This is a genomic window from Brenneria sp. L4-2C (assembly GCF_040240335.1).
Lineage (GTDB): Bacteria > Pseudomonadota > Gammaproteobacteria > Enterobacterales > Enterobacteriaceae > Brenneria.
The window spans coordinates 57,543-115,213 of sequence record NZ_JBEIAC010000003.1 but is presented as its reverse complement, the minus strand read 5'-3'; the positions used below and the strand labels follow the sequence as shown (position 1 = coordinate 115,213).

Annotated in this window: 48 protein-coding genes (2 of these 48 cut by a window edge); 20 read left to right on the top strand and 28 right to left on the bottom strand. The window is 57.3% G+C overall.

Annotated elements, in window-relative coordinates; all coding sequences use genetic code 11:
* Together ABRZ26_RS06705 and ABRZ26_RS06700 are read left to right on the top strand one after the other, a co-directional pair.
* Positions 1–409 carry the 3' end of a nicotinamide mononucleotide deamidase-related protein YfaY gene (locus tag ABRZ26_RS06705; RefSeq protein WP_319603482.1) on the top strand. It extends 839 nt beyond the left edge of the window, so only the last 409 of its 1,248 coding nucleotides appear in the window; its start codon lies off the left edge, out of view; the stop codon is at positions 407–409.
* Positions 410–683: 274 nt separating this feature from the next.
* Positions 684–1,610, top strand: coding sequence for an Rpn family recombination-promoting nuclease/putative transposase (locus ABRZ26_RS06700; protein WP_319603481.1), 927 nt, complete (start codon positions 684–686; stop codon positions 1,608–1,610).
* Between the two features lie 202 nt (positions 1,611–1,812).
* On the opposite strand, the gene ABRZ26_RS06695 is transcribed toward ABRZ26_RS06700, so the two are convergent.
* The 3 genes from ABRZ26_RS06695 to tesA all read right to left on the bottom strand — a co-directional run bounded on the left by ABRZ26_RS06695 (position 1,813) and on the right by tesA (position 4,253).
* Positions 1,813–2,673: a co-chaperone YbbN gene (locus ABRZ26_RS06695; RefSeq protein ID WP_319603480.1), complete on the bottom strand. Its 861-nt coding sequence runs from the start codon at positions 2,671–2,673 to the stop codon at positions 1,813–1,815.
* Between the two features lie 91 nt (positions 2,674–2,764).
* Positions 2,765–3,541 carry an SDR family oxidoreductase gene (locus ABRZ26_RS06690; RefSeq protein ID WP_319603479.1) on the bottom strand — a complete coding sequence of 259 codons (777 nt, stop codon included), beginning with the start codon at positions 3,539–3,541 and terminating at the stop codon, positions 2,765–2,767.
* A 28-nt stretch (positions 3,542–3,569) separates the two neighbouring features.
* On the bottom strand, positions 3,570–4,253 hold the full coding sequence (tesA, locus tag ABRZ26_RS06685; protein ID WP_413556159.1) for a multifunctional acyl-CoA thioesterase I/protease I/lysophospholipase L1: 684 nt from the start codon (positions 4,251–4,253) through the stop codon (positions 3,570–3,572).
* Here tesA and ybbA point away from each other — a divergent pair.
* Both ybbA and ybbP read left to right on the top strand, forming a co-directional pair.
* On the top strand, positions 4,176–4,907 hold the full coding sequence (ybbA, locus tag ABRZ26_RS06680; RefSeq protein ID WP_319603478.1) for a putative ABC transporter ATP-binding protein YbbA: 732 nt from the start codon (positions 4,176–4,178) through the stop codon (positions 4,905–4,907). The genes tesA and ybbA overlap by 78 nt on opposite strands.
* On the top strand, positions 4,904–7,333 hold the full coding sequence (gene ybbP, locus ABRZ26_RS06675) for a putative ABC transporter permease subunit YbbP (RefSeq protein WP_319603477.1): 2,430 nt from the start codon (positions 4,904–4,906) through the stop codon (positions 7,331–7,333). Before ybbA ends, ybbP begins: the two co-directional genes overlap by 4 nt.
* 44 nt (positions 7,334–7,377) lie before the next feature.
* Here ybbP and speG read toward each other — a convergent pair whose 3' ends face one another.
* Positions 7,378–7,953: a spermidine N1-acetyltransferase gene (gene speG, locus ABRZ26_RS06670; protein ID WP_319603476.1), complete on the bottom strand. Its 576-nt coding sequence runs from the start codon at positions 7,951–7,953 to the stop codon at positions 7,378–7,380.
* A gap of 606 nt (positions 7,954–8,559) precedes the next feature.
* Here speG and ABRZ26_RS06665 point away from each other — a divergent pair.
* Positions 8,560–8,988 (top strand): hypothetical protein, encoded by a 429-nt coding sequence (locus tag ABRZ26_RS06665; RefSeq protein WP_319603475.1) that lies wholly within the window; start codon positions 8,560–8,562, stop codon positions 8,986–8,988.
* Positions 8,989–9,063: 75 nt separating this feature from the next.
* Here ABRZ26_RS06665 and ABRZ26_RS06660 read toward each other — a convergent pair whose 3' ends face one another.
* Entirely contained in the window at positions 9,064–11,184 is a 2,121-nt protein-coding gene (locus tag ABRZ26_RS06660) for a TonB-dependent siderophore receptor (protein ID WP_319603474.1), read from the bottom strand.
* Complete coding sequence (locus ABRZ26_RS06655; protein WP_319603473.1) at positions 11,177–12,283, bottom strand: ABC transporter substrate-binding protein; 1,107 nt, start codon at positions 12,281–12,283, stop codon at positions 11,177–11,179. Before ABRZ26_RS06655 ends, ABRZ26_RS06660 begins: the two co-directional genes overlap by 8 nt.
* A 278-nt stretch (positions 12,284–12,561) precedes the next feature.
* On the opposite strand from ABRZ26_RS06655, the gene ABRZ26_RS06650 reads away from it, so the two are divergent.
* On the top strand, positions 12,562–14,910 hold the full coding sequence (locus tag ABRZ26_RS06650; RefSeq protein ID WP_319603472.1) for a PAS domain-containing hybrid sensor histidine kinase/response regulator: 2,349 nt from the start codon (positions 12,562–12,564) through the stop codon (positions 14,908–14,910).
* Entirely contained in the window at positions 14,894–15,952 is a 1,059-nt protein-coding gene (locus ABRZ26_RS06645; protein WP_319603471.1) for an HD domain-containing phosphohydrolase, read from the top strand. The genes ABRZ26_RS06650 and ABRZ26_RS06645 overlap by 17 nt, the downstream gene beginning before the upstream one ends.
* A gap of 3 nt (positions 15,953–15,955) precedes the next feature.
* On the opposite strand, the gene purN is transcribed toward ABRZ26_RS06645, so the two are convergent.
* Positions 15,956–16,594 carry a phosphoribosylglycinamide formyltransferase gene (gene purN, locus ABRZ26_RS06640; protein ID WP_319603470.1) on the bottom strand — a complete coding sequence of 213 codons (639 nt, stop codon included), beginning with the start codon at positions 16,592–16,594 and terminating at the stop codon, positions 15,956–15,958.
* The gene (purM, locus tag ABRZ26_RS06635) at positions 16,594–17,631 is read right to left on the bottom strand and encodes a phosphoribosylformylglycinamidine cyclo-ligase (RefSeq protein ID WP_319603469.1); all 1,038 of its coding nucleotides are present in this window, start codon (positions 17,629–17,631) and stop codon (positions 16,594–16,596) included. The genes purN and purM overlap by 1 nt, the downstream gene beginning before the upstream one ends.
* 320 nt (positions 17,632–17,951) lie before the next feature.
* Between purM and upp the strand changes: the two genes are divergently transcribed.
* The 3 genes from upp to hda all read left to right on the top strand — a co-directional run bounded on the left by upp (position 17,952) and on the right by hda (position 21,092).
* Positions 17,952–18,578, top strand: coding sequence for a uracil phosphoribosyltransferase (gene upp / locus ABRZ26_RS06630; RefSeq protein ID WP_319603692.1), 627 nt, complete (start codon positions 17,952–17,954; stop codon positions 18,576–18,578).
* A gap of 433 nt (positions 18,579–19,011) precedes the next feature.
* A complete protein-coding gene (uraA, locus tag ABRZ26_RS06625; RefSeq protein WP_319603468.1) occupies positions 19,012–20,304 on the top strand; it encodes a uracil permease in 1,293 nt (430 codons plus the stop codon).
* A gap of 80 nt (positions 20,305–20,384) precedes the next feature.
* Positions 20,385–21,092, top strand: coding sequence for a DnaA inactivator Hda (gene hda / locus ABRZ26_RS06620; protein ID WP_319603691.1), 708 nt, complete (start codon positions 20,385–20,387; stop codon positions 21,090–21,092).
* Positions 21,093–21,110: 18 nt separating this feature from the next.
* On the opposite strand, the gene arsC is transcribed toward hda, so the two are convergent.
* The 4 genes from arsC to ABRZ26_RS06600 all read right to left on the bottom strand — a co-directional run bounded on the left by arsC (position 21,111) and on the right by ABRZ26_RS06600 (position 24,192).
* Positions 21,111–21,467, bottom strand: coding sequence for an arsenate reductase (glutaredoxin) (gene arsC, locus ABRZ26_RS06615; protein WP_319603467.1), 357 nt, complete (start codon positions 21,465–21,467; stop codon positions 21,111–21,113).
* Positions 21,468–21,488: 21 nt separating this feature from the next.
* On the bottom strand, positions 21,489–22,952 hold the full coding sequence (gene bepA, locus ABRZ26_RS06610) for a beta-barrel assembly-enhancing protease (RefSeq protein WP_319603466.1): 1,464 nt from the start codon (positions 22,950–22,952) through the stop codon (positions 21,489–21,491).
* A gap of 200 nt (positions 22,953–23,152) precedes the next feature.
* Positions 23,153–23,620, bottom strand: coding sequence for a thioredoxin-dependent thiol peroxidase (gene bcp, locus ABRZ26_RS06605; protein ID WP_319603465.1), 468 nt, complete (start codon positions 23,618–23,620; stop codon positions 23,153–23,155).
* 2 nt (positions 23,621–23,622) lie between these two features.
* A complete protein-coding gene (locus ABRZ26_RS06600) occupies positions 23,623–24,192 on the bottom strand; it encodes a glycine cleavage system transcriptional repressor (protein ID WP_319603464.1) in 570 nt (189 codons plus the stop codon).
* A 364-nt stretch (positions 24,193–24,556) separates the two neighbouring features.
* On the opposite strand from ABRZ26_RS06600, the gene dapA reads away from it, so the two are divergent.
* The 5 genes from dapA (at position 24,557) to ABRZ26_RS06575 (ending at position 30,160) form a co-directional block, all read left to right on the top strand.
* The gene (gene dapA, locus ABRZ26_RS06595; RefSeq protein ID WP_319603463.1) at positions 24,557–25,435 is read left to right on the top strand and encodes a 4-hydroxy-tetrahydrodipicolinate synthase; all 879 of its coding nucleotides are present in this window, start codon (positions 24,557–24,559) and stop codon (positions 25,433–25,435) included.
* 16 nt (positions 25,436–25,451) lie between these two features.
* A complete protein-coding gene (bamC, locus tag ABRZ26_RS06590) occupies positions 25,452–26,486 on the top strand; it encodes an outer membrane protein assembly factor BamC (protein ID WP_319603462.1) in 1,035 nt (344 codons plus the stop codon).
* A 237-nt stretch (positions 26,487–26,723) separates the two neighbouring features.
* The gene (purC, locus tag ABRZ26_RS06585) at positions 26,724–27,437 is read left to right on the top strand and encodes a phosphoribosylaminoimidazolesuccinocarboxamide synthase (RefSeq protein WP_319603461.1); all 714 of its coding nucleotides are present in this window, start codon (positions 26,724–26,726) and stop codon (positions 27,435–27,437) included.
* Positions 27,438–27,608: 171 nt separating this feature from the next.
* Entirely contained in the window at positions 27,609–28,061 is a 453-nt protein-coding gene (locus tag ABRZ26_RS06580; RefSeq protein ID WP_319603460.1) for a DUF441 domain-containing protein, read from the top strand.
* An 11-nt stretch (positions 28,062–28,072) separates the two neighbouring features.
* Positions 28,073–30,160, top strand: coding sequence for a tRNA(Met) cytidine acetyltransferase TmcA (locus ABRZ26_RS06575; RefSeq protein ID WP_319603459.1), 2,088 nt, complete (start codon positions 28,073–28,075; stop codon positions 30,158–30,160).
* A gap of 1 nt (position 30,161) precedes the next feature.
* Here ABRZ26_RS06575 and trxA read toward each other — a convergent pair whose 3' ends face one another.
* From trxA to ABRZ26_RS06535, 8 genes are all read right to left on the bottom strand, one after another.
* Positions 30,162–31,427, bottom strand: a complete 1,266-nt coding sequence (gene trxA / locus ABRZ26_RS06570) for a thioredoxin (protein ID WP_319603458.1) — start codon at positions 31,425–31,427, stop codon at positions 30,162–30,164.
* Positions 31,428–31,476: 49 nt separating this feature from the next.
* Positions 31,477–32,922, bottom strand: coding sequence for a metalloprotease TldD (tldD, locus tag ABRZ26_RS06565; RefSeq protein ID WP_319603457.1), 1,446 nt, complete (start codon positions 32,920–32,922; stop codon positions 31,477–31,479).
* A gap of 32 nt (positions 32,923–32,954) precedes the next feature.
* Positions 32,955–34,322 (bottom strand): TldD/PmbA family protein, encoded by a 1,368-nt coding sequence (locus tag ABRZ26_RS06560; RefSeq protein WP_319603456.1) that lies wholly within the window; start codon positions 34,320–34,322, stop codon positions 32,955–32,957.
* 491 nt (positions 34,323–34,813) lie between these two features.
* Positions 34,814–35,236 carry an ExbD/TolR family protein gene (locus ABRZ26_RS06555; RefSeq protein WP_319603455.1) on the bottom strand — a complete coding sequence of 141 codons (423 nt, stop codon included), beginning with the start codon at positions 35,234–35,236 and terminating at the stop codon, positions 34,814–34,816.
* A gap of 14 nt (positions 35,237–35,250) precedes the next feature.
* Entirely contained in the window at positions 35,251–35,991 is a 741-nt protein-coding gene (locus ABRZ26_RS06550) for a MotA/TolQ/ExbB proton channel family protein (protein WP_319603454.1), read from the bottom strand.
* 89 nt (positions 35,992–36,080) lie between these two features.
* Positions 36,081–36,938 (bottom strand): energy transducer TonB, encoded by an 858-nt coding sequence (locus ABRZ26_RS06545; protein ID WP_319603453.1) that lies wholly within the window; start codon positions 36,936–36,938, stop codon positions 36,081–36,083.
* 127 nt (positions 36,939–37,065) lie between these two features.
* Entirely contained in the window at positions 37,066–38,031 is a 966-nt protein-coding gene (locus ABRZ26_RS06540) for a FecR family protein (protein WP_319603452.1), read from the bottom strand.
* A 12-nt stretch (positions 38,032–38,043) separates the two neighbouring features.
* A complete protein-coding gene (locus tag ABRZ26_RS06535; protein ID WP_319603451.1) occupies positions 38,044–38,562 on the bottom strand; it encodes a sigma-70 family RNA polymerase sigma factor in 519 nt (172 codons plus the stop codon).
* Positions 38,563–39,010: 448 nt separating this feature from the next.
* Here ABRZ26_RS06535 and ABRZ26_RS06530 point away from each other — a divergent pair, with 448 nt between their 5' ends.
* From ABRZ26_RS06530 to ABRZ26_RS06520, 3 genes are all read left to right on the top strand, one after another.
* Positions 39,011–41,398, top strand: coding sequence for a TonB-dependent siderophore receptor (locus tag ABRZ26_RS06530; protein WP_319603450.1), 2,388 nt, complete (start codon positions 39,011–39,013; stop codon positions 41,396–41,398).
* 234 nt (positions 41,399–41,632) lie between these two features.
* The gene (locus ABRZ26_RS06525; RefSeq protein WP_319603449.1) at positions 41,633–43,444 is read left to right on the top strand and encodes an ABC transporter ATP-binding protein/permease; all 1,812 of its coding nucleotides are present in this window, start codon (positions 41,633–41,635) and stop codon (positions 43,442–43,444) included.
* Positions 43,356–45,692 carry a DPP IV N-terminal domain-containing protein gene (locus ABRZ26_RS06520; protein ID WP_319603448.1) on the top strand — a complete coding sequence of 779 codons (2,337 nt, stop codon included), beginning with the start codon at positions 43,356–43,358 and terminating at the stop codon, positions 45,690–45,692. The genes ABRZ26_RS06525 and ABRZ26_RS06520 overlap by 89 nt, the downstream gene beginning before the upstream one ends.
* A 538-nt stretch (positions 45,693–46,230) precedes the next feature.
* Here ABRZ26_RS06520 and ABRZ26_RS06515 read toward each other — a convergent pair.
* Positions 46,231–46,587, bottom strand: coding sequence for a hypothetical protein (locus ABRZ26_RS06515; protein WP_319603447.1), 357 nt, complete (start codon positions 46,585–46,587; stop codon positions 46,231–46,233).
* Positions 46,588–46,838: 251 nt separating this feature from the next.
* Positions 46,839–49,802: an autotransporter domain-containing protein gene (locus tag ABRZ26_RS06510; protein WP_319603446.1), complete on the bottom strand. Its 2,964-nt coding sequence runs from the start codon at positions 49,800–49,802 to the stop codon at positions 46,839–46,841.
* 470 nt (positions 49,803–50,272) lie between these two features.
* Between ABRZ26_RS06510 and ypfH the strand changes: the two genes are divergently transcribed.
* Complete coding sequence (gene ypfH / locus ABRZ26_RS06505; RefSeq protein WP_319603445.1) at positions 50,273–50,902, top strand: esterase; 630 nt, start codon at positions 50,273–50,275, stop codon at positions 50,900–50,902.
* Between the two features lie 62 nt (positions 50,903–50,964).
* Here the strand turns inward: ypfH and ABRZ26_RS06500 are convergent, their stop codons facing one another.
* The 6 genes from ABRZ26_RS06500 to ABRZ26_RS06475 form a co-directional block, all read right to left on the bottom strand.
* A complete protein-coding gene (locus tag ABRZ26_RS06500) occupies positions 50,965–52,143 on the bottom strand; it encodes an acetyl-CoA C-acetyltransferase (RefSeq protein ID WP_319603444.1) in 1,179 nt (392 codons plus the stop codon).
* An 11-nt stretch (positions 52,144–52,154) separates the two neighbouring features.
* Positions 52,155–52,802 (bottom strand): 3-oxoacid CoA-transferase subunit B, encoded by a 648-nt coding sequence (locus ABRZ26_RS06495; RefSeq protein WP_319603443.1) that lies wholly within the window; start codon positions 52,800–52,802, stop codon positions 52,155–52,157.
* Positions 52,802–53,458 (bottom strand): acetate CoA-transferase subunit alpha, encoded by a 657-nt coding sequence (gene atoD / locus ABRZ26_RS06490; protein ID WP_319603442.1) that lies wholly within the window; start codon positions 53,456–53,458, stop codon positions 52,802–52,804. The genes ABRZ26_RS06495 and atoD overlap by 1 nt, the downstream gene beginning before the upstream one ends.
* Before the next feature lie 85 nt (positions 53,459–53,543).
* A complete protein-coding gene (locus ABRZ26_RS06485; RefSeq protein WP_319603441.1) occupies positions 53,544–53,843 on the bottom strand; it encodes an AtuA-related protein in 300 nt (99 codons plus the stop codon).
* Positions 53,843–55,183: an acyclic terpene utilization AtuA family protein gene (locus ABRZ26_RS06480; RefSeq protein ID WP_319603440.1), complete on the bottom strand. Its 1,341-nt coding sequence runs from the start codon at positions 55,181–55,183 to the stop codon at positions 53,843–53,845. Before ABRZ26_RS06480 ends, ABRZ26_RS06485 begins: the two co-directional genes overlap by 1 nt.
* Positions 55,184–55,251: 68 nt before the next feature.
* Positions 55,252–56,574, bottom strand: a complete 1,323-nt coding sequence (locus ABRZ26_RS06475) for a CitMHS family transporter (protein WP_319603439.1) — start codon at positions 56,572–56,574, stop codon at positions 55,252–55,254.
* Positions 56,575–57,050: 476 nt separating this feature from the next.
* On the opposite strand from ABRZ26_RS06475, the gene ABRZ26_RS06470 reads away from it, so the two are divergent.
* Positions 57,051–57,671: the 5' portion of a LysR family transcriptional regulator gene (locus ABRZ26_RS06470; RefSeq protein ID WP_319603438.1), read on the top strand. 279 nt of this gene lie beyond the right edge of the window; the window shows 621 of its 900 coding nt (coding positions 1–621); the start codon lies at positions 57,051–57,053; its stop codon lies off the right edge, out of view.

The following is a 57,671-nucleotide window of genomic DNA, read 5'->3' as shown; positions in this document are numbered from 1 at the left end:
GCTGAACTGGCAGCTACGGTCGGCTAATGTACCGCTGTCCGGCGGCGAGTTATTGGTCAATACGGAACCGCGGACGTTAGGCCGACTGGCGGACGATGCCCGTCAACTGGCGGCGCGCCATCAGGCCGCGCTGGCGTTGATGGTCGGCGCCCGGCCGGACGATCGCTTGGCGATCGCGCTGCATACGCCGCAAGGCGATTTCGCGTTGGCGATACAGTTTAACGTGGCGCGTTATAGCTTGCAGACGCATCAGGAAGTGGTGGCGATGCTGGCGATGAACATGTTGCGCCGCTGGCTGAACGGCTGGCCGGTATGTCGCGGCCACGGCTGGATAAATGTGCTGGAAACGCTGGATATGCCCGCCAACGGTCGCGGGCATGATGGAGCGAGCGCCATTCCCGCGAAATAACCCCGTGACTCCCGCGAAGGCGGGAGTCAGCCGATAGCGGTTTCAGGCCACTGCCGCGGGGATGATGGCGTCATATTTTACTACGGGATGACGGCAGCGGAAAATCCCCTTGTCAAAGTGCGAGCCTGATCCAGACGAGAGCGGGAATTAACCCGCCATTGCCGGTGAAACGCGAACGCCTGCTTATTTCCCGCTATTCATGGAAAAGTTGTATTTACCCGTGCCCGCCAACCCGCCATGATGGACGAACCATCATTCACCACCGGGCGCATGGATGAAAAAAACCGCCTCCTCTACGCCGCACGACGCGGCATTTAAAGCCGTACTCACCCATCCGCAGGCGGCCCGCGATTTTCTGGACATCCATCTGCCGCCGTCGCTGCGGGAATTATGCAATCTGGATTCGCTGCAACTGGCTCACGGCAGCTTTATCGAAGAAGATTTGCGCGCCTGTTATTCCGATGTGCTCTGGTCGCTGACAACCCGGCACGGCGAAGGCTACGTCTACACGCTGATTGAGCACCAGAGCACCCCCGACAGACATATGGCGTTTCGTTTGCTGCGCTATGCCGTAGCCGTGATGCAGCGTCACCTTGACGACGGTCATCAGCAATTGCCGCTGGTTATTCCCATCCTATTTTACCATGGGCAGACCAGTCCTTATCCTTACCCGATGTGCTGGCTACAGGCGTTTGCCGACCCGGCCGTAGCGCAAACATTGTACAGCGGGAATTTCTCGCTGGTGGACGTGACCGTTATCCCGGACGATGAAATTATGCGCCACCGTAGTGTGGCGATGCTTGAACTGCTGCAAAAACATGTTCGCAGCCGTAACCTGGACAAACTGCTGGATCGTCTGGTCATCCTGCTGATTGCCGATTACACTACCGATACGCAGTTGACCACCCTGATAAACTATATGATGCAGGCCGGTAACGCCGCCAACCCGAACGCTTTTATCCGCAAACTGGCGCAGCGCGTACCAAGGCATAAGGAGGCTCTGATGACAATCGCACAGAAACTGGAACAGAAAGGGCTGAAGCGCGGTGTACGGGAAGGAATACGACGGGGCAAACAAGAAGGCAAATTGGAGGGCAAATTGGAAGTCGCCCGTAGTTTGTTAAAAATGGGGCTGCCGCTGGCGTCTGTTCAGGAAGCCACCGGCTTGACGGCGGAAGCGCTGGCGAATATCTCTCATTGATCGGTTCGCGCTGAACTCAGCGAAAGAATAACGGCCTGCCATGTTGATTATCCGACAGCACACTACGCGCCGGCGCGAATAAGCCGTTTACGGTTTCAGGCGGCGATCCCCGCCTACTGCCGCGGGGATGACGGAGTAGCAGACGGGGATAACGCGCGGTTGGCCGGCACGGCGATGGCGGTTTGCGCTGCGGACGACGGCGTCAGTACAACAGCGAGTAGAGCTGACGGCGGTAGCGGGCGGCGAGAGCGTCGCCCGTGCCGAGCGCGGACATGATATCCATCAGCGTCTTGCGCGCGTTGCCTTGCGCCGCGCCCAGATCTTGTTTCAGAAAGCCCATCAACAGTTCGAGCGCTTCTTCATTACGGCCTACCTGATGCATCTGCAACGCCAGTTTTACCGCCAGCTCGGCATTTTGCCCATCGGCCGCCAACTGCTGTTGCAATTGCTGAATTTCCGGGGTGTCGGCCGCCTGCTTCAGGAGTTCGATCTGCGCCACCAGGCTATGGTAACGGGTATCCTGATCCTGTAGCGGAATGGTCGCCAGCACCGCTTCGGCATCTTCGCTGCGGTTAAGCTGGATCTGCACCTCGGCCAGCATCAAACCGATATCGCTGCGCTGTTGGCTAAGCTGCCAGGCTTCCTTCAGCAATAACATCGCTTCCGGCAGTTTGCCTTCCTGAATCAACTGCTGAGCTTCGGCGACTTTGAGTTCTTCCGCTTTCGGCAATGCGCGCTGGAGCAGTTCGCGGATCGCGTCTTCCGGCTGCGGCCCCTGGAATCCATCCAACGGCTGGCCGTCTTTGAACAGATAGACGGTTGGGATCGCCCGCAGGCCGAATTGCGCCGCAACATGTTGCTCTGCATCGCAATCCACGCGGGCAAGAATAAATTGACCGGCATATTCCTGCGCCAGTTTATCCAGTACCGGTTCCAGTTGCTGGCAATGCTGACTGCGCGCCGACCAGAAGTAAAACAGTACAGGCAGCGTCGCGGAATGTTCCAGAACCTGATGAAGGTTGGACTCGTTAACATCAATAATATTTGCTTGTTGTTCTAGCATGGGGGTTCTCTCTCATCCGTTTTGACTGTATGCCCGTCATTGATATCTATCAGGTCTATGTGGGGGCTGAATTCGCCGCTTCAAGCCAAAATCAGGAACGGGTGCGTAATACATTATCCAGATAGCGCCCGGGCAGCAGACGACGCAACCACGATAGGCTGTGTGCAACCAGCGTCACCGGGTAACGCAGTTTGGGGCGCGGGCTTTCCAGTGCATGATGAAGTTTCGGCAATACGGCTTCCGGCGGCAGCGTAAAGCGTTTGGCGATGCCGGGATTGGTGACCGGCTTATCCGTTTGGGTCTGGTCGACGTTGGCGGTAAAACGGGTCGACAGCGGGCCGGGTTCGATCAGGCTGACGTGCAGACCGCTGCCGTAAAGCTCCATGCGCAACGTGTCCGACCAGGCCTCAAGGGCGAACTTGCTGGCGGCATAGGCGCCCCGACCGGGCGTGGAGACCAGTCCCATCACGGAACTGGTCTGAATAATACGACCTTCGCCGTGCGGCAGCATGGCGGGCAGCAGCAACTGGGTCAGTTGATGCGTACCAAACAGGTTACTGGAAAATTGATGCTCCAACTGCCGGCGCGAAATGCCGCTTAATAGCCCGTATAAACCGTAGCCGGCATTATTAAACAGTCCATACAGGCGGTTGCCGGTTAACGCAATCACCCGGGCGGCGGCTTTTTCCACGCTGCCGGCGTCATCCAGGTTCAGTTCAATGCCTTCCAGCCCCAATTCCGCCATGCGTTCGACATCCTCAGGACGCCGACAGGCCGCCAGCACGCGATAGCCGCGCTTGTGCAGATCCTGCGCGGCAATCAGACCAATCCCGCTGGAACAGCCGGTAATGAGCACCGTTTTTTGCATAACTTTACCTAATTCAACAGCCTATTGGTTAAGACTCATGGTTAACTAAGGGGCCTAGCCGTTCCGCCATCCAATCGGCGATAAAGGGTTGGGCGTCGCGGGTCGGGTGAATGCCATCCTCCAGTATCCATTCTGGCTTAAGGTAGACCTGTTCCATAAAGAACGGCACCAGCGGAATGGCAAACTGTTGCGCCAGCCGCGGATAGATGTTGCTGAATGACTCCGTGTAGCGGCGGCCATAATTGGTCGGCAGACGAATTTGCATCAATAACGGCTGAGCATCGGCCTGTTTGACCTGCGTAATGATTTTGGTCAGATCCTGCTCGATGCTCGGCGCAGGAAAGCCGCGCAGTCCGTCATTGCCGCCAAGTTCGATCAGCACCCAACGAGGCTGATGCTGTTTCAACAGCGCGGGCAGCCGCGCCAGCCCTTGCGCGGCGGTATCGCCGCTGATGCTGGCGTTAATGACGGTTATCTCTTTCGCTTGCGTCTGCCATTTCTGATTCAGCAAGGCGGGCCAGGCATTGGCGGCGGGCATCCGATAGCCGGCGCTGAGGCTATCGCCCAGTATCAATAAAGTATCCGCCGCGAATGCGCGTACACTGAATAATCCCAGAAGTAAAAGGATGAAAATATGTTTGCAGAGACCAGTCCAGCGAGTGCCACGCCTGTCGAAACCGGGCCCGCGGAAAACATTCTTGAAGTTCATCATCTTAGTAAACACGTTGGTCAAGGGGAACATCGGCTTTCCATCCTTACCGGAGTTGAGCTGATTGTCAAACCCGCGCAGACAATCGCGCTTATCGGCGAGTCCGGTTCCGGCAAATCAACGCTGCTGGGCATTCTTGCCGGTCTGGATGACGGCAGCGAGGGCGACGTCAGCCTGATGGGCGAATCGTTGCAAAAACTGGACGAGGAAGGCCGGGCCGCTCTGCGCGCCAGAGACGTGGGATTCGTGTTTCAGGCCTTTATGCTGGTGGCGACGCTGACGGCGCTGGAAAACGTTCAGTTGCCTGCGTTGCTGCGCGGCGAAAGCGACGGCCGCAGCCGCGGGCAGGCGGAGCAACTGTTGCAGCAGCTTGGACTGGGCGGGCGCCTGCATCATCTTCCCGCTCAGCTTTCCGGCGGCGAGCAGCAGCGGGTGGCGCTGGCCCGCGCCTTCAGCGGGCGACCTAAAGTGCTGTTCGCCGATGAGCCTACCGGCAATCTGGACCGTAAAACCGGCGAGCGTATCGTGGATTTGCTGTTTTCCCTTAATCGCGATTACGCCACTACGCTGATTCTGGTTACGCATGATGAACAATTGGCGGCGCGCTGCGAGCGGCGCCTGCGTCTGGTTGACGGCAAGTTGAGGGAAGAATCATGATCTGGCGCTGGTTCTGGCGCGAATGGCGCTCGCCGTCGTTATTGATTGTCTGGCTGGCCCTGACGCTGGCAGTCGCCTGCGTGCTGGCGCTGGGCAGCATCGGCGATCGGATGGAAAAAGGGCTAAGCCAGCAAAGCCGTGATTTTCTGGCTGGCGATCGGGTTTTGCGCGCCTCGCGTCCGGTGGATGAATCCTGGCTGCAAACCGCCCAACAGCAAGGCTTAACGCTGAGCCGGCAAATTTCGTTTATGACCATGACGTTTGCCGGCGATACGCCGCAGCTGGCAAGGGTGAAGGCAACGGACCAGCGCTATCCGTTATACGGCGAGCTCCAGACCAATCCGGCCGGGTTGAGAGCGGAGGCGGGAACCGTATTGGCGGCGCCGCGCCTGTTGGCGCTGCTGGGGTTGAAGGTCGGCGACATGCTGGATGTCGGGGATACCTCCCTGCGCATCAGCGGCGAACTGATTCAGGAACCCGACTCGGGGTTTAACCCGTTCGACACGGCGCCGCGCATCCTGATGAATCTGGCGGATGTGGAAAAAACCGGCGCGATACAGCCCGGCGGGCGTATTACCTGGCGCTATATGTTTGCCGGCGATCAACAACAAATCAGTCGGTTCAGCGATTTTATCAAGCCGAAACTGAAGCCCGATCAGCGCTGGTACGGCATGGAGGATTCAGAGGGCGCCCTGAGCCAATCGCTGAAGCGTTCGCAGCAATTTCTGCTGTTGTCGGCGTTGCTGACGCTGCTGTTGTCTATTGCCGCCGTTGCCGTTTCCATGGGGCACTATTGCCGCAGCCGCTATGATTTGGTTGCGGTATTAAAAACGCTGGGCGCCGGAAGAAAAGCCTTACGACGGCTGATTGTCGGACAGTGGCTGTCGGTGCTGGGACTGGCCGCGTTGTGCGGCAGTCTGGTCGGACTGGGCTTTGAAGCGATATTGATGAAAATGCTGGCGCCGGTATTGCCCGCCGCGCTGCCGGCCGCCGGACTATGGCCGTGGGTATGGGCGTTGGGATCGTTAGTGTCGATCTCATTGCTGGTCGGGCTGCGTCCTTACCGTCTGTTGCTGGCGACGCAGCCGCTGCGCGTGCTGCGTCAGGATGTGACGGCGAATGTCTGGCCGCTGCGCTATTACCTGCCGGTGGTGCTGCTTATCGTGGTGGGACTGCTCGCCGCGTTGTCCGGCGGCAGTTCCCTGCTGTGGGCGTTGCTGGGCGGCATGGCGGTGCTGGCGCTGTTATTGGGCGTGATCGGCTGGGGCGGGCTGCTGCTGCTGCGCCGTTTGACGGTTAAGCAATTGGCGATGCGTCTGGCGATCAATCGTCTGCTGCGTCAGCCGTGGTCGACGATCGGCCAACTGGCGGCCTTTTCGCTGTCATTTATGCTGCTGGCCCTGCTATTGGCGATGCGCGGCGATATGCTGGAGCGCTGGCAACAACAGTTGCCGCCGGGGAGTCCGAACTATTTTCTGTTAAACATCGCGGCGGAGCAGGTTCCGCAGGTGAAATCCTTCCTTGAGCGGCATCAGGTGAAGCCGGAACCCTTCTATCCCATCATCCGGGCGCGGCTGACGGAAATTAATCAGCAGGTGGCGACGGAGGTCATTCATGAGGACGATCCGGGCGGCAACACCGTCAACCGCGAACTGAATCTGACCTGGATGAACGGCATCCCCGATCACAATGTGCTGGTTGAGGGACAGGCGCCGAAAGCGGGCGAGGTCTCGATGGAAGAGAAAGAAGCCAAAGAGATGGGGATCAAGATCGGCGATACGCTGACCTTTACCGGCGATACGCAGCCTTTCAGCGCCAAAGTGACCAGTTTCCGCCAGGTGGATTGGGAGAGTCTGCGCCCGAACTTCTTCTTTATTTTCCCCGCCGGCGCGTTGGATAACCAGCCGCAATCCTGGCTGACCAGCTTCCGTTACGATGGCGATGAGAAGGTGATTACTCAGCTAAACCGCCAGTTTCCGACGCTGAGTCTGCTGGATGTCGGCAGCATGCTGCGCCAGATAGGACTGGTGTTGCAGCAGGTGAGCCGGGCGCTGGAAATCATGGTGGTGCTGGTGCTGTTCTGCGGCACCCTGCTGCTGCTGGCGCAAATTCAGGTGGGAATGCGTCAGCGCCGGCAGGAACTGATGGTGTACCGCACGTTAGGCGCGGGATTGCGTTTATTGCGCACCACGCTGTGGTGTGAATTCGCCGTGCTGGGGCTGGTGGCGGGAATGGCCGCCGCTATCGGGGCGGAAGCGGCGCTGTGGCTGCTGCAAAGCCAGGTTTTCAATTTCGCGTGGCAACCGAACCTGGCGATGTGGGGACTCTTGCCGCCGTCGGCGGCGCTATTGCTCTCGCTGTGCGGCGGCTGGCTGGGGCTGCGCTTACTGCGCGGCAAGGCGCTGTTCCGCCAGTTTGCGGGGTAGCTGCCCGCCTTACTCCGGCGCCACCGGAGTAAGGCGGCTTCCCATCACAAGGTGATATCGGCACCCGGCGCGGAGCCGCCAGTGCCGGTCACCGTTTTATGTTTTGCCAGATACTGGTGCTGGAAAATACACATTCGAATGGTATTGCGATATTCGCCGTTGATGAAGAACTCGTGTATCAGCTCGCCTTCCACTTCAAATCCCAGCTTGCTGTAGAGATGTATCGCCTTTTTGTTTTCCTTATCCACAATCAGATACAGCTTGTACAGATTCAATACTGAAAAGCCGTACTCCATCGCCAGTTTCGCCGCCGCGCTGGCATAACCCTGCCCCTGATACGCGGGGTCGATAATGATCTGGAACTCGGCCCGGCGGTGAATGTGCGTGATTTCCACCAGTTCCACCAGGCCGACTTTGGTCTGCTCATGTTCGATGATAAAGCGCCGCTCGCTTTGGTCATGAATGTGTTTGTCATACAGATCGCTAAGTTCAACAAAGGCTTCGTAGGGTTCTTCAAACCAGTAGCGCATCACGCTGGCGTTGTTATCCAACTGATGGACAAAGGTCAGGTCGTCCCGCTCCAGCGGTCGTAGCCGAACGACGTTACTCGTACCGGACATGTTTTATCCTCAAGGTTAATCCGTTAGTCGTCCTAGATTGTATGTCAAGATTGGCTTCATCGGGCCATTTCCCCTAATGCATTATTCATCACCGTCATCTTTCCGGGCGCGCCGGTTGACTTCACTCGCGGGCCTTTTTTCGCAGTGTTTGAAAAAGCGCTATTTTATCCCCTATTTGAAATTCGGCGGGCCGCGTGTCCGATAGGGAGAATGAATAATAGGGCGATGAAAATCACAATGTTGGCTAATGTATATTTTTTGATTGGTTTTCCTCTTGTTTAATTTGGGTTGGAAATTAAATTATTTATTATAATTAGGCTGTTTATTAATTTGAATGTTATTCATGTTTCATGAATTATTTTTATTGTATCTATTTTTAATTCTTTTTTGTTTTTTGTTAATGTCATGATAATTTATTGATTTTGCATGTTTTATTTTGGTGTTTTTGCTGCTTGTTTACGCTTTCAAGCCTGGTTTTTATTTTTTCCCGTTTGTGAATTGATTATTAAAATAGTCTGGTTTTTTAAAGCCAAATAAAATAGTATTGTGCGGCCCGAAATTACGGTGGCACTTCTCTTTACTATCAAATTAAGGATAATGTTCGTCATGAATAATAAATTTAAATTGGCTGCGGCTGCATTTGCAGTTTCATTGTTAGCGGGTTGTTCTTCTTATAATACCAGCCAGCCGACTTCCGCACTGGTAGGCAATGTCGAATCTACCGTAAAAGCGGATATTCAGGTTGGTGAAAAAATCCAGGGTGAAGCGACTGCTAACGTGCTGATGGGTTTCATCAAATGGGGTGAAGGCAACAATTACGTTGACGGCGTAAGCTATGGTACTGGCGGCGCGCTGTCTTTTGCCGATGCTTCCGCTTCTGTTAAGTCCGCTGCGACCTACAACGCGGTTAAAGCCGCAGGCGCTGACTTAATCGTCGCTCCGCGCTATGAAGTAACGACACAAGACTACGGCGTATTCAAGAAAATTCACGTTGTTGTTCGTGGTTATAAAGGGACTATCACCAGCGTTAAGTAAGCTTGATATCACCCGTTGCCTGACGGCGTCGACCGTCAGGCAGTTTTTCCCTTCCGTCCGTGACTCCCCAATAAATCAGAAATCCACGCTGGCGCGCAGCACGAACTGGCGCGGTTCGCCGATGGCGATGCGCAGGTTGTTTCCGCTGGATGGGTAATAGGTTTTATCGAACAGGTTCTTAACGTTGAACTGCCATTTCACCTTATAGCCGTTGATCGGCGTGCTGTAGGCGACAAAGGCGTCCGCCACCGTATAATCGTCCAGATAGAAGCTGTTCGCGGCATCGCCGGCGCGGCGTCCCACATAACGCGCCCCGGCGCCGGCGCGCAGATTATCGCCGGCATGCAGCCCCAGCGTACCGAAGTCCTGCGTCAGGAACAATGAGGCGGTATGGCGCGCCGCGTTGGTCATCTCATGGCCGTTATTTTCCGGATCGGCGGTCACTCTGGCATCGGTATAGGCGTAAGAGCCGATCAGGCTAAGCGAGTCGGTGAGTTTCCCGGCCAGATCCAGCTCAACCCCCTGAGAGCGGACTTTGCCGGCGGTACGCGTCACCGTCTCTCCGTTGCCGTCAAGTTCGCTTACCATCACATTGCGTTTCTGAATATCGAACAGCGCCACGTTGGCGGTAATCCGATTGGGCAGATCCAGCTTGGCGCCGATTTCATAGGCGGCGCCGATTTCCGGCGGCAGCGAGTCGATTTGCGTGGCGATCGACGAGTTGGGTTTAAACGACTCGCTGTAGCTGGCATAAAGCGATGAATTCGGCGTCAGACTGTAAATAATGCCCGCGCGCGGTACGACGCGATGGTATGAACTGTCCGTATTGGTCTTGAATGGCCGGCCTTTGCCCGCCATCACCTCAAAGCTGTCGTAACGTAAACCGCCCAGCAGTTGCCAGCGATCGTTAAGGCGGATCGCGTCCTGCATAAAGAAGCCGGTGCTGTCGATATTTTCCCGCTGATCGCTGTCTGCCGCGCTGACTCTGGTGGTGGCCGGCTGCTGGCCGTAGACCGGGTTGTAAATATCGAAACCATAGCGCTTGCTCGCCTGGTCGCGCAGCATGTCGCCGCGGTATGTGCGGTCGGCCTCGTGGTCAAAGCCGAACAGCAACTGGTGATTGACGCGTCCCCAATCGACATCGCCATTCAGCGTTAATTGAACCGCCTGCGTCTGGGCATGGGCGTAGCCGGTGGCGTCCGCCTGACGGGTCAAGATGCCCGTATCGGCATTATAGCTGGTCGCCCGCGCCTGATTATCGCTGTAGCGGTTGCGGCTATAAGCGTAGGTCAGGCTGCTTTTCCAGCGGTCGGTCAGGTTGCGATCAACCTGCAAGGTAATGCTGTCCTGATCGCCGCGGGTGGCGTTGTAATGCTCGTCGAAACGACGTTCGCGCGGGGTATTCACCGGCTTGCCGGTATTGGAATCGATAACGGTGCCGCGGTCGAACGGCGTCAGATATTCCATATGCTCATAGGCCACCCGCAGCGTGGTGTCTTCCCCATACCACATCAGCGACGGCGCGATGGTGGTTTGACGGTTGCGGCCGAAATTACGCCAATAGTCGGTTTCATCATGGTCGACGATCATCCGGTAAGCCAGCCCGGAAGCGCCCAGCGGCCCGGTAACGTCTAACTGGCCGCCGCCGCCGTTAAAGCTGCTGCCCCAGCCTTCAATATGCGTCTTTTGCGTTAACTGCGGTTTTTTGCTGATGATATTGATCACGCCGCCGGGTTCGCCCATGCCATACAGCATGGAGGCGGGGCCTTTCAGTACCTCGACGCGTTCGCCGGACGGCGTAAAATTACGCGCCTGAATCGAGCGCACGCCGTCGCGAAACAGCGAACCGTCACGATTATCGCCAAAGCCGCGTTTCATCAGCGCATCCTGGGTGCCGCCGAGCGTGTTGGCCTGCGTAATACCGCTGACGTTATATAGAGCTTCATCAATATTGCGTACCGCCCGGTCTTCAATGACTTGCTGCGGCACGACATTTACCGCCTGCGGGACATCCAGCAACCGGCTTTCGGTGCGGGTGCCGGTAACGGTTTTATGCGGCTGATAACCGGTTTCTGCGCCGGATGTCGTTCCCGCCGTCGCCGTGACTTCCAGCGTATCCTCCTGGGTGGCGGCCTGAATATTGAAAGGCAGCAGCGTCAGCAGCGGCCAGCCATATCGTAACAACGTGTTATTCATGTGCAAGTTGACTCCAGTAAGTCCCTGAATAATCAATAGGTAAAAAGTCTTGGTAGAGTTTTTTCATGGTTAATTGCGGGTCGATATCGGCGAAGAGATCGGGGTAGAGCGCTTTTGCGAACATCTCCACCATCACCATGTGGTAAGGACTAAGGTAAAAGTTGTGCCACATACTCCAGGCTCGACCCGTTCGAACCGCCTGTAGATGAGATAAGAGCGGATCCTGACGAATCAGCTTGCCGAAGCTGTCCTGCGCCTGTTGAGGATTGACCTGCGGGCCGAGCATCAGGTTGGAAAAGCGTTTCCCTTCCGGCCCAGCCATGCCGGTGGCGATATAAACCTCGGGGTTGGCCGCCAGCACCCGTTCCGGGCTGAGTTCGCCGTACACGCTGCTGATGGCGCCGGCGGCAATATTTTCACCGCCGGCGAAGGCCAGCAACTCGCCCAGATTCCCGCCGACGGCGGTGGTGCAGCAGGTGTCGCGGCGACCAAGATGCAGGTGCAGCATCACCGTGGTTTTTTTACCGTGGTATTGATCGAGGCGTTGACGAATGACAGTCATGTGCCGCTGATAAAATTCGCTGAACGCCGCGGCCCGCTCAGGTTGATTCAACACCTCTCCCAATAGTCGGAGGCTGGGGAGCGTGTTGTTGAGCAAATCGATGCGTAAATCGACATAGATCACCGGCACGCCGGCATTGGTCAGCGTTTGTAGCAGTTGCTCGTCATCGGCGGTGGTTTTCGCCAGCCGCGGCAGAATCACCAGGTCGGGTTTTAACGGCAGCAGAATTTCCGCGTTCATACTGTGCAAATTGCCGTTGCCTAACTGGGGGATCCGGCTGATTGACGGAAATTTTTCCGTATAGCGTCGCCAGCTTTGCGCATCGTAACGCGCCATATCGCCCGGCCAGCCGACGATATGGCGCGCCGGATTGTCCGGATCAAGCAGCGCCAGCGTGTAAAGCATGCGGCTTTCGCCAACGACGATGCGTTGCGGCGCATCCGGAATGGCGACCTGCCGGCCGAGAATATCGGTGACGTTTTTAGCCAGGGAGAAGGAACTCAGGAGTGATAAAAAAAAGAGTATGACGACGCGCATGATGAGTTCTGTAAAAAAAAGATGGCAGAAGATAATCATTGTTATTCTTATTATCAACGCTCAAAGGGTGGGGATAATGCGCGGCGAAAGCAGATAGCGTTATAGATCTTGGTGTTATTGCCGATTAAATAAGTAATTAAAGCGAAAGGCGTCCGGCGGGGGCGATAGGAAAGTACGTTAATCGTTAGTCTAATATAAGAGCATTCCTATTGTTAATGAAGATTGGATGGCGATGCGCTACCATTGCGGGGCAGGATCGCCATGCAAGGAGAAAGTGAATGGGGGAGTCGAGCGGGATAGGGGAGCAGTTTCAGCATGACAATAAATCCGGCCGGTTGATTATGCTTGGCCCGGTTTGCAGCGGGATAACGTTATCGGCATGTCATCGGTCTTCTCTCACGCTGGTACGCGGCGCGGCGCTGGAACAATTGCCGGAACCGGGCAACAGCGATATTGAGATATTATTTACCTCATTGGACTGGATGAGGTCGCTTTCGCCCGCGCAGGGCGTCGAACTGGCGCGCTATGGACGCAACGTCGACGCCTGGGTGGCGTTTACCGATGGCGCGACCCGCATCCACGAACAACTCGATTGGCAAAAACAAGGGGTAGATTATTTTTTTCCCGCCATACGGGAAACGTCCGATCTGGCGCTGGTGCTGGATGCGGTCAGTCCTCGGCCCGACCGGCACGACGATCCCGCTAACTGCGTGCCGGGCAATCTGTTGCAATCCATACTCGATCATCTTCCCGCCGGCGTATTCTGGAAGGACTATGACTCGCGCTATCTCGGCGCCAACCGTTATTTTACGCATGATGCCGGGCGGCGCGATCCCGCTGAAATCATCGGGCGCGATGATTTTGAACTGTTTGACGGCGCAAGGGCCGCGGCATATCGCGAAGACGATCTGGCGGTACTGAACAGCGGTCGGCCCAAAATGAATATTCTGACCTGCGTTGAGCCGGAGACGGGCGAAAAACGCTGGCTAAGCGTGAATAAGGTTCCTTTGCGTGACGCGCGCGGCGAACAAATCGGCTTATTGGGCCTGTATCTCGATATTACCCGTTTTAAGGAAGCCGAGCGGGCGTTGATCGAAAGCGAAGCGCGTTTCCGTTTCTTTCTGGACAATGTCGATGAAGGCGTGGTGGTGTTCGATCGGCAAGGCATCATCGTCGATGTCAGTTCGCGCTGGCTTGAACTGTTCCGCTGCCGGCGCGAGGACGCGGTCGGTCTGCCGGTGCTTGATTTTACCAGCCAGACGGCTGTTCCCATGGCGATACAGTTGATCGGCGAAAAATGGTCTGAGTCCTATGAATCCGAAATGCTGAGGAAAGACGGAACGACGTTTCCCGCCATTGTGCGCGGCCGGGATCAGCTTTTTGGCGGCCAGGGTTTGCGCCTGACGACCGTGCTTGATATCACCCGGCAAAAAGAGGGCGAGCAGGCGCTGAAGCTCGCCAAGATGGAAGCGGAACGCGCCAACCAGGCTAAATCCGAATTTCTTTCCAGCATGAGCCATGAATTGCGCACGCCGATGAATGCCATCCTGGGCTTCTCCCAGATTATGGAATTCGACGAGCAATTGAGCGACGATCAATTAGACAATGTCAGAGAAATTCTCAAAGCCGGTCGGCATCTGCTTGGTTTGATCAATGAAGTGCTGGATCTCGCCAAAATTGAATCCGGCGCGGTGACGCTGTCAATTGAAGCGGTGGCGCTATCTGAGCTACTGCGGGATTGTCGGCAACTACTCCAGCCCCTGGCCGCCGACAGGCAAATATCCCTGAATCTGGACGTACCCGCTGCGCTGGCGGTGAGCGCCGATCGGATCCGCCTGAAACAGGTGCTGCTGAATTTACTGTCCAACGCCATCAAATATAATCGCCCCGGCGGTGAAGTGCGTATCGAACTGGAAAGGCGCGCGACATGGCTGCGTATGGCCGTCGTTGATACGGGCAACGGCATCGCCGGCGAGCGCCTGAGGGAATTATTTCAATCCTTTAACCGGCTTGAGGCGGAAAACAGCCAGATTGAGGGAACCGGTATCGGCCTGGTGATTACCCGTAAACTGACCGAAGCCATGGGCGGCAGAATCGGCGTGGAAAGCGAACCCGGCAAAGGGAGCCGCTTCTGGGTGGAATTGCCGCTGACCGATCTGACGCCGCAGGAGCAAGCCGTGAGGGAGAGAGTTCCCCGCGTGATGCCGCTCACCGACGATCGCCGTCGGCATTACATCCTGTATATCGATGATAATCCGGTTAATCTCAAGCTGGTGGCGCAAATTCTGGATAAATTGCGCCACCTCTCGTTGATAACGATGCATACGCCCGAACTGGGGATCGAATTCGCCGCCGCTCACCAGCCTGATTTAATTCTGCTGGATATCAATCTTCCCGGCATGGATGGTTACGAAGTGCTCAAGGTACTCAAATCCCATATCCGGCTGCGGCAGGTTCCGGTGATTGCCGTATCGGCCAACGTGATGCCGCGCGATATTGAACGGGGCATGGCGGCGGGTTTTTCCGACTACCTGACCAAGCCGCTGGATATCGGCCGGTTCCTGGCCAGCATTGATGCTTATTTGTACCATGACAAAGGGAATTCACACCATGATGAACAAGCATGATGATGCCCGCATCCTCATCGTCGATGATGAAGCGGCGAACCTCAAAGTATTGGCCAAACTGTTGGTCAGCGCGGGGTATTGCCACCTGGTCAGCATTCAGGATCCGCGCCTGGTGATCCGTACTTATCTGGAATCCCGGCCCGATCTGATCCTGCTGGACATCAATATGCCGTATTTGGACGGTTATCAGATTATGCAGCAGCTGAAGGCGTTGAACGATCCGCTGTTGCCGCCGGTCATGGTGCTGACTGCTGACCAGGGTCGTGACCGATTATTGAAAGCGCTGAGCATCGGGGCGCGGGACTATGTCAGTAAACCTTTCGATCGCACCGAACTGCTGATGCGGGTGCGCAACCTGTTGGATGCCCACCTGGCGCATCGGCTGATGTATGAACAGAAAGACGTGCTGGAAAAGATGGTTCGCCTGCGCACCAGGGAATTGCTTGATACGCGTTTGCAGGTTGTGCGCCGGCTGGCTCGGGCGGCGGAATATCGCGACAGCGAAACCGGTCTGCATATTACGCGCATGAGCCAGACTTCTGCGCTGCTGGCGCGCCGCATGGAGTGGCCGGACGATGATGTCGAACTTATCCTGCATGCCAGCCCGATGCATGATGTCGGGAAAATCGGTATTCCGGACGCTATTCTGCTCAAGCCGGGCAAACTTGATGCGGATGAATGGGAAATTATGCGTCAGCATACGGTTATCGGCGCCGAATTACTGGCTGGCGATGACTCCATGCTGATGGCGATGTCGCGGGAAATCGCGTTGACCCATCATGAAAAATGGGACGGCAGTGGTTATCCGCGCGGCTTGTCGGGCGAAGATATTCCGCTGTCGGGACGAATTGTCGCGGTGGCGGACGTGTTTGATGCGTTGCTTTCCGTGCGGCCGTATAAACCGGCCTGGCCGCGGGAACAGGCGATTGATTACATCAAGTCGGAAGCGGGCGCCCATTTCGATCCCGACGTGGTCGGCGCTTTTCTGGATATCCTGGATGATATCGTCGCCATCCAGGAGCGGTATTGTGAGTCCAGGTGAAGGCTATTCGGCGGCATAGCCCTGGGGAGGCACGCGCACGCCATCCAGCCAGGCTTCATTTTCCTGCATACGTAAACGGCCCGACAGGAACCAGTTGACCACCAGGGGATAAATGGTGTGTTCCTGTACATGAACGCGTTGCTTCAGACTTTCTTCGTCATCATCCGAAAATACCGGCACTCTGGCCTGTAGGATCAGCGGGCCGCCATCCAGTTCGTCCGTCACGAAATGCACCGATGCACCATGGACGGCGTCGCCGTTTTGCAAGGCTTGGCGGTGGGTGTGCAGCCCAGGGTATTTCGGCAGCAGGGACGGGTGGATATTCAGCATTTTGCCGCTGAACTGCGCGACGAACGCCGGGCTGAGGATCCGCATATAGCCGGCCAGTACAATCAGCGCCGGATCATACTGGGCGATTTCCTGCGCCATTGCCGCATCATAAGCGGCGCGATCGGCAAAATCCGCCGGATTGATGACATGCGCCGGTATTTCCGCTTCTTGCGCGACCTGCAAGCCGTAGGCTTCAGGATTATTGCTGAATACGGCGGCTATCTTTCCATTGATACGATGACGCTTGCAGGCGTCGATCAACGCCTGCAAGTTGCTTCCTTGACCCGATATCAGGATAACAAAGTTCTTCATCAGTTAATGACCACTGCCTCTTCGGCGTCAGTCTGATTAATCACGCCGATTTTCCATGCTGTTTCGCCACTGCCGTTTAATAAGGCAATGGCCTCGTCTGCCAGTTCGGTCGGCAGTGCAATGATCATACCAACACCACAGTTGAATGTGCGATACATTTCGTGGCGGCTGACGTTGCCCGCCTGTTGCAGCCAGTTGAATACCGCCGGCCACTGCCAGCTTGATTCATCGATGACGGCCTGCATGCCTTCCGGCAATACGCGCGGAATGTTTTCCCAGAAGCCGCCGCCCGTCAGGTGGCAAATGGCGTGGACGTCGATTTTTTCGATCAGCGCCAGGATCGACTTAACGTAGATTTTCGTCGGCGCCAGCAGGTGGTCGGCCAGCGGCTTGCCAGCCAGATCAACCGTGGCCGGGTCGGCTTTACTGACTTCCAGGATCTTGCGCACCAGCGAGTAGCCGTTCGAGTGCGGGCCGCTGGAGGCTAGGGCGATCAGCGTATCGCCCGACTGTACTTTACTGCCGTCGATGATTGCGGATTTTTCCACCACGCCGACGCAGAAGCCGGCGACGTCATAATCTTCGCCGTGATACATGCCCGGCATTTCCGCCGTTTCGCCGCCCACCAGCGCGCAGCCTGATTGTTTACAGCCTTCCGCGATGCCCGTAATCACGCTGGCCGCCGTATCGACATCCAGTTTGCCGGTGGCGTAGTAATCCAGAAAGAATAAAGGTTCAGCCCCTTGCACGACTAAATCGTTAACGCACATGGCGACCAGATCGATACCGATAGTGTCATGGCGTTTGAGATCCATCGCCAGACGCAGCTTGGTGCCGACCCCGTCAGTGCCGGAAACCAGAATGGGTTCGCGGTATTTTTGCGGTAAGGCGCACAGGGCGCCGAAACCCCCCAGGCCACCCATAACTTCCGGGCGGCGGGTCTGTTTCACTACACCCTTGATACGGTCTACCAATGCATTACCCGCATCAATATCCACGCCTGCGTCTTTATAGCTGAGAGAGGTTTTGTCGGTCACTACGGAGTCCCCACGGAGGTTACAATTTGTGGTCAAAAACACTTGTCGGTAAAAATGGAGCGCGCTAATTCTAACAGCGCGAGCAAACGTTTGCGAGCGATGAGTCGCCGGGGTTTCATTTTTCCTCATCGCCGGCAATTTCCTTTACCGGTTGATCTGGATCACGCTTAATCGTATGTCGCTTGCGTAAAAAAGCGGTATAATCCGGCGATTTTTTTGATAGCGGGCTGTTCTGCCCGCCACCCTGCGGGCCGCCGCAAACGGCGTTTAAAAAACGCTCCGGGCGTTTTTTTACCGTCCACTGTCTAGGGAGAATAATGATGAAGATCGTTGAGGTGAAACACCCGCTCGTCAAACATAAACTTGGCCTGATGCGTGAGAACGATATTAGCACCAAACGTTTTCGCGAGCTGGCTTCCGAAGTGGGGAGTTTATTGACCTATGAAGCAACGGCCGGTTTAGAAACTGAGAAAGTGACCATCGAAGGTTGGTGCGGCCCGGTTGAAATCGATCAAATCAAGGGCAAGAAAATTACCGTTGTGCCTATTCTGCGTGCCGGTTTAGGGATGATGGAAGGGGTGCTGGAAAACGTTCCCAGCGCCCGTATCAGCGTGGTGGGCGTTTACCGTAATGAAGAGACGCTGGAGCCGGTACCCTATTTCCAGAAGCTGGTTTCCAATATCGATGAACGTATGGCGCTGGTGGTGGACCCGATGCTGGCGACCGGCGGCTCAATGATCGCCACTGTCGATCTGCTGAAAAAGGCCGGCTGCCAGAGCATCAAGGTACTGGTGCTGGTCGCCGCGCCGGAAGGTATCGCCGCGCTGGAAAAAGCGCACCCGGATATCGAACTTTACACCGCGGCGATTGATAAGGGCCTGAATGCACAAGGTTATATCATGCCGGGTCTGGGCGACGCGGGCGATAAGATATTCGGCACCAAATAACCGTCAGGCCGGCTTAATCAGTCGGCTTTTTTATGGCGGGCTGTCCCTGCCCGCCACCCTTGCGGGCCGTCGCAAGAGACGTTGAAAATCGCTCCGGGCGATTTTTTATGGCGGGCTGTCCCTGCCCGCCACCCTTGCGGGCTGTCCCTGCCCGCCACCCTTGCGGGCCGTCGCAAGCGACGTTGAAAATCGCTCCGGGCGATTTTTTATGGCGGGCTGTCCCTGCCCGCCACCCTTACGGGCCGTCACTTCGTGACGTTGAAAATCGCTCCGGGCGATTTTTTATGGCGGACTATTCGTGTCCGCCGCCCCGCAATCATAACAGCATCTTTCTACCTGAATATGAGCTTTGGGCGGGGTGGGTGCGGCAGTAATAACACGTGCGGACGCCATGCCGAGCACGATAAATAGCCACTTTACAGAGGATACAAAGATGACACGTCGCGCCATCGGGGTAAGTGAACGTCCGCCCTTGTTGCAAACCATACCGCTGAGTTTCCAACATCTGTTTGCGATGTTCGGCGCCACCGTACTCGTGCCTATTCTGTTCAAGATTAATCCGGCTACCGTATTGTTGTTCAACGGTATCGGCACCCTGATCTATTTATTCGTCTGTAAAGGCAAGATCCCGGCCTACCTGGGATCCAGCTTTGCCTTTATCTCGCCGGTGCTGTTGCTGTTGCCTCTGGGCTATGAAGTGGCGCTGGGGGGCTTTATTGTCTGCGGCTTACTGTTCTGTCTGGTGGCGCTGATCGTCAAAAAAGCGGGAACGGGATGGTTGGATGTGCTGTTTCCGCCGGCGGCGATGGGGGCGATCGTGGCCGTTATCGGTCTGGAGCTGGCCGGCGTGGCCGCCGGAATGGCCGGCTTGCTGCCTGCCGACGGCGCCTCTGTCGATACCACGGCGGTGACCGTTTCTCTGACGACGCTGGCGGTAACGATTCTGGGTTCGGTGCTATTCCGTGGTTTTCTGGCGATTATCCCGATTCTGATCGGCGTGCTGGCCGGTTACGCGCTGTCATTCGCCATGGGGATCGTGGATTTGACGCCTATCGCGCAGGCGAATTGGTTCGCATTACCGACGTTTTACACTCCGCGTTTTGAATGGTTCGCCATTCTGACCATCCTGCCGGCCGCGCTGGTGGTGATCGCCGAACACGTCGGGCATCTGGTCGTCACCGCCAATATCGTGAAAAAGGATTTGATGCGTGAACCGGGTCTGCATCGTTCCCTGTTTGCCAACGGCATTTCTACCGTGTTGTCAGGTTTCTTTGGCTCTACGCCGAACACCACCTACGGTGAAAATATCGGCGTGCTGGCCCTGACCAAGGTATATAGCACCTGGGTGATTGGCGGCGCGGCGATCCTGGCGATTCTGTTGTCCTGCGTCGGCAAACTGGCGGCGGCGATTCAGGCGGTGCCGGTTCCGGTGATGGGCGGCGTATCGCTGTTGCTGTACGGGGTGATTGGCGCGTCGGGTATCCGTGTCCTGATTGAATCCAAAGTGGATTACAACAAGGCGCAAAACCTGATTTTGACCTCCGTTATTCTGATTATCGGCGTTAGCGGCGCGAAGGTGCATATGGGCGCGGCCGAACTGAAAGGGATGGCGCTGGCGACGGTCGTGGGGATTGGCATGAGCCTGCTGTTTAAACTGATTAGCCTGTTCCGTAGCGAAGAAACGATCCTTGATGCGCAGGAAACAGAGGAATCGGCTTCACGTTGAGGCCGGGTATCGGCAACGGGCTCAACAGAGCCCGCTTTCTGTGATAGACTCAAATCGTTTTCCTGCCTGTCTTGCTTGAGGTGATTCTGAACACGCCGGCACAGCTTTCATTGCCACTTTATTTACCTGATGACGAAACCTTCTCCAGTTTCTATCCGGGAGAAAACGCGTCTCTTCTTGCCGCGATTACCGCCGCTTTGCATCAGGAACACGGAAGCTATATTTATTTCTGGTCGCGGGAAGGCGGCGGACGCAGTCACCTGCTGCACGCGGCGTGTGCTGATTTATCCCATCGCGATCAGGCGGTCGGCTATGTGCCGTTGGATAAACGCGCCTATTTCGTGCCTGAAGTGCTGGACGGCATGGAGCAGTTGGCGCTGGTGTGCATCGACAATATTGAATCGATCGCCGGCGATGAAGCCTGGGAAATGGCGGTGTTTAACCTCTATAACCGTATTCAGGAAACCGGCCGCACCCGCTTGTTGATCACCGGCGATCGTCCTCCTCGCCAGCTTAATCTGCGTTTGCCGGATCTTTCCTCCCGTCTGGATTGGGGACAAATCTATAAACTTCAGCCGTTATCGGATGAAGAGAAAGGGGAAGCATTGCAACTGCGGGCGAAACTGCGCGGTTTTGAACTGCCGGAGGATGTCAGCCGTTTTCTGCTTAAGCGGCTCGATCGGGAAATGCGCACGTTGTTCATGACGCTGGATCAGCTCGATCATGCCTCCATCACCGCCCAGCGCAAACTGACCATTCCCTTTGTCAAAGAGATCCTCGGGCTTTAGTTCGAGGATCTTCGCCTTTTACAGAATTTCCAGCACCTGTTCCGGCGGACGACCGATGCGCGCCTGCGTACCGGCCACCACAATGGGGCGCTCGATCAGTTTTGGATGTTCGATCATCGCCTGAATCAGTTGCTCTTCGCTCAGACTCTCGTCGGCAAGGTTGAGCTGACGGTAGATTTCTTCTTTACGGCGCATCAGATCGCGCGCGCCGGCCAGACCGAGCTGATGAATCAGACGCGTCAGGGTCGCGGCATCGGGCGGCGTTTCCAGATACAGCACCACCTGGGGAACGACGCCGTGCTGTTGCAGCAGCGTCAGCGTTTCCCGGCTTTTGGAACAGCGTGGGTTATGGTAAATCGTCACAGCGTGGGTCATGCGTTGCTTTCCTTATATTCATCAGGACTTCTGGTACTGACGAAAACGTTGTTGAAGCTGGCGCAGCTGATCGATACGGGCGTCGTAGCGAGCCTGTTCCAGACTGCCGAGTTTCACCAGCGAGCTGGCGTTGCTCAATAAACGGATCGACTGGTCGAGCTGACCGGCCAGCGCCAGACTTTCCGCCCTGGCGGATAATTCCTCCGCGCGCACGCCTTGCGCGGCGGCGGCCTGCGCCAGCAAATCCCAGCCGTTGGGATCGTCGGCGTGGGCGTAGGTGTAGCGATAGAGAATTTTACTCGCGGCGGCAGGCTGTTTCCCTTCAACGTAGGCATTCGCCAGATTAAGCTGGAGCACCGGATTGCTTTGTACGCCCGATGCCTTTTCCAGCCGGGCGATAGCCTGCGGCGCGCGATTTTGCCCCAAGTCGATATCGGTCATTAAATCCAGGAACCACGGATTATTCGGCGCGTTGCTCAGCAAAGGTTGTAAGACGCGGCGAGCGTCATCGTATTTTTTTGCCTGATAAAAACGGATGGCCTCGCCGTATTTGGCCGCCAGCTGTTCGCGGACGTTTCCTTTCGCCCAGGCATTCAATAAATCGTCGCTCAGCGGATATTGCGCTGAACCATACATGCCGAAAGTCCGCACTTTGGCGAGCAGGAAATCCTGAGAGGATTGCACCGGCGTGGAACGCATCTGATTGGCGCGGTTGCGCGCATCGGACAGACGGCTTTCGGGCAGGGGGTGAGTCAGTAAAATTTCCGGCGGTTTTGATGAATATCGCGACTGGTCGGCCAGTTTTTGCAAAAAATTCGGCATGGCTTGCGGATCAAAGCCGGCGCGTTGCAACACCTGGATGCCGATGCGATCCGCTTCCTGTTCGTTAGCCTGCGTAAAGGTAATCAATCCCTGCTGACTGCCGGCAATCGTCCCGCTCAGCGCCGCCATCCCCAACTGGGGGTTAGCCATCGCCAGCAGAATGGAGCCTAACGCGCCGACCCAGGTCAGCGGCGCGCTGCGTTGTTGCGACTCCATGGTGCGCGCCAGATGGCGCTGGGTAACGTGCGAAATTTCATGCGCCAATACCGACGCCAGTTCGCTTTCGCTGTCCGCATAGCGAAACAGCGCCGAGTGCAGAACGACGTTGCCGCCAAAAAAGGCAAAGGCGTTGATCTCGTCGTTGCGGATCAGGAAAAAGTGAAAGGGTGTACGTACCGAATCGGCCTGTTTGACCAGACGATTGCCTAATTGGTTAATGTAGTTGGATAACAGCGGATCGTTAATCAGCGGGGCGCCGGCGCGTAATTGGCGGACATAAAAATCGCCCATCGCCAGTTCCTGATTGATGCTAAGCGTGCCGCCGGCCGTGGTGCCGATCTCAGGCAATCGATCCTGTACCTCAGCCTGCGCAGGAAGCATATTGCCGCTCAGTATCGCCCCCGACAGGATGGCTATGACCATTTTTCTTAACCGGCTAGACATAACGGAAGATAACCTTATCAACATCTGTACGTGAAGGATTCTGCTAACCATCTTAGCCAGCGCGGGCGCACAAAGAAATATTTGTACGGGAAAATCGTGGGGTGGAACGGGAATATCATCGGCCGGGCGCGCAGACGGCAAGACAGCGTAAACCGGCAACCTGGATAAAGTTGCCGGCGCTGCGGCTGGCGACCTGCGGCTCAGGCCGTTTTCAGGTAGTCCAATACGATGTCGTGGTGATTGCTGGTTTTAAAATCATCAAACACCTTGATGACTTTGCCCGTTTCATCAATCAGGAAGCTGATGCGATGGATGCCGTCATAGGTTTTCCCCATAAACGTCTTTTCGCCCCAGACGCCGAAGGCTTGTGAAACCTGATGATCTTCGTCGGACAGCAGGGTGAAATTCAATAACTCTTTTTCGACGAAGCGAGACAGTTTCTCTGGTTTGTCGGTGCTGATCCCCAGAACTTCAACGCCATATTTTTTGAGTTCGTCCATGTTGTCGCGCAGACCGCAGGCCTGGACGGTACATCCCGGCGTCATGGCTTTGGGGTAGAAATAGACCAACACCTTCTGTCCCTGGAAGTCGGTTAAATTTATTTGCTCGCCGTCCTGGTCGGGCAAGCTAAATTTCGGTGCGATATCACCGGCTTTCAGTGTATTCATCACTACTCTCCGTCTTTTTCTTCATGCTGTGGATAGTTTACGACGCTAATACTGCCTTGTGCGTGCAGTTCTGTACATAGCTGATAAAAGGCTGGCTCAATAATTGAACCATCCAACGCGGCAGGACTGTGCGCGGTGATTTGAATATATAACCGTGGCGGCTGATTCCCCTCGGCGGGTTGAGTTTTGGACACCAGTTCGGCGATATTCATCTGATGTGAATCAAGCAGATCGGTAAAACGCTCGATGATGTGCGGGGAGTCCGCCACATCCACTTTAACCCAAACCGTGGACGGCATCGGCGGCCGCGCCTGCGATTCCGTGCGTTTCATGACGATCAATAAATCCATCTCAGCCCCCTTCAGCGGCAGAGTGGATTCAATCTGCGTAATCGCGTTCCAACTGCCGGAAAGCAGCATGATGAACGTAAACTCTTCGCCCAGCATGGCAAGACGGCTATCTTCGATATTACAGCCGCAACTGCTGACGTGGCGGGTAATCGCGTTAACAATGCCGGGGCGGTCGGCCCCCACGGCGGTGATAACCAGATAGTGTTCTTGTGGCCTCGGCAAAATGATGCTTCCTGTGCTTTTTCCAGATAATCACATGGTAACCATAAAAAATTGCCGGGAGCAATTTTTAACGCCGCTTGCGGCGGCCCGCAGGGCGGCGGGCAGGGATAGCCCGCCGTAAAAAGTCGGGAGCAATTTTTAACGCCGCTTGCGGCGGCCCGCAGGGCGGCGGGCAGGGATAGCCCGCCGTAAAAAGCCGGGAGCAATTTTTAACGCCGCTGGATAAAAAACTCAGAAGCATTGTTAATGCTGCCGGCGGCATCATAAAAAAACCTGAGCCAGAGACCTACAATGCCGTTGCGCGCTTGCTTTTGCATAGAGGTCAAAAGTACCATGAAGAACTTGTTTGTGGAGGGAATGGCCAATGTTTACGGGAAGTATTGTTGCGCTGGTTACGCCGATGGACGCCAAAGGCGCCGTCGACCGGGCGAGCCTAAAAAAACTTATTGATTATCATGTTGCTAGCGGTACATCGGCGATTGTCTCCGTCGGAACGACGGGCGAATCCGCCACGCTGAGCCATGAAGAGCATGGCAATGTGGTCATGACGACGCTGGAACTGAGCGACGGTCGCATCCCGGTGATTGCCGGAACCGGCGCCAATGCCACGGCTGAGGGTATTTCACTGACCAAACGGTTCCACGATACCGGGGTCGTCGGTTGCCTGTCGGTAACGCCGTACTACAACAGACCCACCCAGGAAGGGTTGTATCAACACTTCAAAGCGATTGCCGAGCATACCGATCTGCCGCAAATCCTCTATAACGTACCTTCGCGCACCGGTTGCGATCTGCTGCCGGAAACCGTGGCGCGGTTGGCCGAAATTAAAAATATTGTCGCGATTAAAGAGGCGACGGGGAACTTAAGCCGGGTAAGTCAGATCCAAGAGCTGGTGAGTGAAGACTTCATCCTGCTGAGCGGCAATGACGATATCGGATTGGACTTTATGCAGCTCGGCGGTAAAGGGGTGATTTCCGTGACGGCGAACGTTGCCGCGCGTGAAATGGCTGAGCTTTGCAAGCTGGCGGCGCAAGGCAATTTTGTTGAAGCGCGCCGTTTAAATCAGCGCCTGATGCCGTTGCATCAGAAATTATTTGTTGAACCCAATCCTATTCCGGTGAAGTGGGCCTGTAAGGAATTGGGACTTGTGGCGACCGATACGCTTCGCCTGCCCATGACGCCGTTGACCGAGTCCGGTCAGACGGTGCTGGCGCGCGCATTGAAGCAAGCTGGTTTGCTGTAACCGTTAGGGAGATTTAATGACTGGTTCATTACAAAAGTCGATGGTGGCAAAAGTAGTCGGCATCTCGTTAGTGATGTTGTTGGCTGCATGTTCCAGCGATCAGCGCTATAAGCGTCAGGTGAGTGGCGATGAATCTTATTTGCAGACGCCCACGCAAAAAGCGTTGAACACGCCGTCCGGTATGATTTTACCGCTGCAAAACGGAGACTATGATGTACCGCCGGTGACGTTGAATGGCGCTGTCGGCAAAGCGCTGGATATTCGTCCTCCGTTGCAGCCATTGGCTTTGTTGAATGGTTCTCGCACCCAGATTTCAGGCAACACGGCAACGCTGTTCCTGGAAAGCAGCACACAAAACAGCCAGCTTTGGTCGCAGGTGGTTCGCGCGTTGCAAGATAATAATTTCGTTATCGCCAACCGTCAGGATGCCAACCAAACGCTGACGACGGACTGGATCACCTGGGCGCGTCAGGATGAGGATCTCCAATATCGGGGACGTTACCAGATAGCCGTGCAGCAGCAGGGTTATCAGACGCTGGTCGTGGTTACCCTGCTGGCGTTGGAGCAGCAGAACACGCCGATTACCGAGCCTGCTCAGGTTCAACGCTATACCGGGTTGATGCTGAATACGATTACCGAGTCATTGGACAGTCAGGCGACCGAACGTGAAAACGCGCTGGCGCATCGCACCAGCGGCTCGCTGGATGTACAGAGCGGGGCGGACGATACCGGCCTGCCGCTGTTGGTGGTGCGCGGACCTTATATTCTGGTATGGGATCGCTTGCCGGCCGCATTAAGCAAAATCGGTATGCAGATTGACGATCGCAGCCGTCCTCAGGGTTCCGTTTCCGTGACCTACAAGGCGCCGGGCAGCGGCGCGTGGGAAACGTTAGGCACCAAAGATCCTGAATTGCCCAACGGTAAGTATAAATTGCAGGTCGGCGATCTTGATAACCGCAGCAGTCTGCAATTTATCGACGCCAAAGGACATACGCTGAGTCAGTCGCAAAACGACGCGCTGGTGGCGGTATTCCAGGCGGCATTCAACTAGGTAACTTGCGAGGGTCGGATTATCCGACCCTTCTTCATTCAACAATATTAAACAATCGATACCCAAAATGACCGGGGTTGCAGCAAGGCGACGCGAGCGCATGCCGAAGCGTTTAACTCAGGCAAACGATTCGGTCGAGCGAGCGCTGTTGATAATGCGGCAACGTCAGGCAAGCAGGGGATGGGCGTTAAATTCTCGGGCCGTGTGCGGTTGGCCCTCATGTGTGGAGTAATAAAGATGCAAAAGCTAGCTGAGTTGTATCGTGGGAAGGCGAAAACCGTCTATACCACCGAAGATCCTGACCTGCTGGTGCTGGAGTTTCGTAATGATACGTCAGCGGGGGACGGTGCGCGCATCGAACAGTTTGATCGTAAGGGAATGGTGAATAACAAATTCAACCATTTCATCATGAGCAAACTGGAAGAAGCCGGGATCCCGACCCAAATGGTGAGCCTGCTTTCCGATAACGAAGTGCTGGTGAAAAAACTGGACATGGTGCCGGTAGAATGCGTGATCCGTAACCGAGCCGCCGGCTCATTGGTAAAACGTCTGGGCGTAGAGGAAGGGATCGTTCTCAATCCTCCGCTGTTTGATCTGTTCCTGAAAAATGACGCCCTGCACGATCCGATGGTCAACGAGTCTTATTGCAAAACCTTTGGCTGGGTGAACGAAAAGAATCTCGCGCGCATGAAGGAACTCAGCTACAAGGCGAATGAGGTGCTGAGCAAGCTGTTTGATGATGCCGGTCTGATCCTGGTGGATTTCAAACTGGAGTTCGGCTTGTTTAAGGGCGAAGTGGTGCTGGGCGATGAGTTCTCGCCGGACGGCAGCCGTCTGTGGGATAAAGCCACGCTGAATAAAATGGACAAAGACCGCTTCCGTCAAAGCCTCGGCGGCCTGATCGAAGCATACGAGGAAGTCGCAAACCGTCTTGGCATTAAATTAGACTAACGACGCAATCGTTTACGTTGCGGGTTGTCGGATGCAGGGCCGGTCCGACAACCATACTGTGCTCTTAGCCTTTCATCCTGCGCCGACTATTGATTAGTGCTATTATTGCCCGCCTTGGCGCAAGCCGCTCATTCATCATTTTCTTTTCTGTTATGTGGGCAAGGATTTTTCATGGCCTATTTTGATCCAACGCTGTTGATTCTGCTGGTTCTGGCCGGGCTGGGAATTATCAGTCACAACATGACCGTTACGCTGGCTATTCTGATTTTATTGGCGGTGCGCATTACTCCGCTGAATAACTACTTCCCATGGGTAGAAAAATACGGTCTGACGATTGGGGTTGTCATTCTCACCATTGGCGTGATGACGCCGATTGCCAGCGGGAAAATTACCGCCTCGGACGTCATTAACTCTTTTCTGAGTTGGAAATCGCTGCTGGCGATTGCCATTGGCGTACTGGTGTCCTGGCTGGGGGGGCGAGGCGTTTCCCTGATGAGCAACCAGCCTTCGGTGGTCGCCGGGCTGCTGGTCGGTACGGTTCTGGGCGTGGCGTTATTCCGCGGCGTGCCTGTCGGGCCGTTGATTGCCGCGGGTATCCTCTCTTTACTGATCGGCAAAACCTGATTGTCTTTGCCATGAGCGACCTCTTCTCCGATTTCGTCAACAGCCAGCGCCGACAGCGGCGCAGCCGCGTACGGCGTCTGATGGTGCTGAGCGGGGAACCCGACTGGTGTGAAATTCAGGCGTTGAGGCTGCGCCGTCAACTGGACGGCGATTGGCTGTGGATCGGTTCGCAAGCGCCGTCAGGCGTGACGTCGTTAGCCGCCGCTAAGGTGCGAACCTTGCTCGGGCGGGAGTTCACTCATGCGATATATGATGCCCGCCAGGGGCTGGACGTGGAAGCCTGGGCGATGCTGGCTGGCACGCTGCGCGCCGGAAGCTGGCTGATCCTGCTGGCGCCTGAATGGCAATCGTGGGCGAATCGGCCGGATGAGGACAGCCTGCGTTGGAGTGAACGGCCCCAGCCGATCCCCACGCCTCATTTTGTCCGCCATCTTCAGCGGCATTTGCTGGCGGATGATGAAGTCGTCGTCTGGCGTCAGAGCGAGACGCCGGCAATCAGCCCGCTGCGTTCGCGGCCTGAGCGGCAGCCCGCCGACGGCGAGCCGACGGTTCGGCAACGGCATCTCTTACAGCAGCTCGGCGCGGCATCGCCGGGCGTTTATGTGGTTATTGCGCCGCGCGGCCGGGGCAAGTCGGCGCTGGCCGGCATGTTGACCCGAGACTGCGCGGGAACCTGCTGGGCTGCCGCGCCGTCCCGCGCAGCTTCGGACGTACTGCAACGGCATGCCCGCGACGATACCCGCTTCTGGGCGCCCGATGCGTTGCTGGAACATTGCCGACTCAATCCGCGCCCCGCGGTTGACTGGTTATTGATCGATGAAGCGGCGGCGATCCCTTCTTCGGTGCTGACGGCGCTGCTGCCCTATTTTCCGCGTATTTTGATGACCACCACCGTACAGGGATATGAAGGCACCGGACGCGGTTTCCTGCTCAAGTTTTGCGCCTCGCTGCCGCAATGCCGGGTTTTTACCCTCAGTGAGCCGCTACGCTGGGCCGACGACGATCCGCTGGAGCGCGTGCTGGATAATGCGCTGCTGTTTGCGGAACCCGGCCTGATAGCGAACGAGGGCCAGCCGGCGCCCACAGGCGCCGCCCCCGAGCCGCGTGAAGAAAGCGCCGCCGACTGGTTGCGGCGGCCGCAGCGTTTACAGCAATGCTATGCGTTGTTATGCAGCGCGCACTACCGTACCTCGCCCCTTGATTTACGTCGCTTGCTGGATGCGCCCGGCATGCATATTTACAGCGCCAATATTTCCGATGAGCCGTGCGGCGTGCTGTGGATGGTGGATGAAGGGGGCTTATCCCGTGAACTGGCGCATCAGGTCTGGGCCGGACGCCGCCGTCCGCGCGGCAATCTGGTAGCGCAATCGCTGGCCGCGCACGGCGGGCAATGGAACGCGCCGACGCTGCGTTCGCGCCGCGTCAGCCGTATCGCCGTCGCTGCCGCCTGGCGACGACGAGGCCTCGGTCAGACGTTGGTCGACTATCAACGACGCGCGGCGCAATCCCAGGGGTTGGATTACCTGTCGGTCAGTTTCGGCTACCAGCCGGATCTGTGGGCCTTCTGGCGTTCATGCGGTTTTCAACTGGCGCGGATCGGCAGCCATCTTGAGGCCAGCAGCGGCTGTTACAGCGCGATGGCGTTATTGCCCCTGAGTGCCGAAGGTTATTCACTGGTCGAGCAGGCGACCCGGCAACTGGCGCGGGATTGGTTCTGGCTGCGTCGTCTTATTCCGCTGGCCTTGCCTGTAGCGTTGAACGACGATAACGAGCTGGAACAGGAAGACTGGCGTGCGCTGGCGGGATTTGCATTCGCTCACCGGCCGATGGAGGCGAGTTTCGCCGCGCTGTCCCGGCTGGTTTCCCGTTCCTCCCTGGCATTGCCGGCATTGCGTTTGCTGGTGGAACAAGCGACCGATCCGGCATCGGCGGCGAAAATCCTCGGTCTGGCGGGGAAAAAGGCGCTATTGCAACGCTGGCGCGAGGAGACGGCGGCGGCATTGCATGACCAGGATCCGCTCGCCAGCCTGCATTGGCGAAATTGGGCGCAGGCGGACGATGACGTTACATTCCCCACGGCGGGGGATGCATCGGCGTGATTCACTCCAGCGGGGGGCGAAAGCGCGGCGCGTTATGGAGCAGCGACCACCATTGTTCCTCCAGCGGCGCTATGAGCGTTGCCAGATGTGACGAGTAGTGGCGATAGAACGCCGCTTCTTTGGCGGCGAATGGCGAATTTTCCTCCAGCCAGCGGGCGCGTAATTCGACGATTTGCTTATCCGTCAGTTGGTTTCCTTCAGCGGCCGCTTCCTGCGCTTTGAACCATGCAAGACGTCGCGCGGGGGTAGCCCGCTCCTCATGGCTCCAGCCCGCCTGAATTTGCGCCAGCTGCGCCAGCGCAAAACCGAGCTGTATGCTAATGGCGCGCCAGCTTTGCGCGTCGGCGGCATCCGGCGGCGGAGAAAGCAGGGCGAGCAGGGCGGCGATATATTTTTCCAACTCCTGATCGTCGTCGGCGTTTTGCAGCAATGCCGTCGCCTGTTGATGCAGCGCCGCCCAGTCGGTTTCCGCCACCGGCGTGCCGGCAAGATGCCTGCCGACGTACGCCAGCCATTGACGGCGCAGATCATCCAGCGCCGGTTGTGCCAGCCACGCCGCCCACGGATAAAAGCTGTCGCCCAGCCACATGTGCAGCCAACGTAACGGCACGTCCCCGACATCCTTGCCGGGAAGCAGGGCGTTCGCCAGCGCATCCACCTGCGCCGGCGTGGCGGCGGGTAAATTCTCCAGCAGGCAGGCGATGGCGGCGGGCAGGCCGGTAACCCGTTCGAAGACTTCAATCTGCGCGCTGTGCGCCAGCGCCGCCGAGGTTGTGCCTTTATCATCCAGCCAGTAGGGAGAGAACGCCTTTTCGATGCGACCGTCCGCGGCATGCCGCCGCAGGCGCTGAAACAGGAATTCGTGCAGCGACGGGTCGCCGTAGAATGCTCCCCAGCGCAGGGGGGCATTGGCGGTCGGCGGGGCATGCTGCTCCAGGGCGATCTGGTGTGACGCCAGCCATCCCCGTAGCTGAGCCAGCGTTTTCATGCCGATTTGCCGCGAGATTTCTTCTCCGTTGCGGAACAGCAGTAGGGTGGGAATGCTGCGTACGCCAAAGCGCCGCATCACCGCCGGGTATTGTTCGACATCCAGTTTCGCCACGGTCAGCTTCTGGGCGGCGTTTTCGGCCAGCGTCTCCAGCAGCGGCGCCAGCGTTTTGCAGGGCTGGCACCAGGGCGCCCACAGATCGAGCAATATCGGCGTGTCGCTATTATTGAGCAAGGTATCCAGCGATGCGTCGCTGGTGGTGATAATGACGTCGGACATGGTATCTCCATACAGAAAAGGGGCTAAAATCGCTGACGCAGCATGGGCATTATTGCGAGCCGCCCACCGTCATGTTGTCGATGCGCAACGTGGGTTGACCGACGCTGACCGGCAGAGTCTGGCCTTCCTTGCTACAGGTGATATTGCCGTCATCCAACGCCAGATTATTGCCGACCATCGACACGTGCAGCAGCGCCTCCGGCCCGTGGCCGATCAGCGTCGCCCCCTTCACCGGGCGGGTAATTTTCCCATTTTCAATCAGATAGGCTTCGGTGGTTGCAAACACATACTTACCGCTGCTGATATCGACCTGTCCGCCGCCAAAGCCGGCGGCATACAGCCCGTTTTTTACCGAGGCGATAATCTCGTCGGCGGGATATTGTCCCGCCAGCATATAGGTGTTGGTCATGCGCGGCAGCGGCAGCGAGGCGTAGGAGGCCCGGCGGGCGTTGCCCGTCAGCGCGGCGTTCATCAGCCGGGCATTCAGGCTGTCCTGCAAGTAGCCGCGCAGCAGACCGTCTTCAATCAGCGTGGTGGTCTGGGTGGGGGTGCCTTCGTCATCCACATGGAGCGAACCGCGGCGCGAGGCCAGCGTACCGTCATCCACCACGGTAATGCCTTTGGCCGCAACGCGTTCTCCCAGCAGGTTGGAAAATGCCGAGCTGCCTTTACGGTTGAAATCTCCTTCCAGTCCGTGGCCGATGGCTTCATGCAGCAGGATGCCGGGAGAGCCTGCCCCCAGCACCACGCTGTAGGTTCCCGCGGGGGCGGGAGCGGCGTCCAGATTATTCAGCGCCTGATCGACGGCCTGGCGTACCCACTGCGCCACGCTTTCATCGTCGAAGAAACGGTAGTCGAGGCGTCGGCCCCCGCCGCTGGAGCCGGTTTCTCTACGGCCCTGCTGTTCCACCACCACGCTGATAAATAGATTGACCAGCGGACGCGCATCGGCGGCCAGTTTGCCGTCGTGGCGGGCGATAATCACGGTTTCATGCGCGGCGTTAAGATACGCGGAGACCTGCGTCACGCGCGGATCGCGGGCTCTGGCCTGACGATCGATGGAGGTCAGCAACTGGTGCTTGTGCTGCTCGGTGAGGGAGGTCAGTGGATTGTCCGCCGGATAAAGCGGCGCGGCGCCGTGCGGCAGCGCCGCGGGCAGCGCAACGCTGGCGTGTTGCCCCTGACGGGTAATGTCCCTGACCGTATCGGCCGCCTGCAACAAGGCGCCGGCGGAAATGTCATTGCTATAGGAGAAGGCGGTTTTTTCGCCGCTGACGGCGCGAACGCCCACGCCGCGATCGCGGCTGAAGCCGGTCGGACGGACAATGCCGTTTTCCAATTGCCAGCTCTCCTGCTGGCGGCTCTGGAAATAGAGGTCGGCGTAGTCCACCCGGCGCTGCATAATATGGCTCAGGGCGTGACTGAGATCGGTTGTCTCCAGTGAAAACTCGCTCAGTGCGGGAGAAAGCGAAGCATCCGTAGCGTGCGTTACCATTCTGATTATCCTGTTGCTGTAAAGGGGCGGAGTTACCGGCCGGCGATCTGCATCTCTGCAATCAGCAGCGATCCGCACGTCAGGTAGCCCTGGGTGTGCGCATCGGCGCCCAGCGCGACGCACTGCCGCAGCATGGTTTTCAGGTTGCCGGCGATGGTGATCTCCTCCACCGGGTACTGAATTTCGCCGTTTTCCACCCAGAAGCCGGATACCCCTTGCGAGTAGTCGCCGGTCATCGGATTCAGGCCCTGTCCCAGCAGCGTGGTGACCAGCAGCCCGTTATGCATGTTGCGCAGCAGGACGGGCAGGGTATCGTCGGGACGGCTCAGGCTGCTGGCGACGCTGAGGTTGCAGGCGCCGCCCGCGTTGCCGGTGGTGATCAGCCCCAGCCGACGCGCGCTATAGCTGGAGAGAAAGTAGCCCTGCGCCACCCCGTCCTCAATCACATGGCGCGCCGAGGCCGCCACGCCTTCTGCGTCGAAACAGGCGCTGGCCGGCGCGCCGGGAATAAACGGGTCTTCATACAGGCTCAGATGGGGGGCGATAATGCTTTCCCCGGCGCACAGCCCCAAAAAGGAGGCGGAGCGGTACAGCGATCCGCCGCTCAGCGCGTTAACCAGATGATGAATCAGACTGTGCGCCGCCGGCGCTTCAAACAGCACCGGGCAGCGCCGGGTGGCGAGTTTTTGCGCCCCCAACTGCGCCAGCGCCCGCTCGGCGGCGATGCGGCCGATGGTTTCCGGCTGAACCAGCTGAGCGGGAGCGCGTCGGGTCAGGCTCCAGTGGCCCCGTTGCCGCTGGTCGGCGTTGCGCGCCAGCGCCTGACTCCACAGGGTATGGCTGGAGGAGGGATAACCCGCGCAGAATCCGCTGGAGTTGGCCAGAATAAACTGCCCCTGATACGACGCGATCGCCGCGCTTTCGTTGTGACAGTCTCCGGGCGCGGTTTCATTGGCCGCCTGCTCGGCCCGCCGCGCCAGTGCCAGCGCCTGTTCGACGCTCAGCGCCTCGGCGTCATACAGCTCGAGATCGCGGATATCGGTCGCCAGCCGGTGTTGGTCCGGCAGTCCGCCGTAGGGATCTTCATCGCCATATTTTGCCAGCGTACAGGCGGATTCCACCGCTTCCCGCAGCGCATCCGGACTGAACTGGGTCGACGAGACGGAGCCTGAACGCAGGCCGAAGTAGACCGTAACCGACAGGTGCCGGCCGTGATTTTGCGTCAGGGTGTCGATATCGCCGTTTCTGATCTTGATATTGCGGCGGCTGCCCTGGGAGACGTAGACCGCGGTTTGCGTCGCGCCTTTGGCGCCGGCCAGCGTCAGGATCTGTTCGGCCGCTGATTGCAGCGCTTCGGTCTGAGGGGCATCAACCGAGGGCGTTGGGTGAAGAGAAAACATCGTTCAATATCCGAATAAGATAGGGTTCTATCTGGTATGTGCAATCCGGCGGATAAAGTGTCACCCGCGGATGGGATTTTCTTTGCCAATGGGGGAGGAGCTAAACTCCCTCCCCTGTGACTGTCTCTTAGTCACATTTTTATGCGGACTCAGAGGCAGTTTCGTGCGCCACAATGCCGCCATTTCCATGCTACGTCGTAGCACGCGCCCGACATAGGGGGCTCAAGCGCCAGCCCCCTATGAACCTGGGCTTGCGGCTAAATTATGCCGCTGCGCGGTGCCATCGGTGTTCTTGACCGCTATTCGAGCCGCCAGTGACGCGTTCCCGACGCGGCACTGGCTTTCGCCGCATCCATGCGGCTCACTCGGCGGCCAAGTCCACCGCTGCATAATTTTTTACGCCGCGTAACAACCAACCCCGTCAGCACTCCCGTATTTGTGTATAAGAGACAGCCCCTGTGAAGGGGAGGGTTGGGGTGGGGTCAGAAAGCTCAGGGATTTTTAACCGGCTGCAACACAAAATCAATTTTGCTCAGGCCGCGCTGCTGGGCGGTAGTCATCACGTAGGCCACCCGGCCGTACTCCACCGCCTGGTCGGCGGACAGCCGGATATTGGGACGGGTTTCCTGCGCGGCGGCGCTGTCCAGCCGCTCGGCGAGCTGGGCGTCGTCCACGGCTTCCTTATTCCAGTTGATCTGCCCGTCGGCGGTAATCGCGATATCCACCGCCTGCGGATCCTTCTTGATTTTCTCCACGTTGGCCCGCGGCAATTCCACTTTTACCGCGTGATTGATCACCGGCAAGGTAATCATAAACACAATCAGCAGCACCAGCATCACGTCGATAAACGGCGTCATATTGATGTCGTTGAGCAGCGCGTCGTCCTGATTTTCAAATGGAGATGACATACTCATGGCGATTTTCCTCGTCAGGCGGAGCGTTCAACCGCGGCGGCAGGGCGGCCCTGAGCGTCCGGCGTAGCGTCGGCGCTCGACGCGTCGACGCGGGCGCCGGTAAGCAAATAGGCGTGGAGATCGTGGGCGAACCGATTCATGGCATGCAGCACCACGCGGTTGCGGCGATTGATGGCGTTAAACCCCAATACGGCGGGGATGGCGACAAACAGGCCGAAGGCGGTCATGATCAGCGCTTCGCCCACCGGACCCGCCACCTGCGCCAGGTCGGGCTGACCGATGGAACTGATGGTTTGCAGCGCATGGAAGATGCCCCATACCGTTCCCAGCAGGCCGATAAACGGCGCCGTGCTGCCGATGGACGCCAGCGTACCCAATCCCGACTGCAACTTTCCGGCGTTGGTATCCAGCGTATTGCTTAATCCCCTCACCAGCCAGTCGCTGAGATCGACGTGGCCGCCCAGCGTCGAAGAGAACTTGTGCGGGTGCTTCAGCAAGGCATGTCCCTCGATAACCAGGTCGCGAAACGGGTTAAAGCCGGCGCCGCCGAACGGTTGCAGGCTTTCCTGCAATGTCGATGCCTGCCAGAACGCATGCCGGCTGTAATTCACGCTTTTGTTCAGCGCCAGCAATTGCAGCGCCTTCAACAGCATCACTGTCCAGGAAAGCAGGGACATCACCAGCAGGATAATCGCCACGGAGTGGGTTACCGCATCGCCCTGTTGCCAAAAATGGTAAATATCTAACGTGTTCATGTGTTACCTCTTATCAATAAACCTTCATCCAGACGCCGTCGGACGGAGGGCGAACGTTTTGCCGCCGGCGTGCGTTTGTCTGTCGACTGTTAACGCGATAGCTTGAAATTCACCGGTTGCAGCGTCATCACGCTAATCGCCTGGCCGTTTTCGCGGTATGGGGTGCAACGCGCCTGCGCCACCGCGGACATTGCAGCCTGATCCAGCGCTTCATATCCGCTGCCGCGGGCGATTTCATGCCTGATTAAACGGCCCTCCGGACCGATCACCAGACGAATCAGCACTTCTCCTTCCTGTTGCAGACGCCGGGCGCGACGCGGGTATTCCGGCTGCGGCACGGCACATCCCACCGAAGCGACATTCTTGGGGATCGCCCCCGGGTTGTTCTCCATCATGTTGCCTCTGCTATTGCCGGGCGCCAGCTCTGCGGCGGTCGTCGGTGAGGTCGACGCCGGCGCCGACGGCCGCTCGGTACGGGCGGCAGGCTGAGGTTGCGTAACGGTTTTCGGCTGTACCGGTCGCGGCTTAACCTGCGGTTTGGGCGGCGTTTTTACTTCGCGTTTAACCGGCGGCGGCAACGGTTCAGGCGGTGCCGGCTGTTGTTCCACCACGGGCGCAATCTCGCGTTCGCCCTGATCCGACGTCAGCACCGGCGGTTCGGGCGTGACCTCAGCTACCGGTTCCGGCTCCGGTTCTTCAACCAGGGCGGCCTGAATGGTGACGCTTTCCGCGGGATTGACCAGATTGAGCGGCGTATATTCCGTTGTTCGGGTGATAAGCAGCGCGATGGCCGCCGTATGCAGCAATAACACCGCCAGAAAACTGATAACGGCTTTTTTGCCTTCTCCCCGGCGCGGCGTGTTTATATCGTGATGTGGCGCGGGCTTGCCGTATTGCCATGAGGAGTGAGCGGCTCCGACGCGCTGTTTCAATAATGCCTGTTGCACCTACTACCCCTGCTGTTGCTGCTTTGTCGGTGATCGATTAAGCGAGAACGCTATGCCCTCTATCAGTTATGTGCGGCGAAACGGAAAAAGCGTCACCGGCGGACGTGAATTTTTTCTCCGCCCTCCGTCAGAGACTGGCCTGGCGAATATGTATCCAGTAATCCGAGGTGTGTACGATGGCGATGGGCATGGTTTGCGCCAATGCGTCCAGCGTGTAGTTGATGTCGTCCAGCGGGAAGTTTCCGCTGACGCGCAAATCGGCGACGGCGGGGTCCAGACGGATGATGCCGGGCGTGTAATCGCGTAGCGAACGGACGACGGAAGCCAGCGAACGATCGCGCACTTCCAGCCGGCCTTGCAGCCAGGCGGTTTCCGCTTCGGGGGTAATGGCGATGTTATAGAGCGAGGCGTGATCAAACCAGGCGCCGTGGCCGGCGTTAATCCGTACGCTTTGACCGAGCCGGTTAGTGATTTTGGCGATATTATCCAGTACGCCGACGTGTACGCCGCCGTCCTCATAACGCACATTCACGTTGGCCTGCAACGCCACGATGTCGCCCATAGTGGTGGAAATCATAAACGGACGTTGAGGATCCTGCGCAATATTGGCCAGCATGCCGCCGCTGTGCAGCGTAATCCGCCGCACTTCGGCTTCGGGACGCACATGGATATCCACGGCGGTGCGGGCGTTCAGGGTTAGCGTGCTGCCGTCATTCAAAGGCAGCACTTTCCGCTGCGCGGTGGCGGTTTTCGCATCGGACAAGAGCGGCGACAGCGGATAGTGCCGGTTTAGCAACAGGCTGCTCAGGGTGAAGACGGAAATCATGCCCAGACCGTATTGCAGCGCTTTGCGGCGGCTGGAAGGCGCCAGCAACGCCTGGCGGATCGGCTCATGGGGAAGCGCCTCAAGCAGCGGCTGGAATTGTCCCAACGTCTGTTCAATACGCCGGCAGGCCTGCTCGTGCCGCGCATTCTCCCGCCGCCAGCGCTGGTAATCGTCATAGTCGGTTCGGGTTGCTTCACCCGAGCGCAACAGCACCATCCATTCAATCGCTTGCCGGGCGACCGGGTCATCAATATGTTGTCTGGCCATGATGCTCATCGGTTAATTTCCGCTATCCTGCGTCGCCAGATAGCAATTGGTTAGCGCTTTAGCGATATATTTCCTGACCATGCTGACGGAAACGCCCAGTTTTTCGGCAATGTCGGCATAGGTCATGCCGTCCAACTGGCTATAGAGAAAGGCCTGTCTTGCCTTGATGGATAAGCCTTCCAGCGCCTGATCGATGGTGAGCAGCGCTTCCATCAGCAACTGCTGTTCTTCCGGCGAGGGATGGTAAAGCTCCGGCTTGTTGGCCAGAGCGGCGAAATAGGCTTTTTCCAGATCGCGCTTGCGCCAGTTTTCATACAGCACGCGTTTGGCCAGGGTGGTCAGCATGGCGCGCGGTTCCTGCACGCTGGCCAGATCGGGCAGCGAAGCCAGCCTTAAAAACGCCTCTGAGGCGACGTCTTCCGCTTCGCAGCCATAGGCGATACGACGGCGGAGCCGGTCGGTAAGCCAACGATAATCGCTGCGAAAGATCAACGAAAGTAGATCAGGTTTTTTACCAGCCTCAGTGAGCATGGGCATCCTCAAGCGCGTGAACCATAAGCAAAAATCATTCTGTTTGAGCCGGGGGTAACCCAAAAGCACAAAACAAAGAACCAGGCATTTTTTAAGAGATGCAAAGATTCCGTTCGCTTTTTGTAAGACAAAATGACAGCGAGTTAAACGACGATTTTCTTATATGTTTATTTAGAATTGTTATTTTGAAGCTTGAACGATAAAGAAAAATAAATGATTCATCTTGTGATTAGTCAGCGCGCCGCTAATGAAGTTGGGGAAGGGCATAACCGGGATTCACCGTGCGGTGAAAATAAAAATAATGGGAATCAAACAAATAATAAAGGAATAATATCTTATACCAAAAAATCTTTATTTTTATTGTCGCTTTTTTCTCGTCGATGCACAGAACAGATGAAGAGCAAAAAAATGCGGTAGCCAGCAACTGTTACAATTGACGAGGATTAAAATGAGCAAGCAGCAAAACTATTTCAATACAGCGGGGTTGGGGTTTAAAAAACGTTTATTCTTCACCAGACTGTTTACCATTAATGCCGCCACCGCATTGATATTAAGTACCGCGGCGATCCCCATGACGGCGCAGGCCGCGGATCAAGCTATTACGTTTTCCATCCCGGCGGGTGACTTACAAAAAGGGTTATTGGCCGTCGCCAATCAAAGTAATCAGACCATCTCTTTTAATCCGGCGCTGGTGGCGAATTATCAGGCCCCCGCGCTGAACGGCAGCTACACCACGCGTCAGGCGATATTGCGCCTGTTGCAGGGCAGCCCGCTGTTATTGACCTCGACGGATAACGGCACGCTGACCATTGTTTCATCGCAGGGCAACAGCGTCGCCGCCGCCCAGGCGAATGATAAAACCTTGCCGGCCATTACCGTAACCGGCGCCGGCGAAGATGAATTCGTTCTCAATCCCGGCGATTCCTCTTCCGCGCTGCGCGTTAATACGCCGTTGCAGCAGACGGCGCAGTCGGTGCAGGTGATCAGCAGCAAGCTGATTAATGACCGCCAGGCCACCTCGCTGGAGGAGGCGTTGAAAAATTCCGCCGGCGTGAGTGCGATTCGCAACAACCGCGGGACGCTAACCTATTGGATGCGCGGCTACGGCGTGACCTCCGGCCTGACGGATGGGGTGGCCGGCTCCGGCAATGCGGGGGTGGGGCAGGGGACGTCCATTGAAGGCGTCGAGCGTATTGAGGTCATCAAGGGGCCGCAGTCCGTGCTGTCGGGCAGCAGCTCGCCCGCCGGAACCATCAATCTGGTGCGCAAGAAGCCGGTCACCGAGCCGCTGCGCCGGGTGAAAGTGGAGGCGGCGCGCTACGGGGAGTTCAAGACGGCTATCGATCTCGGGGGCGCGCTCACCGACGATAAGGCCTTTAGCTATCGGCTCAATGCGTCCACCATGAAATCCAATTCCGCTTTCCCGGACTTTAACGGCAATCATGGCGACTATCTGGCGCCGGCGCTGGCCTGGCAAGGGGATTCCACCCGTATTCTTATCGGCGCCGAATTTAACAAGGAGAGAAACTCCGGCCCGGCCGGCACCTTCTACAGCAACGGAAGGGTGCAGAAGCTGCCGGTATATCGTCTGGGCGACAAGGACGACCACTTCAAGACTAAAACCACGAATGCCTATTACGACTTGCAACAGGATCTGTTCGGTAGCTGGACGTTTAACAGCAAGGCCAATTTCCAGAGCACCTCCGGCCAGGCAAAAATGAATGAAACGCTGATCATTGAGGCCGATGGCGATAAACTCAGTCATCCTCTGGCCAATAAATACACCGATCAGTCCTGGAATCTGCAAAACGACGTCCGCGGCGTGATCGAAACCGGCCCGGTGAAGCAGACGTTGTTGATCGGACACGACTATCAGTATGAGCGCTATAACAGCTATGACGGCCGTTTCATCCTGTTGAGCAACGGCAACGTCTTCGATCCGGATTCGCTGGTGTACGGCGGCATCGGCGAACCGGACTATCGCGTCAGCCGCAGCAAGATGATTCAGAGCGGGATCCTGTTGCAGGACTCGATCGATTTATGGGAGCGGCTGCATGTTCAGGTCTCCTTAAAGCGCTCCAGTTGGAATAACACCTATCTGACCACCAGCGGCGTGGTCAGCTACACCACCGACAAATGGATCCCCAACTACGGCGTCAGCTACGATATCACGCCGGATGTGACGGTGTATGCCAACTATCTCAACAGCTTCAGCGGCAATGCGCAGGTTAACCGTCAGACCGGGGAAGTGCTGCCGCCGGCCACCGGCAAGTCGAAGGAGATCGGCCTGAAGGTAAACCTGCTGGACGATAACCTGACGCTGACCACCGCGCTGTTCGATATTCGCCAGAATAACGTGGTTGTGTTCAACAACGGCATCGCGGTCGGAGCCGAGGGGCGGCAGAGCAAAGGTTTCGACGTCGACCTGAACGGCACTCTGTTACCGGGCTGGGAAGTGAGCGGCAGCTACACCTATTCGGAAAAGAAAACGCCGAACAGCAGCTTCTGGAATACCTTCAACGATACGCCGCGCCATACCGCCAATCTATGGACCTCTTATGAGATTCAGAGCGGCCGGTTGCAGGGCGCGGGGGCATCCGTGGGTATCAGCGGCACCTCGAAAACGTCCAGAAACGGCACCATCGGCAACTACTTCACCATCGGCAGCCAGGCGCAAACCGACGTATCGGTATTTTATCGCCAGCCTGACTGGTCGCTGCGGCTGGGGGTGGATAACGTCTTCGATCGCGATCTCTATTACTCCACCTCCACAGACAGCTATGTGGGAGTGAAAGAAGGACGGACCTGGCGTCTGACCGGCACCTATTCGTTCTGATCGCCGCGCAGGGTTGCCGACAAACCCACTGCGGAATAGTCATCCCCGCGCAGGCGGGGATCTACTTTCAGGTAGTGCGTTGATATCAGTCATTCCCGCCTGCGCGGGAATGACTGATTGGGATTCGCTATAACGTATGACATTGATTTAAAAACTATGTCGCCGCGGGCGGCTACATCAGGCGCGTCGGCGGATGCTTGACCGACGCGCGATCGGATACGGGTATCAAAGTCATTGAAACAACGTGATGAAAGTCATCTTCGACCGGGCATCCGGCAGATTTTGCTGCCTTACTGGCGCTCATCGGATAACTATCTGGCGCTGATATTGCTGGCGATTATCATCGCCATCATGCTAGGCAACGCCTACCTCCATGTGGAAGTAAACCGTATCACCGGCAGATTCACCGATGCGCTGATTGCGCTGGACTGGCGGCAGATTAAGCCGCTGTTCGTGCTCAATTTCATTTTCGGGCTGGGGGCGATGCTGCTGCCGGAAATCAGCGTTATCTTTAACCACTATCTGGCGCTGCGCTGGCGCACCTGGTTAACTTTACGCTATCTCCGGCGCTGGACGGGAACGCCGGCGTATTACCGGCTGGAGCGGGACGGCATGCTGACCAATACCGATCAGCGCATCGCCGACGACGTCAGCGAACTGGTGGGGGCGTCGCTGAATTTTTTCCTCAGCCTGGTCTCGGTGGTTATCAACACGGCGACCTACACCGTACTGTTGTGGTCGGTGGCCGGCACCCTGCGCTTCAGCGCGTTGGGCGGTGAATGGGCGATTCCCGGCCATATGGTTTATGCCGCGTTTATCTGCGCCTTTCTGCAACTGTATATTTCCCACTGGCTGGGCAACTCATTGATCGGTTTGAATATGCAGCAACAGAACGCCGAGGGCGACTTCCGTTTTCTGGCGATGCAGGTACGGGAAAACGCGGAGCAGATCGCATTTTATCAGGGCGGCGGGCGGGAAGGACAGCGCCTGGCGCAGCGTTTCCATCTGCTGCGGGAAAACGCGCTGGCCATCATCCGCCGCAGCTTTGCCGTGTCGCTGGGCCAGAGCACCTTTTCCCATTTCGTTTCGCCATTGCCGACGCTGCTGACGTTGCCGCAGCTGCTGCGCGGCGAGATCAGTTTCGGCGATCTGACGCGCATCCAGATGGCCTACGGCTCCCTGCGTTCCACGTTGAGCTATTTTATGCAGGCCTATGAAGCCTTTACCCGCTGGCTGGCGCTGACCAACCGGCTGCGCGATCTGGAACAGGCGCTGAATCAATCCGATCGCGCGCCATCGGCTATTCGTCTGCGGGAGAGCGACGCGCCGGGGTTCGACTGCCGGCGGCTGCGCCTGACCACCCCTGAAGGCAAGGAACTGACCACGGTGGAGCAATGGCGGGTATTGCCCGGCGAACGCTGGCTGATTGACGGCCCCTCGGGCGTAGGAAAAAGCACCCTGCTGCGCGCCTGCGCTGGGCTGTGGTCGTACGGCGAGGGCGAGATCGTCCGTGCGGCCGCCGGTCGTTTCCTGTTCCTGCCGCAGAAAAGCTATATCCCGAGCGGCACGCTGAAGGCGGCGCTCTGTTATCCCCATGATGAAGCCGATTTTAGCGATGAGCAGTGCCGACAGGCGCTGACGCAGAGCTGTTTGCCGCAGGCGATTAGCCTGTTGAGCGCCAGCGATCGCTGGCAACAGCGGCTCTCCGGCGGCGAACAGCAGCGATTGGCGCTGGCCAGAGCGCTATTGCATCGGCCGGACTTTATTTTTCTGGATGAGGCGACCAGCGCGCTTGATGCGGACACCGAACGGCAGGTTTATCAGGCGCTACTGGCTGGCCTGCCGGGCAGCGCTATCGTCAGCGTGGCGCACCGCGACGCATTGGCGGCCTTTCATTCGCATCGGTTGCATTTGACATCCGGCATGGTTACACAGCAAGAACAGGATGAGGTAGAGCGTGATAGGAGCGAACCGTTATCTGAAGGGGAGAGGCATCGGGACGATGGTCGCCCTGATGGGATTGGCGATGTCTGCCGCAGCGAATAACGCGGCGCCCGGCCCGGAGGATTATCGGCGCGCGCAGGGACTGGCGGAACATTACCGCCAGTTGGCGCACCACTATCCGGGGCGGATGAGCTGGCAGCCCGATAGCCAGGGATTTTTTTATCGCCGCAGCGTGGCGGCCGGTAATGGCCGGCCCGCCGGGCATGAGTTTATGTGGGTGGATGTGGCGAACCTGCGGCAGCGTCCTGCTTTCGATCATGCTCGTCTGGCGCGGGCCTTAAACCCGCTGCTGGCGGCGCCGGCGACCGCCACCTCGCTGCCTTTGGCGCAGGTGGATTATTCGGCGGCGGAAAATGCGCTGTTTATCCCTCAGGGAAGGCGATTGCTGCGCTGCGATCTGGAGCATTACCGCTGCCGGGTGCAGGCGGATCTGTCCGTTTCCCGCGCCGAAGCGTTCGCCCGGCCCGGCCCGCGGGGACGGATATCGCCCGACGGCGAATGGGAGGCATTGATCGAGAATCACAATCTGGTATTGATCGACAAAGCGCGCGGTCTGCGGATATCGCTCACGCGCGACGGCACGCAGGAAGAGGAGTATGCGCAGGAGACGTTGAGCTGGTCGCCGGATAGCTCAAAGCTGGCGCTGTATCGCATTCAACGGGCGGAGAAACGCCGGGTGCATTACGTTGAATCTTCGCCCGCCGACCAGGTGCAGCCCAAATATCGATCCCTTTCCTATCCCAAACCCGGCGATGCGCTGGATATATCCCAGCCAGTGCTGGTGGACATAGCTTCACGCAGCATAACGCCCATTGATTCGTCGCTTTTCCCGCAGCCTTTTATGCTCACTTCGCCGGCGTGGCGGCTGGATAGCCGGGCGTTTACCTTCGAATACAACCAGCGCGGACATCAGCGATACCGGGTTATTGAAGTGGATGCCGAAACGGGGAAAGCCCGCCCGCTTATCGATGAAACCTCGGAAACCTTTATTGATTACGCGGAGCTGACCGGTCTGGCGACCGGCAGCGGTAAGCGTTTTCGCCGTGATTTATCAGATGGTAAAGAGATTATCTGGGCGTCCGAACGCAGCGGATGGCAGCATCTTTATTTATATGACGGGGTGACGGGGAAAGTGAAAAACCCCATCACCCAGGGCGACTGGGTGGTGCGCGCCGTTCACTGGGTGGATGAAAAGCAGCGGGTGATTTACTTCAGCGCGTCGGGGATGACGAAAGATGACGATCCCTACTATATGTACGGCTACAAAATCGGCTTCGACGGCGGCGGGCTGACCAGGCTGAGCGCGGAAACGGCGAATCACACGCTGAACTTCTCGCCTGACGGCAAGTTTTATGTCGATACCTATTCCCGCTACGATCTTCCGCCGGTCACCGTGCTTTACCGCAGCGCCGATAATCGCCGGCTTATGGAGGTGAACCGCGCCGATATCGGCCGTCTGAAAATGGCGGGCTGGCGTCCGCCCATTCCGTTCCGGGCGGCGGGACGGGATGGCGAAACGGCGATTTGGGGATTGATTTATCCGCCGCGTTATCTTAAGGCCGCCAATAAATATCCGGTGGTGGAGAGTATCTATGCCGGGCCGCACGGTTCCTTCGTGCCCAAGGATTTCTCCTTTCTCCCGGAGCCGTTGACCGAGTTGGGTTTTGCGGTGGCGAAAATCGACGGCATGGGCACCAATAACCGTTCGCGCGCCTTTCATGATGTGGCCTGGCGCAATCTGCAAGACGCGGGATTTCCCGACCGCATTTTGTGGCACCGGGCGGCGGCGCAACGCCTGCCCTGGTACGATATTTCCCGCGGCGTGGGGATTATCGGCGTATCCGCCGGCGGTCAGAGCGCCATGGCCGCGCTGCTGTTTCATCCCGAATTCTATAAGGTGGCGGTAGCCGACTCCGGCAGCCATGATAACCGGATGGATAAAAACTGGTGGAACGAGCAGTGGATGGGCTGGCCGCTGGGGCCGTGGTATGCGGCGGCGTCCAATGTTGAAAACGCCTGGCGTCTACAGGGCAAGCTGCTGCTGATGGTGGGGGAGCTGGATGATAACGTCGACCCGTCGAGCACCTTGCAGGTGGCGGATCGGCTGATTAAAGCCGGTAAGGAGTTCGATCTGTTCTACGTGCCGGGCGGCGGTCACGGCGTCAGCGGCGGTGCCTACGGGCAGCGCAAGGCGCTGGATTTTTTCGTGCGCCATCTGGCGGGCGGCAAAACGCCGGACTGGAATGTTCCTCGGAAGGTGCCTGCGGCGCCTGGGGCTGTTGCGCATTAGGCTTTGGGTTGCCCGCAAATTTGGGGAAAGAATTTCTGTAAGCACAGTGTGGGTTTCGTGCGCACTAACCTCAGTCGATTTCTGCGACCGTCGCAGTACGCGCCCGACACGAGGCGGCTCAGTCGCCGCCGCCCCGTGGCCCCGGGCTTTTCGCGGAAATCGCGTCGCTACGCGATACCTTCGGCGTTCGTGACCGCTGGTCGGGCCGCCATTGACGCGCTCCCGGCGCGGCACTGGCTTTCGCGGCGGTCCCTGCCGCTCACCCGGCGGTCACGCCCACCTCAGCGCGATTTTTTACGCGAAGGAAAACCTTTAAAAGACCGCGTCCTGCGATCTAAGACAATCTATCAAATAATGCTTAATTATTTTCCAGGGATCCCTCACCTATTAGAAATTGCATTGAGCTTACATATACCGTTAACAGTAAATGTGACTAAGAGACAGCATCCATTAGGGGGGCAATATCGGCGTTGCCGGCGATTTGCACCGGCAATGTTTACTCACTGTGGGGGCTTTCTTGAAATTGGCATAGCCAACATCATCGGTTCGGTTGTATCGGCCGTCTTTTCAACGTCGTCAGGGCGATCGCGACGCCTGCCAGGGTGATGCCGCCGACGATGATGGCTTTTAGGTAAACCGGGGATTCATGGAATAGGATAACGGTAAGGGTGGTGCCGATAAAGGATGAAATGACGAAGGCGATGGCCACGTATAAACTGGACTTATCGATTCTTCTTTTAAAAATAAATTTTATAACGGCGAAAACAGTGATGATGCCCGCCAGCGAACCAATAATTTGCGCGGCGCTGGCATACTGATTAGCGTTAGAAGCAAGGTATATAACCGCTAAAACGATAACGGCGGCAACGGCGATTAACGGGATGGTTTTTTTCATGGCTCGATTCCCTTTTTCAACTGCGCACGGTATTTCCCTGGTGCTATGGGATAATGATTTTTAATGCCTGAAACAGCTTTATTTCTAACATATCGGCGAAAGGTAAACTATTTCATCCGGCAAAATAAAACGTCTTAGAATATATAAAAAGATGATATGCCCAATAAAGCGGACTCCCCGTAGCGGGATAAAAACACGCGGGGGAAAATATTATCCCCTCGCGTGCGTTAATCCCGTCGGCATCCCCGCTATCAGAAGGAGACGTCGACGCCGCCGCGCAGCACTTCCTCGTTGCCGCGATCGGCGAAGTGTTTATCGGCGCGCAGGAAGATGCGCGCATCCGCGGCTTTGCCCACGTCCAGCCTGACGCCCGCCCACTGGGCGTCTTTGTCCAGACGCATGCCCGGAATATCAAGGCGTTCGCCTTCACGGCCCAGGCCGCTCCAGCGGGCGGTTACGTCCAGCGACGGGTTGGTGAAGGCGTGCTGATATTCGCCGTTGACGCTCAAGGCGCTCCACCATCCCCGATGCCATTGCTGCCGGGCGCTCAGGTTAATCCCGGTCAGGCCTACCGTGCGGGAATAGTCGTTGCCTTCGCCGGTCAGGCCGAATTCGCTGCCGCTATCGGTAAAGCCGCCGGTGGAAAGGTAGCTGTATTTTACGCCGGCATAGGGCTGCACGCTGAAGACATCGTTAAGCGCCAACGCATAGCCGGTTTTCAGCAGACCCTGCCAGCCATCGCTTGTCGTGCTGCTGGACACCGCCTGAACGTCGTCCAGCAGAATGGAGCGCTGTAACTTGTCGCGACCGCGCTGATAGCTCAGGTTGCCCTGAACGTACCATTCGGGGCTGAGCTGGTAGCGGGCATAGGTCATCACCCCATGCAACTCGTTCTCGCTGCTGCCGCCGCTGCCGGCATACTCGGCCTTGATGCGGCTGTTGGTATAGGCGATCCCAGCGCGCAGTCCCGGCGTGTCGAAGTCGCTATCCGTACCGATGGCCGTCAGGTTGATATCGTAGCTGCTGCCCAGATAGCCGGACTGGTTCAGGTCGCCGCGCAGTTTGCCGGTTTCGATCCACAGTCCATAGTTTTTGCCGTTCCCCAGTTGGTCCAGCCGGTTGTTCAGCAACTGGTTCTGGTAATCCAGGCTGTTAAACAGGATGGCGTTGCTGGAGGCATGGGCCTGCCCGGAGAGCGAATCCAACGAGGCCGCCGCCGCGCTGGCGCTCGCCAACTGCTGGAACGCGGCCGCTTTGGCCAGCAGGGCGGACTGCTGCTCGGTGGTTGAGTCGGCGCCGACCCAGCGGTCGGCGACCTGTAGGGCAGACTCCACGTTGGCGGCGGTCTGCAACAGCGCCGCGCCTTGTAATCCGCTGTTGGCGACGGCCTCGACGGTATTGACGCGGCTGAAAGCGCCGGTGACGTCATTGGCGCCGTAGGTCAGATTTCCGGTCAGGAACAGGCCGAGATCGGTGGCGGCGAAGCTGCCGCTGATCCCCTGATTGCTATGCAGCAAGGTTTCCTGGGCCTCAACGATATAGGTACTGCTGGGTAAGCCGACGCGTAACGTGCCGTCCAGCGTCGCGCTGCCCTCAACGGTGAACGGATTGGACAGGGTTACGCTCAGCAGGCCGTCGCTGCCCTGGGTATAATTGCCGGCGACGGTCAGACCGCCTTCCGCGGTGGTGGCGACGATCCCCGTATTACTGACGTTGCCGCCGATGCGGCCGTTCCCCGCCAGCGTTCCGCTGCCCGACACCGTTGCGTTGCCGGCGATGGAACCGTCGACGTACAGGCTATTGGCGGTGATTCGCGTGTCGCCTTTATAGGTGTTGTCGCCGGTCAGGCGCAGGATGCCGCCGGCGTTGTCGGCGCCGTTAACCACCAGGCCGTAATCGCCGCTGATATCATTGGAGAAGGTATAGTCGCCGGCGGTCAGACGGGCGGTGAAATCGTCGGCGTAAAACATCGCCGGTCCTTTCAGCGCCTTTTCCACGTTCAGATCGCCCCAGCCGAAAGTATCGTTGAAGGGGCGGCCGTTGGCCGTGTCGGCAACCTGAATTTCACCGCTATGGAAAATGATTTCCTTAACGCTGCCGTCTTCGTTATAGACAGTCTCATAGTAGGCCAGATCCGCATCGTAGCCCGTATAGGCATCGGAGCGGTAGGTGGCGGTGGTCAGCAGCGTTTGTTGCAGGTTATAGCCGGTCATCCAGGGGAAAGCGGTCTTGACCAGCGCGGCGCCTCCCGCCACGCGCGGCGCGGAATATGAGGTGCCGTACGAGGTTACGGATTCCCATTCGCCGTCCGCCGAACTGCTCTGGCTGGGGTATTTTGTGGAGCCGAGCGCGCTCATGCAGTACGCGGCGGCGGCGCCGCAGGCGTCAAAGCCCCACAGCTCCGGTGGACGATCGGGAACGGGAACCAGATAGCCTTCGACGAATCCGGTCACCGCCAGAACGCCTTTCTGCAACTCCGGTTCGTTGAATATCGCGGGGATCAGCGTATCGGGCGCCGGCGCGGAGGTTTTCTCATTGCCGGTCGACATGATGGCCAGCGCTTCGGCGCTGACGATCTCGCGCAGTGAGTTGCGCAATAGCTGATAGGCGTATCGCTGGCTGGCGTTTGACAGCGATTCGGGCGTGGTCAGGCGTTCGGTCATGCCATAGGACATGTTGATGATTTTGACGTCGTTATCCAACAGCCAACTGACGGCTTGGGTGGAAGTAAGAACATCGAAATTATTGTCTTTCGATGCCTGGGCGATATACAGCAGGCTGTCAGGCGCCACGCCGGCGGGCCATTGTCGCCACTCCTGTCCGGCCAGCACCATGGCCACTGTGGTTCCGTGTCCGTCGTCGCCCGCGTTATCGTTTAACGTGCTGCTTCCGCCGACAAAGGAGGCAAAACCGCCGATATTGTCGTAGTTGATATAGGGGCGGTCCGGGGAAAGCCCGGAGTCGATAATGCCTACTTTGGCTCGCGTGTCGGCGGGTTCCGTCGGCGCCTCCGGCTCGGTAGGATTGGTCGGCGTTTCGGGTTCGATCGGCGTGGTGGGGGTTTCCGGCACCGGCGTTACGCTCTCGGAACCGCCGCCCCCGCCTCCGCCGCCTCCGCACCCCGCCAGCAGTAACGCGAGGCTGATATTGGCTGCCAGCATGGATTGCCTGAAGGCGCGTTTTTTCGGTGATAATAAGGACGTTGTTATCGCCATTTTATTTTTCCTGCATGTATTTGGGACGTAAAGCCGCCTCCCGGAACATTGGGATTTGGATAAAATGTGTTATCCGTTAATAGGGCGAGTGCATCTAACCAATAGAAAGTCGCACGGATGGGTTTATTTATTGTTTAACCGGTCTGTCCGCCATATATCGCGCTCCCTTAATAATGATTTGCTGGTGTGATAGCCGTGACCGTACTCTTCGTCTGTTTTACGCATCGGGTAAAAGGTTTATTGCCGCTTCATTAATCTCTGTGCAATAACCGGGGAAAAGTGACACCGGCGGCGGCTTTTATTCTTTTTTTGCCGGAGTGGAGAGTGAAGGCGTCGTTTGCTGCAAAAAAATGAACATCTTGTTCAGGAATTCCCGATTTCACCTGCAATAACGCGGCGTATAGTGGTTCTCAATGGTTATATGAACCGGCTGCGGGAATGCCGGGCCGGTTATTTGCAGGAGAAACAGAATGACTCAGCAGAATATCGTGGTACAAAACCCCGCCGCGCCGCAGCGGCTGGTGTTGCTTTTTCATGGCGTGGGCGATACCCCGGCGGGTATGGCGCCGATCGGCCGCTATTTCGCCGCCGCGTTTCCGCAGGCGCTGGTGGTAAGTATCGGTGGGCCGTTCAGTACCGGATACGGGGAAGGGCGTCAGTGGTTTTCCGTGCAAGGCGTGACGGAAGAGAATCGCTTAGCGCGTATTGAGGAGGCGATACCGCGCTTTGTCGCCACCGTGCGTGACTGGCAGCGGAAAAGCGGCGTTGATTTTCAGCACACGACGCTGGTGGGATTCTCTCAAGGTTCCATCATGTCGCTGGAAGCGCTGAAAGCGGAACCGCATTTGGCCGGACAGATTATCGCCTTTAGCGGCCGTTTCGCCGCCCTGCCGGAAAAACCGTTCAGCGATGTGGCGGTGCATTTGATTCATGGCGATGCCGACGGCGTGATCGCCGTCGATCATGCCCGCGCCGCCGCGCAGCGTTTTCAGCAGTTGGGAACGGCTTGCTCGCTGGATATAGCGCCGGGCGCAGGACATGGCATTGATGAACGCATGCTGAACCAGGCGCTGGCGCGTCTGCGTCAATCCGACGAGTAATCGGGGAAAATGCCGGAGGCAGGCGGGATGTCGCCTGACCCCGGCGTGAACGGAATGGGGACTCAGAGACGCTCAATAATCATGGCGATGCCTTGCCCGCCGCCGATGCACAGCGTGGCCAGCCCCAGCGTTTTATCATGGCCGCGCAGGGCATGAACCAGGGTGACCAGAATACGCGCGCCGCTGGCGCCGATAGGGTGACCCAGCGCAATGGCGCCGCCATTGACGTTCACTTTGTCAGGATCAAGCCGCAAGTCCCGCTGTACCGCCAGATATTGCGCGGCAAAGGCTTCGTTGGCTTCGATTAAATCAATGTCGCCAATGGTTAATCCCGCTTTGCCGAGCGCTTTTTGCGTCGCCGGGATCGGCCCCAGCCCCATGACTTCGCTCGGTACGCCGGCGGAAGCCCAACTGCGGATACGCGCCAGCGGCTGAATGCCTTGCTTTCTGGCCGTTGATTCGCGCATCAGCACCAGCGTGGCGGCGGCATCGTTAATTCCGGAGGCATTCCCTGCGGTGACGGTGCCGTCGGCGGAGAAGGCCGGACGGAGCTTGGCCAGTGATGCCAGCGTCGTATCGGCGCGCGGGAATTCGTCCTGTGCGAAAATACGGGTTTCTTTTTTACCGCGCAGGGATATTGGGGTGATTTCGGCCTTGAAGCGACCGCTTTCAATCGCGGCAACCGCTTTTTGCTGCGATGCCAGCGCCACCCGATCCTGCTCTTCTCGCGTCAGATGGTAGCGTGCGGCGATATTTTCCGCCGTGGCGCCCATATGGTAGTCATTAAAGGCGCACCACAGGCCGTCCTGAATCATGATGTCGACCAGCTTGCCGTGCCCCATGCGGTAACCGTGGCGCGCTTTTTCCAGCAGAAAAGGGGCGGCGCTCATGTTTTCCATGCCGCCGACGACGCACACCTGATTATCGCCGGATAGAATGGACTGCGCGCCGAGCGCGACGGCTTTCAGACCGGAGCCGCATACCTTGCTGACGGTGAGCGACGGGGTTTCAATCCCGATGCCGGCGGCGATGCTGGCCTGATGCGCCGGATTTTGCCCCAGCCCGGCCTGGAGTACGTTGCCCAAAATCACTTCATCAATGGTCAGATCGTCCGGCAACGTCGACAGACAATCACCAATGGTAGCGGCGGCCATCTCAATGGCGGAGGTGTTGGCCAGACTGCCGCCGAACTTGCCGATAGCGGTTCTTTTGGCGTTAACAATAACAACGGAATCGTTCATGGTCGCCCCGGTTAATTGATTTTCATGGGTTGTAAGTCGGCGGAGACAATAAAGTCTGCCTCGGTTTTCTGGCGCAACGCCTGCACGGTGATGTCAGGGCTGATTTCACTCAGCACCATTTGCCGATCGACAAAATGAAATACCGCCAGTTCGGTCACCACCATGCTGACTTTATTGACCGCGGTGAGCGGGTAGGTGCAGCGGCGCAATAATTTGGCGTCGCCGTTTTTGGCGCAGTGCTCCAGCGCGATAATCACTTTCTTCGCCCCGACCACCAGATCCATGGCGCCGCCCATGCCGGGCACCATTTTCCCCGGCACCATCCAGTTGGCCAGGCTGCCTTGTTCGTCGACCTGCAAGCCGCCCAATACGCAGACGTCGACGTGGCCGCCGCGAATCAGGGCGAAGGAGAAGGCGCTGTCGAACATCGCGGCGCCCGGCACCATGCCGCACGGCTGTCCGCCGGCGTTGACCAGATTCACATCCGGTTCGGTTATCGCGCCCAGTCCCAGAAAACCGTTTTCCGACTGAAAGGTAACCTCAATCCCTTCAGGCAGGTAATTCGCGACTTTGGTCGGCAAGCCAATGCCTAAATTAACCACGTCGCCATTTTTCAGTTCTCTTGCCACCCGGCGGGCAATGAATTCTTTCGCATCCATTATTTCTCTCCCAGATAAAGGTGATCGACCAGGGCGGCAGGGGTGACGATAGATTCCGGCGCCAGTTGTCCGAGCGGAACAATCTGTTCGCACTGGGCGACGACATGGTCGGCGGCGAGGGCAATCAGCGGGTTGAAATTACGCGCGGTGAGGCGATAAACCAGGTTTCCGCTGGTGTCGGCGATACTGGCCTGTAACAGGGCCAAATCCGCTTTTAGCGGCAGCTCTAATAAATAGGTAATATTATCGAGGGTTATTTTCTGTTTATTGTCTTCGACCACCGTGCCGACGCCAGTCGGGGTTAAAAAACCGCCGAGACCCGCGCCGCCACTGCGGATGCGTTCGGCCAGCGTGCCTTGCGGCACCAGTTCAACCTCCATTTCGCCGGCGAGCATCCGGCGGCCGGTTTCCGGGTTGGTGCCGATATGCGAGGCGATGACTTTTTTGACCTGCCCGTTGGCAATTAACGGGCCGACGCCGGTATCGATAAAACCGGTATCATTGCCGATAATGGTTAAATCAACGACGCCGGATTTAATAATTTCATCCACCAATAATTTCGGTGTCCCGACGCCCATAAAACCGCCGAACATAATCGTCATTCCGTCATATAAAAATGAGCGGAAATAGTCGGCATCAATGATTTTGTTATTCATTGTATTAAAACTCCGTGAAAATAATGACCGCGGACGGCCACGGCGGGTAATTTATTACCCGCCGGTAAACAGCCAGACGCGACGATTAAATATCCATATCCAATATTGCCGAGCTTAATCCTTTACCGTGCATATCCAGCGCCAGCGAACGGGTAACGCCGCCGCCCAGCGCGCCGTACATCACAAAGTTCAACGCGCCGATAGCCGGTAATTCATAGCGCACCACCTCGCCGGTGACGATATCGGCAAACCAGGTTTTGACTTTTTCCGCGGTGATGGTTTCTTTCAGCAAGGAATAATCTTCCGCACGATAGGCAATCAGGGAAATATTGGAGGTATTTCCTTTATCCCCGGTGCGGGAATGGGCAATTTCACGCAGTTTCATTATTTAATCTCCAGATAGGCGACGGCGGGCGTGACGCTGTCGCGGGGCAGCAGGGTGGAATCCATCGCCAGAATTTCTTTGACGGCTTTGTTGACGCCGCCGCCGCCGGCGGGGCCGTTGGTGTAGAGCGTTTCCACTTCATTACCGATCTTGACCGCCTGCGATCTGGCGCTGCAACGCGCCGCGACACGTACACGGACTTCATAGGGCTGGCTCTGCTGCGAACGCTGCGGGCCATGCAGGGAATCGACGCCGATCAGGTCGTAGCGCACTTCCTGCGGGGTTAGCTGACACAGGGCGAAACGTTGTTTAACGATCTCCAGCGCCAGGCGTCCGCGAGCAACCGCGCCGGGGCCGGCATAGGAGATTTCGCCTTCGCCGATAAAACCGTCCTGATAACCGACGGAGACTTTTAAGGTATCGGTTTTCGCGCTCCCGTTCGCTCCCGCGACGCGTACGCGATTTTCGCCCTCTTGCGTGAAGGTCACGCGGCTGAAATCGGCAATCACATCGGGGGTGATGTAGCGATCCGGACGGTGGATTTCATACAACAGTTGTTCTTTACAGGTATCGACGCAGACGCGTCCGCCGGATCCGTCGACCTTGGTGATCACCGCGTTGCCGTCTTCAGTGACTTCGGCGAGCGGAAAACCGAGCCGTGCCAGGTGCGGAATGTCCTTGAAACCAGGATCGGCGTAATAACCGCCGGTGATCTGGCCTGCGCATTCCAGCAGGTGGCCGATGCAGGTGCCTTTGCCCAATCGCTCCCAGTCGTCCGCCGCCCAGTTGAATTCATACATCATGGCGGAGAGAAACAGGGAGGGGTCGGAAACGCGGCCGGCGATGATGATATCCGCCCCCTGACGCAGCGCCTCAACCAGCGCGTCCGCCCCCAGGTAAGCATTGGCGGAAATAATATCTTTGCCGCAGGCGGAAATGGGTTTGCCGATTTCGTCCAGTCGGGCATCGAGTGTGATCAGCGTGGCATGCGCGTCGTCGCCGGTGACGACGGCGATTTTCAGGCGTTTCGCCCCCAGCGTTTTGGCGATCTCCAACACGCGCTGTCCCGCCGCAACCGGGTTGGCCGACCCCATGTTGGTGATGATTTTGATCCCTTTCTCCAGACAGATGGGCAATACGGCGTGCATTCTGTCCGCCAGCAGCTCGTTATAGCCTTTCTCAGGATCCTGCTGTTTCTGTTTTTGCCCGATGGCGATAGTGCGCTCCGCCAGACATTCAAAAACCAGATAGTGAATGTCGCCTTTTTGCGCCAGCTCTACCGCCGGTTCGATACGATCGCCGGCATAGCCGGCCCCGGAGCCAATACGAATTGTCTTCATGGAAATACCTTTTAGTAATCAAACGTGTTGGTGACCGCCGCTTGGTTGGTTCTGCGGCGGCGATGTTTCTAAAGCGGGAAGACCCCGAAGATGACGCAGGCGAACGTCATAATGACGCTGGCGGCCCACAGCACCGGGATCGAGAATTTCTGGTGGTCGGCGAGATCCACGCCCGCCAGGCTGACCAGCAGAAAGGTTGCAGGCGTCAGCGGGCTGACCGGGAAGCCGGTGGTCATTTGTCCGAGAACGGAGGCCTGAGCAACCTGAATCGGCGGTACGCCCAGCATGTCCACGGTATGGGCGATGACCGGCATAATGCCGAAGTAGTAAGAATCGGGATCGAACACCAGGCTGAGCGGCATGGAGATCAGGCCGACGATAAACGGAATGTGGCTGGCGAACGATTCGGGCACCACGCTGACGGCGGACAATGACATGGCCTTCAGCATGCCGGTGCCGCTCATGATGCCGGTAAACGCCCCGGCGGCGAACAGTATGCTGGCCATCATCAGCGCCGCTTTGGCGTGGGCGTTGATGCGATCTTTCTGCATTTCGACGTTCGGATAGTTGAACATCAGCGCCAGCGTCAGGGCGATCATAAAGGCTACGGTCGGGGAGATTTTGGTAAACACCATGGTGCCGATGACGGCAACCACCAGCGCAATATTGACCCAGAACATATGCGGACGACGCAGCGCTTTTTCGGCATCGCTGAGTTCTTTCACATGCTGTGCGTCGCCGAGATGCTGCGCGCCGCCGGACAGCGGGTTGCCGGATGCCAGTCCCAGGCGTTTTTCCTCTTTTTTGCCCCAGTAATAGCCCATCAGCACCATAAAGGTCAGACCGCAGAGCTGCGCCGGGATAAGGGGAATAAACAGCTCGTGGGTGGTGATGTTTAACGCCGCCGCCGCCCGGATCATCGGTCCGGTCCACGGCAGGAAGTTGACGCCGGCGCTGAGCGCGGTAATGCCCACCAGGATCCGTTTATCCATACCGAGTTTGTTAAACAGCGGCAGCATGGCCGGTATGGTGATCAGGAATGTCACCGCGCCGTTGCCGTCCAGATGGGCGATCAGCGCCAGGACGCCGGTGCCGATAATAATTTTGACCGGACTGGTGCCGACAAGACGTAAAATTCCTCTGATGATGGGATCAAACATGCCGGCATCGGTAACGACGCCGAAAAAGGCGATGGCGAAGACGAACATCGCCGCCATCGGCGCCAGCTTGGTTATTCCATCGACCACGTATTTGGCGGTATCGGTACCGCTTCCCGCCGCCAGCGCGCCGATGACCGGAATAACGATTAATGCCACCAGAGGAGACATTCGCTTCGTCATGATGAAAAATAGCAGGGTGGCAATAGTCAGCACCCCGATTAGGGCTAGCATAAAGAACTCCTCTCTCTATTTATTATATGTTGCGTATATGTTTTATTTGTTGTGAATTAAAAAACTCAATCAAATATTATTGAGTGCTCCAGATACATAACGCGAAGTGGTTTGTTTTTTTGTCTGCGCTATTTTTATCATGCCGTCGAATTTACGACTAACTGATAATCGGAATGGCGTTATTCATAAAGACGATTAATTTATTTTATTTGTCGATTGAATAACTGATTTTGGTTTATCTATATGTTTTTAATTTTATGTTTTTTATGGTTATTTTTATTTTATCCGTGTGGCGGTTATGTTTTTGGTTGTGAAGTCGATCGGCGTTGTATTGCGCGATGAGAAAATATTCGGAAAAAGATAAAGTAAATAATTGCGGCGCGGATCATAAAAACAAAAAAATGGTGTTGTTTTACGTTGAGTTTGCCTTTTTTTTACATAACACTTCTTTTCTCCTTTTGCATTTAAGGCCGCTTATGAATTTGTCCATAAAACAACTGCGGGCATTTATCGCGTTGACGGAAACCGATAATTTCACACGCGCCGCGCAGAAAATAAATCTTTCCCAGCCGGCGTTCAGCGCGTTGATTGCCGGTCTGGAGGAAGAGGTCGGCTACCGGCTATTCGATCGGGATACGCGCAAGGTGCAATTAAACGCGGGCGGCATTCATTTTATCGATATCGCCCGCCGGCTGATTCAAACCCATGACGACGCCGTGGGGGAAATTAAATCCTATGCTACGGGTTATAAAGGGAAAATTGTGCTGGCGGTACTGCCGTCAATGGCGGTGGAGTGGCTGCCGCAGGTGCTGGCGCAGTACCATCAAGCCTATCCCGACATCAAGGTGGAGTTGCTCGATACCCAGTGGGATCGCTGTTTAAAAGCGGTATTGGACGGGCGAGCCGATTTCGCGCTGAGCGCCGGCCAGCCGTCGGCGGGAACCTTCAGTTCCAAAATGTTGTTTGCGGATAATTTCTATCTGATTTGCCATCGAGATCATCCGTTGGCCGGGCAGGCGGCCGTGGAGGTGGCGGATGTGGCGGAACATGCGTTTGTCGGCTTTTGTCAGGGCACCAGCATTCGGCAATATACCGAT

Excerpts from the sequence above, each read along its gene's own strand:
- ABRZ26_RS06700 (WP_319603481.1), top strand. The coding sequence starts at position 684 with ATGAAAAAAACCGCCTCCTCTACGCCGCACGACGCGGCATTTAAAGCC.
- ABRZ26_RS06695 (WP_319603480.1), bottom strand. The coding sequence starts at position 2,673 with ATGCTAGAACAACAAGCAAATATTATTGATGTTAACGAGTCCAACCTT.
- ABRZ26_RS06690 (WP_319603479.1), bottom strand. The coding sequence starts at position 3,541 with ATGCAAAAAACGGTGCTCATTACCGGCTGTTCCAGCGGGATTGGTCTG.
- ybbA (WP_319603478.1), top strand. The coding sequence starts at position 4,176 with ATGTTTGCAGAGACCAGTCCAGCGAGTGCCACGCCTGTCGAAACCGGG.
- tesA (WP_413556159.1), bottom strand. The coding sequence starts at position 4,253 with ATGATGAACTTCAAGAATGTTTTCCGCGGGCCCGGTTTCGACAGGCGT.
- ybbP (WP_319603477.1), top strand. The coding sequence starts at position 4,904 with ATGATCTGGCGCTGGTTCTGGCGCGAATGGCGCTCGCCGTCGTTATTG.
- speG (WP_319603476.1), bottom strand. The coding sequence starts at position 7,953 with ATGTCCGGTACGAGTAACGTCGTTCGGCTACGACCGCTGGAGCGGGAC.
- ABRZ26_RS06665 (WP_319603475.1), top strand. The coding sequence starts at position 8,560 with ATGAATAATAAATTTAAATTGGCTGCGGCTGCATTTGCAGTTTCATTG.
- ABRZ26_RS06660 (WP_319603474.1), bottom strand. The coding sequence starts at position 11,184 with ATGAATAACACGTTGTTACGATATGGCTGGCCGCTGCTGACGCTGCTG.
- ABRZ26_RS06655 (WP_319603473.1), bottom strand. The coding sequence starts at position 12,283 with ATGCGCGTCGTCATACTCTTTTTTTTATCACTCCTGAGTTCCTTCTCC.
- ABRZ26_RS06650 (WP_319603472.1), top strand. The coding sequence starts at position 12,562 with ATGGGGGAGTCGAGCGGGATAGGGGAGCAGTTTCAGCATGACAATAAA.
- ABRZ26_RS06645 (WP_319603471.1), top strand. The coding sequence starts at position 14,894 with ATGATGAACAAGCATGATGATGCCCGCATCCTCATCGTCGATGATGAA.
- purN (WP_319603470.1), bottom strand. The coding sequence starts at position 16,594 with ATGAAGAACTTTGTTATCCTGATATCGGGTCAAGGAAGCAACTTGCAG.
- upp (WP_319603692.1), top strand. The coding sequence starts at position 17,952 with ATGAAGATCGTTGAGGTGAAACACCCGCTCGTCAAACATAAACTTGGC.
- uraA (WP_319603468.1), top strand. The coding sequence starts at position 19,012 with ATGACACGTCGCGCCATCGGGGTAAGTGAACGTCCGCCCTTGTTGCAA.
- arsC (WP_319603467.1), bottom strand. The coding sequence starts at position 21,467 with ATGACCCACGCTGTGACGATTTACCATAACCCACGCTGTTCCAAAAGC.
- bepA (WP_319603466.1), bottom strand. The coding sequence starts at position 22,952 with ATGTCTAGCCGGTTAAGAAAAATGGTCATAGCCATCCTGTCGGGGGCG.
- bcp (WP_319603465.1), bottom strand. The coding sequence starts at position 23,620 with ATGAATACACTGAAAGCCGGTGATATCGCACCGAAATTTAGCTTGCCC.
- dapA (WP_319603463.1), top strand. The coding sequence starts at position 24,557 with ATGTTTACGGGAAGTATTGTTGCGCTGGTTACGCCGATGGACGCCAAA.
- bamC (WP_319603462.1), top strand. The coding sequence starts at position 25,452 with ATGACTGGTTCATTACAAAAGTCGATGGTGGCAAAAGTAGTCGGCATC.
- purC (WP_319603461.1), top strand. The coding sequence starts at position 26,724 with ATGCAAAAGCTAGCTGAGTTGTATCGTGGGAAGGCGAAAACCGTCTAT.
- ABRZ26_RS06580 (WP_319603460.1), top strand. The coding sequence starts at position 27,609 with ATGGCCTATTTTGATCCAACGCTGTTGATTCTGCTGGTTCTGGCCGGG.
- ABRZ26_RS06575 (WP_319603459.1), top strand. The coding sequence starts at position 28,073 with ATGAGCGACCTCTTCTCCGATTTCGTCAACAGCCAGCGCCGACAGCGG.
- trxA (WP_319603458.1), bottom strand. The coding sequence starts at position 31,427 with ATGTCCGACGTCATTATCACCACCAGCGACGCATCGCTGGATACCTTG.
- tldD (WP_319603457.1), bottom strand. The coding sequence starts at position 32,922 with ATGGTAACGCACGCTACGGATGCTTCGCTTTCTCCCGCACTGAGCGAG.
- ABRZ26_RS06560 (WP_319603456.1), bottom strand. The coding sequence starts at position 34,322 with ATGTTTTCTCTTCACCCAACGCCCTCGGTTGATGCCCCTCAGACCGAA.
- ABRZ26_RS06555 (WP_319603455.1), bottom strand. The coding sequence starts at position 35,236 with ATGAGTATGTCATCTCCATTTGAAAATCAGGACGACGCGCTGCTCAAC.
- ABRZ26_RS06550 (WP_319603454.1), bottom strand. The coding sequence starts at position 35,991 with ATGAACACGTTAGATATTTACCATTTTTGGCAACAGGGCGATGCGGTA.
- ABRZ26_RS06540 (WP_319603452.1), bottom strand. The coding sequence starts at position 38,031 with ATGGCCAGACAACATATTGATGACCCGGTCGCCCGGCAAGCGATTGAA.
- ABRZ26_RS06535 (WP_319603451.1), bottom strand. The coding sequence starts at position 38,562 with ATGCTCACTGAGGCTGGTAAAAAACCTGATCTACTTTCGTTGATCTTT.
- ABRZ26_RS06530 (WP_319603450.1), top strand. The coding sequence starts at position 39,011 with ATGAGCAAGCAGCAAAACTATTTCAATACAGCGGGGTTGGGGTTTAAA.
- ABRZ26_RS06515 (WP_319603447.1), bottom strand. The coding sequence starts at position 46,587 with ATGAAAAAAACCATCCCGTTAATCGCCGTTGCCGCCGTTATCGTTTTA.
- ABRZ26_RS06510 (WP_319603446.1), bottom strand. The coding sequence starts at position 49,802 with ATGGCGATAACAACGTCCTTATTATCACCGAAAAAACGCGCCTTCAGG.
- ypfH (WP_319603445.1), top strand. The coding sequence starts at position 50,273 with ATGACTCAGCAGAATATCGTGGTACAAAACCCCGCCGCGCCGCAGCGG.
- ABRZ26_RS06500 (WP_319603444.1), bottom strand. The coding sequence starts at position 52,143 with ATGAACGATTCCGTTGTTATTGTTAACGCCAAAAGAACCGCTATCGGC.
- ABRZ26_RS06495 (WP_319603443.1), bottom strand. The coding sequence starts at position 52,802 with ATGGATGCGAAAGAATTCATTGCCCGCCGGGTGGCAAGAGAACTGAAA.
- atoD (WP_319603442.1), bottom strand. The coding sequence starts at position 53,458 with ATGAATAACAAAATCATTGATGCCGACTATTTCCGCTCATTTTTATAT.
- ABRZ26_RS06485 (WP_319603441.1), bottom strand. The coding sequence starts at position 53,843 with ATGAAACTGCGTGAAATTGCCCATTCCCGCACCGGGGATAAAGGAAAT.
- ABRZ26_RS06480 (WP_319603440.1), bottom strand. The coding sequence starts at position 55,183 with ATGAAGACAATTCGTATTGGCTCCGGGGCCGGCTATGCCGGCGATCGT.
- ABRZ26_RS06475 (WP_319603439.1), bottom strand. The coding sequence starts at position 56,574 with ATGCTAGCCCTAATCGGGGTGCTGACTATTGCCACCCTGCTATTTTTC.